The sequence below is a fragment of the Enterococcus sp. DIV0210g genome, from assembly GCF_050559705.1.
Taxonomy (GTDB): Bacteria; Bacillota; Bacilli; order Lactobacillales; family Enterococcaceae; genus Enterococcus_B; species Enterococcus_B faecalis_A.
On the sequence record NZ_CP187903.1, the window covers coordinates 115344 to 173014 of the forward strand.

At 38.9% G+C, this 57671-nt stretch carries 52 protein-coding genes, 1 pseudogene and 1 riboswitch (2 of these 54 cut by a window edge); of the genes and pseudogenes, 36 read left to right on the top strand and 17 right to left on the bottom strand.

Annotated features, from left to right (window positions below; all coding sequences use genetic code 11):
- Nucleotides 1-258, top strand: the 3' portion of a protein-coding gene (locus IGI64_RS00630; RefSeq protein WP_034861739.1) for a DUF1093 domain-containing protein. It extends 123 nt beyond the left edge of the window; only the last 258 of its 381 coding nucleotides appear in the window; its start codon lies beyond the left edge, outside the window; it ends in the stop codon at nucleotides 256-258.
- Nucleotides 259-396: 138 nt separating this feature from the next.
- Here the strand turns inward: IGI64_RS00630 and IGI64_RS00635 are convergent, their stop codons facing one another.
- A complete protein-coding gene (locus IGI64_RS00635) occupies nucleotides 397-1131 on the bottom strand; it encodes an MIP/aquaporin family protein (protein WP_034861737.1) in 735 nt (244 codons plus the stop codon).
- A gap of 323 nt (nucleotides 1132-1454) precedes the next feature.
- Between IGI64_RS00635 and IGI64_RS00640 the strand changes: the two genes are divergently transcribed.
- From IGI64_RS00640 to IGI64_RS00675, 8 genes are all read left to right on the top strand, one after another.
- Nucleotides 1455-1844 (top strand): CidA/LrgA family protein, encoded by a 390-nt coding sequence (locus IGI64_RS00640; RefSeq protein WP_034861735.1) that lies wholly within the window; start codon nucleotides 1455-1457, stop codon nucleotides 1842-1844.
- Nucleotides 1837-2538 carry an LrgB family protein gene (locus IGI64_RS00645; RefSeq protein ID WP_016623799.1) on the top strand — a complete coding sequence of 234 codons (702 nt, stop codon included), beginning with the start codon at nucleotides 1837-1839 and terminating at the stop codon, nucleotides 2536-2538. The genes IGI64_RS00640 and IGI64_RS00645 overlap by 8 nt, the downstream gene beginning before the upstream one ends.
- A 60-nt stretch (nucleotides 2539-2598) precedes the next feature.
- Entirely contained in the window at nucleotides 2599-4110 is a 1512-nt protein-coding gene (locus IGI64_RS00650) for a helix-turn-helix domain-containing protein (protein WP_429939150.1), read from the top strand.
- A 109-nt stretch (nucleotides 4111-4219) separates the two neighbouring features.
- Complete coding sequence (locus tag IGI64_RS00655; protein WP_429939151.1) at nucleotides 4220-4765, top strand: hypothetical protein; 546 nt, start codon at nucleotides 4220-4222, stop codon at nucleotides 4763-4765.
- 341 nt (nucleotides 4766-5106) lie between these two features.
- A complete protein-coding gene (locus tag IGI64_RS00660) occupies nucleotides 5107-5331 on the top strand; it encodes a DUF2829 domain-containing protein (protein ID WP_429939152.1) in 225 nt (74 codons plus the stop codon).
- Nucleotides 5328-6089, top strand: coding sequence for a 3-oxoacyl-ACP reductase (locus tag IGI64_RS00665; protein WP_429939153.1), 762 nt, complete (start codon nucleotides 5328-5330; stop codon nucleotides 6087-6089). Before IGI64_RS00660 ends, IGI64_RS00665 begins: the two co-directional genes overlap by 4 nt.
- Nucleotides 6090-6284: 195 nt before the next feature.
- The gene (locus tag IGI64_RS00670; protein WP_429940732.1) at nucleotides 6285-6776 is read left to right on the top strand and encodes an RNA polymerase sigma factor; all 492 of its coding nucleotides are present in this window, start codon (nucleotides 6285-6287) and stop codon (nucleotides 6774-6776) included.
- Nucleotides 6773-7657, top strand: coding sequence for an RsiV family protein (locus tag IGI64_RS00675; protein WP_429939154.1), 885 nt, complete (start codon nucleotides 6773-6775; stop codon nucleotides 7655-7657). Before IGI64_RS00670 ends, IGI64_RS00675 begins: the two co-directional genes overlap by 4 nt.
- 92 nt (nucleotides 7658-7749) lie before the next feature.
- Here IGI64_RS00675 and IGI64_RS00680 read toward each other — a convergent pair whose 3' ends face one another.
- A complete protein-coding gene (locus tag IGI64_RS00680; protein ID WP_429939155.1) occupies nucleotides 7750-8292 on the bottom strand; it encodes a biotin transporter BioY in 543 nt (180 codons plus the stop codon).
- Nucleotides 8293-8494: 202 nt separating this feature from the next.
- Nucleotides 8495-9106: a 30S ribosomal protein S4 gene (gene rpsD / locus IGI64_RS00685; protein ID WP_016623791.1), complete on the bottom strand. Its 612-nt coding sequence runs from the start codon at nucleotides 9104-9106 to the stop codon at nucleotides 8495-8497.
- 309 nt (nucleotides 9107-9415) lie between these two features.
- Between rpsD and IGI64_RS00690 the strand changes: the two genes are divergently transcribed.
- From IGI64_RS00690 to IGI64_RS00725, 8 genes are all read left to right on the top strand, one after another.
- On the top strand, nucleotides 9416-10213 hold the full coding sequence (locus tag IGI64_RS00690) for a formate/nitrite transporter family protein (protein WP_016623790.1): 798 nt from the start codon (nucleotides 9416-9418) through the stop codon (nucleotides 10211-10213).
- 48 nt (nucleotides 10214-10261) lie between these two features.
- Complete coding sequence (locus IGI64_RS00695) at nucleotides 10262-10918, top strand: DNA alkylation repair protein (protein WP_016623789.1); 657 nt, start codon at nucleotides 10262-10264, stop codon at nucleotides 10916-10918.
- On the top strand, nucleotides 10915-11688 hold the full coding sequence (locus tag IGI64_RS00700; protein ID WP_016623788.1) for a Cof-type HAD-IIB family hydrolase: 774 nt from the start codon (nucleotides 10915-10917) through the stop codon (nucleotides 11686-11688). The genes IGI64_RS00695 and IGI64_RS00700 overlap by 4 nt, the downstream gene beginning before the upstream one ends.
- A gap of 402 nt (nucleotides 11689-12090) precedes the next feature.
- Nucleotides 12091-12888, top strand: coding sequence for a TIGR00282 family metallophosphoesterase (locus IGI64_RS00705; RefSeq protein WP_016623787.1), 798 nt, complete (start codon nucleotides 12091-12093; stop codon nucleotides 12886-12888).
- Nucleotides 12889-12903: 15 nt separating this feature from the next.
- Nucleotides 12904-13284 (top strand): YlbF family regulator, encoded by a 381-nt coding sequence (locus IGI64_RS00710; protein ID WP_016623786.1) that lies wholly within the window; start codon nucleotides 12904-12906, stop codon nucleotides 13282-13284.
- Complete coding sequence (mutS, locus tag IGI64_RS00715) at nucleotides 13268-15856, top strand: DNA mismatch repair protein MutS (RefSeq protein ID WP_429939156.1); 2589 nt, start codon at nucleotides 13268-13270, stop codon at nucleotides 15854-15856. Before IGI64_RS00710 ends, mutS begins: the two co-directional genes overlap by 17 nt.
- Before the next feature lie 20 nt (nucleotides 15857-15876).
- Entirely contained in the window at nucleotides 15877-17955 is a 2079-nt protein-coding gene (gene mutL, locus IGI64_RS00720; protein ID WP_429939157.1) for a DNA mismatch repair endonuclease MutL, read from the top strand.
- A 251-nt stretch (nucleotides 17956-18206) separates the two neighbouring features.
- Nucleotides 18207-18761 carry a Maf family protein gene (locus IGI64_RS00725; RefSeq protein WP_429939158.1) on the top strand — a complete coding sequence of 185 codons (555 nt, stop codon included), beginning with the start codon at nucleotides 18207-18209 and terminating at the stop codon, nucleotides 18759-18761.
- Between the two features lie 57 nt (nucleotides 18762-18818).
- Here the strand turns inward: IGI64_RS00725 and treP are convergent, their stop codons facing one another.
- Complete coding sequence (gene treP, locus IGI64_RS00730) at nucleotides 18819-20798, bottom strand: PTS system trehalose-specific EIIBC component (RefSeq protein WP_016623782.1); 1980 nt, start codon at nucleotides 20796-20798, stop codon at nucleotides 18819-18821.
- 358 nt (nucleotides 20799-21156) lie between these two features.
- Between treP and treR the strand changes: the two genes are divergently transcribed.
- The 3 genes from treR to IGI64_RS00745 all read left to right on the top strand — a co-directional run bounded on the left by treR (nucleotide 21157) and on the right by IGI64_RS00745 (nucleotide 23831).
- Complete coding sequence (gene treR, locus IGI64_RS00735) at nucleotides 21157-21870, top strand: trehalose operon repressor (RefSeq protein ID WP_429939159.1); 714 nt, start codon at nucleotides 21157-21159, stop codon at nucleotides 21868-21870.
- A gap of 313 nt (nucleotides 21871-22183) precedes the next feature.
- Nucleotides 22184-22621, top strand: coding sequence for a peptide-methionine (R)-S-oxide reductase MsrB (msrB, locus tag IGI64_RS00740; RefSeq protein WP_429939160.1), 438 nt, complete (start codon nucleotides 22184-22186; stop codon nucleotides 22619-22621).
- 235 nt (nucleotides 22622-22856) lie between these two features.
- A complete protein-coding gene (locus IGI64_RS00745; RefSeq protein ID WP_429939161.1) occupies nucleotides 22857-23831 on the top strand; it encodes a hypothetical protein in 975 nt (324 codons plus the stop codon).
- A 232-nt stretch (nucleotides 23832-24063) separates the two neighbouring features.
- On the opposite strand, the gene IGI64_RS00750 is transcribed toward IGI64_RS00745, so the two are convergent.
- The gene (locus IGI64_RS00750) at nucleotides 24064-24660 is read right to left on the bottom strand and encodes a hypothetical protein (RefSeq protein ID WP_429939162.1); all 597 of its coding nucleotides are present in this window, start codon (nucleotides 24658-24660) and stop codon (nucleotides 24064-24066) included.
- 385 nt (nucleotides 24661-25045) lie between these two features.
- On the opposite strand from IGI64_RS00750, the gene IGI64_RS00755 reads away from it, so the two are divergent.
- Nucleotides 25046-27700, top strand: a complete 2655-nt coding sequence (locus IGI64_RS00755; RefSeq protein ID WP_429939163.1) for a cation-translocating P-type ATPase — start codon at nucleotides 25046-25048, stop codon at nucleotides 27698-27700.
- A gap of 506 nt (nucleotides 27701-28206) precedes the next feature.
- Here IGI64_RS00755 and IGI64_RS00760 read toward each other — a convergent pair.
- The 4 genes from IGI64_RS00760 to IGI64_RS00775 form a co-directional block, all read right to left on the bottom strand.
- Entirely contained in the window at nucleotides 28207-28464 is a 258-nt protein-coding gene (locus IGI64_RS00760) for a hypothetical protein (RefSeq protein WP_429939164.1), read from the bottom strand.
- Nucleotides 28439-28972 (bottom strand): hypothetical protein, encoded by a 534-nt coding sequence (locus IGI64_RS00765; RefSeq protein ID WP_429939165.1) that lies wholly within the window; start codon nucleotides 28970-28972, stop codon nucleotides 28439-28441. The genes IGI64_RS00760 and IGI64_RS00765 overlap by 26 nt, the downstream gene beginning before the upstream one ends.
- Nucleotides 28944-30326, bottom strand: coding sequence for a Y-family DNA polymerase (locus IGI64_RS00770; protein WP_429939166.1), 1383 nt, complete (start codon nucleotides 30324-30326; stop codon nucleotides 28944-28946). The genes IGI64_RS00765 and IGI64_RS00770 overlap by 29 nt, the downstream gene beginning before the upstream one ends.
- 199 nt (nucleotides 30327-30525) lie before the next feature.
- Nucleotides 30526-31392 carry a hypothetical protein gene (locus IGI64_RS00775; protein ID WP_429939167.1) on the bottom strand — a complete coding sequence of 289 codons (867 nt, stop codon included), beginning with the start codon at nucleotides 31390-31392 and terminating at the stop codon, nucleotides 30526-30528.
- A 209-nt stretch (nucleotides 31393-31601) separates the two neighbouring features.
- On the opposite strand from IGI64_RS00775, the gene ruvA reads away from it, so the two are divergent.
- From ruvA to IGI64_RS00800, 5 genes and pseudogenes are all read left to right on the top strand, one after another.
- Nucleotides 31602-32204: a Holliday junction branch migration protein RuvA gene (gene ruvA, locus IGI64_RS00780; RefSeq protein ID WP_429939168.1), complete on the top strand. Its 603-nt coding sequence runs from the start codon at nucleotides 31602-31604 to the stop codon at nucleotides 32202-32204.
- Between the two features lie 10 nt (nucleotides 32205-32214).
- A complete protein-coding gene (gene ruvB, locus IGI64_RS00785; protein WP_016623762.1) occupies nucleotides 32215-33219 on the top strand; it encodes a Holliday junction branch migration DNA helicase RuvB in 1005 nt (334 codons plus the stop codon).
- A gap of 16 nt (nucleotides 33220-33235) precedes the next feature.
- Nucleotides 33236-33802 (top strand): TetR/AcrR family transcriptional regulator, encoded by a 567-nt coding sequence (locus IGI64_RS00790; RefSeq protein WP_016623761.1) that lies wholly within the window; start codon nucleotides 33236-33238, stop codon nucleotides 33800-33802.
- Between the two features lie 13 nt (nucleotides 33803-33815).
- Nucleotides 33816-34283 (top strand): annotated as a pseudogene (locus tag IGI64_RS00795) (low molecular weight protein-tyrosine-phosphatase).
- Nucleotides 34284-34398: 115 nt separating this feature from the next.
- Nucleotides 34399-34770 carry a hypothetical protein gene (locus IGI64_RS00800; RefSeq protein ID WP_016623759.1) on the top strand — a complete coding sequence of 124 codons (372 nt, stop codon included), beginning with the start codon at nucleotides 34399-34401 and terminating at the stop codon, nucleotides 34768-34770.
- A 262-nt stretch (nucleotides 34771-35032) separates the two neighbouring features.
- Here IGI64_RS00800 and IGI64_RS00805 read toward each other — a convergent pair whose 3' ends face one another.
- From IGI64_RS00805 to IGI64_RS00835, 7 genes are all read right to left on the bottom strand, one after another.
- A complete protein-coding gene (locus IGI64_RS00805; protein WP_429939169.1) occupies nucleotides 35033-35194 on the bottom strand; it encodes a hypothetical protein in 162 nt (53 codons plus the stop codon).
- Between the two features lie 14 nt (nucleotides 35195-35208).
- Nucleotides 35209-36720 (bottom strand): helix-turn-helix domain-containing protein, encoded by a 1512-nt coding sequence (locus IGI64_RS00810; RefSeq protein WP_429939170.1) that lies wholly within the window; start codon nucleotides 36718-36720, stop codon nucleotides 35209-35211.
- Between the two features lie 150 nt (nucleotides 36721-36870).
- Nucleotides 36871-38226: a branched-chain amino acid transport system II carrier protein gene (brnQ, locus tag IGI64_RS00815; RefSeq protein ID WP_016623756.1), complete on the bottom strand. Its 1356-nt coding sequence runs from the start codon at nucleotides 38224-38226 to the stop codon at nucleotides 36871-36873.
- A gap of 144 nt (nucleotides 38227-38370) precedes the next feature.
- Entirely contained in the window at nucleotides 38371-39759 is a 1389-nt protein-coding gene (locus tag IGI64_RS00820; protein WP_429939171.1) for an amino acid permease, read from the bottom strand.
- Nucleotides 39760-40092: 333 nt separating this feature from the next.
- The gene (locus IGI64_RS00825; RefSeq protein ID WP_016623753.1) at nucleotides 40093-40830 is read right to left on the bottom strand and encodes an amino acid ABC transporter ATP-binding protein; all 738 of its coding nucleotides are present in this window, start codon (nucleotides 40828-40830) and stop codon (nucleotides 40093-40095) included.
- A 12-nt stretch (nucleotides 40831-40842) separates the two neighbouring features.
- A complete protein-coding gene (locus IGI64_RS00830) occupies nucleotides 40843-42438 on the bottom strand; it encodes an ABC transporter permease subunit (RefSeq protein WP_034861705.1) in 1596 nt (531 codons plus the stop codon).
- A 142-nt stretch (nucleotides 42439-42580) separates the two neighbouring features.
- A riboswitch (Lysine riboswitch) is annotated at nucleotides 42581-42755 on the bottom strand.
- A gap of 289 nt (nucleotides 42756-43044) precedes the next feature.
- Nucleotides 43045-43341, bottom strand: coding sequence for a hypothetical protein (locus IGI64_RS00835; RefSeq protein ID WP_016623751.1), 297 nt, complete (start codon nucleotides 43339-43341; stop codon nucleotides 43045-43047).
- Between the two features lie 215 nt (nucleotides 43342-43556).
- Here IGI64_RS00835 and IGI64_RS00840 point away from each other — a divergent pair, with 215 nt between their 5' ends.
- The 4 genes from IGI64_RS00840 to IGI64_RS00855 all read left to right on the top strand — a co-directional run bounded on the left by IGI64_RS00840 (nucleotide 43557) and on the right by IGI64_RS00855 (nucleotide 46661).
- Nucleotides 43557-44285 carry an NAD-dependent protein deacylase gene (locus tag IGI64_RS00840; RefSeq protein ID WP_429939172.1) on the top strand — a complete coding sequence of 243 codons (729 nt, stop codon included), beginning with the start codon at nucleotides 43557-43559 and terminating at the stop codon, nucleotides 44283-44285.
- Nucleotides 44272-45114, top strand: a complete 843-nt coding sequence (locus IGI64_RS00845; RefSeq protein WP_429939173.1) for a chorismate mutase — start codon at nucleotides 44272-44274, stop codon at nucleotides 45112-45114. Before IGI64_RS00840 ends, IGI64_RS00845 begins: the two co-directional genes overlap by 14 nt.
- Nucleotide 45115: 1 nt before the next feature.
- Nucleotides 45116-45637 carry a transcription repressor NadR gene (locus IGI64_RS00850; protein ID WP_016623748.1) on the top strand — a complete coding sequence of 174 codons (522 nt, stop codon included), beginning with the start codon at nucleotides 45116-45118 and terminating at the stop codon, nucleotides 45635-45637.
- A gap of 250 nt (nucleotides 45638-45887) precedes the next feature.
- Nucleotides 45888-46661, top strand: a complete 774-nt coding sequence (locus tag IGI64_RS00855) for a hypothetical protein (protein WP_429939174.1) — start codon at nucleotides 45888-45890, stop codon at nucleotides 46659-46661.
- A 62-nt stretch (nucleotides 46662-46723) separates the two neighbouring features.
- On the opposite strand, the gene def is transcribed toward IGI64_RS00855, so the two are convergent.
- A complete protein-coding gene (def, locus tag IGI64_RS00860; protein WP_016623744.1) occupies nucleotides 46724-47287 on the bottom strand; it encodes a peptide deformylase in 564 nt (187 codons plus the stop codon).
- Between the two features lie 247 nt (nucleotides 47288-47534).
- Between def and rpsO the strand changes: the two genes are divergently transcribed.
- The 6 genes from rpsO to IGI64_RS00890 form a co-directional block, all read left to right on the top strand.
- Entirely contained in the window at nucleotides 47535-47804 is a 270-nt protein-coding gene (gene rpsO, locus IGI64_RS00865) for a 30S ribosomal protein S15 (RefSeq protein WP_034861701.1), read from the top strand.
- Nucleotides 47805-48032: 228 nt separating this feature from the next.
- The gene (gene pnp / locus IGI64_RS00870; RefSeq protein ID WP_016623741.1) at nucleotides 48033-50150 is read left to right on the top strand and encodes a polyribonucleotide nucleotidyltransferase; all 2118 of its coding nucleotides are present in this window, start codon (nucleotides 48033-48035) and stop codon (nucleotides 50148-50150) included.
- A gap of 177 nt (nucleotides 50151-50327) precedes the next feature.
- Entirely contained in the window at nucleotides 50328-52265 is a 1938-nt protein-coding gene (locus IGI64_RS00875) for a fructose-specific PTS transporter subunit EIIC (RefSeq protein WP_429939175.1), read from the top strand.
- A gap of 187 nt (nucleotides 52266-52452) precedes the next feature.
- Entirely contained in the window at nucleotides 52453-54399 is a 1947-nt protein-coding gene (locus tag IGI64_RS00880) for a BglG family transcription antiterminator (RefSeq protein ID WP_429939176.1), read from the top strand.
- 359 nt (nucleotides 54400-54758) lie between these two features.
- A complete protein-coding gene (locus tag IGI64_RS00885) occupies nucleotides 54759-56735 on the top strand; it encodes a KUP/HAK/KT family potassium transporter (RefSeq protein WP_430596484.1) in 1977 nt (658 codons plus the stop codon).
- Nucleotides 56736-56948: 213 nt separating this feature from the next.
- A protein-coding gene (locus tag IGI64_RS00890) for a hemolysin family protein (RefSeq protein WP_430596485.1) crosses the window boundary here: on the top strand, nucleotides 56949-57671 show its 5' portion. The gene runs 579 nt beyond the window's last position; only the first 723 of its 1302 coding nucleotides appear in the window; its start codon is at nucleotides 56949-56951; its stop codon lies beyond the right edge, outside the window.

Below are 57671 nucleotides of genomic sequence, written 5' to 3' on the forward strand. Positions count from 1 at the left end.
CCTAAAAAAGAAAAATACAGCTTTGATGATGGTTCAAACCCAGATAATTGGGATAAGTATACGTATGAGTTAACGCTGATTACAAAAGATGGGAAAAAATACGAAAAATCCTACGATCTAGCAGGAAACAATCCAACACCATTCGTTCCAGGCTCTTATGTACAAGCGGAAGTCAGCAAAAAAAGATTTACTAAAGGACCAAGTCAAATCGAGGAATCAAAAGTGCCAAAAGAGGTTTTGAAAGAGCTGAATAAATAACTTTTCACTAACAAACAAGCATCCGGCGATGAAAAATCGCCGGATGCTTGTTTTGTTGATGATTAATGTGATTCTTTTATAAGAAGTTCTTTTTCCAAATAAAAAAACTTGGGAAAAATCCCAAGTTTTTTAAATAGCTTAAGCCATGAATAAAGCTTTGTATAAGAATACTGCTACGATACCTGCACAGATTGGTGCTACGATTGGTACCCATGAGTAGCTCCATTGTGAAGATCCTTTATGTTTCAAAGGAAGAATCGCATGTAATAGACGTGGACCGAAGTCACGTGCTGGGTTTAGTCCTGGTCCAGTTGGTCCGCCTAGAGAAGCAACCAATGTCCAAACAAGGAAACCAAGAGCTAAGTGAGCTGTTCCAAGGTTATCTTGGAAGAAAGGTGCTTTTGTGATACCTAGTGCGCCAAAGAATAAAACGAATGAACCGAAGAATTCGTTGACGAAACCGTTGAATTTAGAACCTACACTGTTGATTGTTGAGAATGTTCCCAATACATGGTTTACATCTTCCGTTTGATCATAGTAAGGTTTATAACAAGCAACAACGATCAATTGTCCAATCATTGCCCCAACGATTTGTGCGATGATGTAAGGCGCAACTTCAGCCCATGGGAATAATCCGTTCATTGCTAATGAAATAGTGAAAGCTGGGTTGATGTGGTTTCCGCTGATACCGCCAAAAATCATTGCTGGAATCATAACACCACAGCCGTAACCAACTGCGATAAGCATCCAGTCACTACCATAACCTTTTGTACCTTTCAAATCTACGTTTGCTACTGCGCCGTTACCTAGGATGATCAACAAAGCTGTTCCTAGCATTTCCGCCGCAAGACGAGTCATTAATGAATAATCCATACGTACCCTCCAAAATTATAAAAATGCAAAAAAAAAGAACTGTCTGATATTTAAAAGCCGTGAAGCACAGTGCCGTTCTTCTTTCCAAAACATCAATAAGTGCGGTAAACAAAAATCAGATGTAAAAAGAAAGAACAGGGATCGATCCTCTTTTAAGAAAAATCAATCAATACGCTGTGATAGTCACCAACCTTTAATTATAACTATAACAAAATTTTAAAGAAATTTATCCCAAATATTGTACCTTAGAAAGAACATGTTTTGAAACTTTCTGAAAAATATTGTTAGTAGAATGAAAACTAGACATGCAAGGAGTGGATAACGTGAAATTTTTTCAAGAATTTTTTATCATTTTGTTTTTTTCTGTATTAGGAGAAGGTGTGCGTATTCTGACACATTTGCCTGTACCAGGAAGTATTTTAGGTATCCTATTTTTATTTTTAGCCTTTGAGATGAAAGTCCTGAATCCTGAAAAAATCGGGAAGACTGGGGATTTTTTATTGAATAATTTGACGATTTTGTTTGTGCCGGCTGGTGTTGGCTTGCTTGATTATTTTGGAGATATTGCTGCTATATGGCCCGTTCTGCTAGGAGCTGTCGTGGTATGTTCAATTGCTACTTTAGCAATCACTGGAAAAACAGCTGAACTAGTCGAATATATCTTGCTGCGAGTAAGAGCAAAAAAAGAAGTGGAGGAAGAAGAATTTGAATGAGTTTTTTAGCAATCCGTTATTTGGGCTTAGTTTGACATTAGGTGTATTTGTACTTTCTGATAAATTTTTACGCCGATATAAGCTCCCAATCATCAATCCGCTTGTTCTTTCGATCCTTGTGATTATTTTGTTTCTGCATTTTTCTGGCATCAGTTACTCCGATTACAATATTGGTGGCAGTTTTTTAACTATGCTGATCACACCTGCAACCGTTGCTTTAGCCATTCCGCTTTATAAAAGTTTCCACTTGCTCAAAAAACACTTTTTACCTGTAATGACCGCGATTATTGCTGGGATTGCAGCTAATTGTTTGGTAAGTGTTTTGATTGGCAGTATCTTTCTTTTGAAAAAAGATATCGTGATTTCTTTACTTCCTAAATCTGTGACGACTGCTATTTCTGTTGATTTGTCTCATTCGATGGGTGGAATCAATGCTGTCACGTTGGCTATCGTTGTCTCGACAGGGATTTTTGGTTCATTAATTGCTACTCATGTATTCAAGTTTTTCCGAATCAAGAGTCCGGTAGCAAAAGGCGTCGCACTTGGCAGTACTTCACATGCTATCGGGACAGCAAAAGCAATCGAACTTGGTGAAATCGAAGGTATTATTTCTGGACTTGCTATTTGTGTGAATGGATTGATGACGGTGATCCTTTTACCGTTGCTGTTCCAACCTTTCGCATCGCTGTTTTAGTGCGTTAAAAGCTGTTTTGTGCTACAATAATCAAAAGTTCTGGCGCAAAGGAGCATAACGATGTATTTGTCTTCTAACTATCTAAAAAATTTCGATAAAGACTTATATTACAAGATCCTTTTGCTTGAAAGCTTTGAGGATCAAAACTGGCATACAGCGATTCAGCTGGGAAATGCTGTACAATTAGATGCTCGAAGCGTGACAAAATATTTGAACGATCTGGCGAAAAGTTACCAGCTTTTCAGCAAAAAAGAAAATCCTTTATTTCTTAAAAGTCGAAAAGGGTATACTTTTTCCGAATCGCTCGATCCAATCGAGCATGAACGTTTCTTGATTTATCTCGTGCAGAATACGCTGAAATTCCAGCTTGTGCACGATATTTTTTTTGAAGATTTCCGCACGATGTATCAGTTCGCTCAAAAGCACTATATCAGTGAATCAACTGCCCATAGAAAAATCAACGAGTGGAAAAAACAATTGAGCAGCTACGGAATCACGCTGCAAAGAAAGACCTATGTGGCAACTGGCGAAGAAGAAATCATCCGGTTATATCTGCATATGACATTCTGGCAGCTGTTTCGCGGGAAAATCTGGCCTTTCAAAACGATTTCTCAAGCAGAGGTCCAACGTATGGCCGAAGAGATCATGCTTTTCTTTGATGTACGTTTCAATGAAATCAAGAAAAGAAGACTTGAATATATGCTCGGAGCATTTTTTTTGAGAAAATCTCAAAAGCATTTTGTGACTTTGACAACGAAAAAAAAGGAACTTCTGGTCAATAATCTTTTATTCAAACAATTCTGCAATGCGATGATCCCGATTTTTCCGAATTATTTTCAAGTCGAAGATGAGTTGGGCGCGTTGTTTTTGATTTTTATGACAAGAGAAGAATATTATACAAGCCCGCATATCCGAAAATTGATTTTTACGTTTCACCTCAATGCAAAAACACCGCCTTTCCAAGCATTGACATATGCGAAAAAGGCGATTTCTGACTATCAGAAAGAACTAGACTTCAAAGAGAAGCTGACACCTGAAGCAGAAAATTATCTGCTGAGCGGCCACATGTTTGCCTATCTGTTTCCTGAAGCAAAAAAAACAATTGATGGAAAAGTAGAAGAATTGAACAGCAAACAAGTTGGCAGATTGGGCGAATTGACAGGATGGCTGGAACACTTTTTTGAGGAAGCCAAACAAACAGGAAATCAAACGTTTGAAAATACTTCATTCTTGTTTCACCGTTATTTATTTGTACTGAAAACAATGAAAGTCTTTATGCCGAAATTGCCGAAAATCAAGCTCTTGCTGATGACCGATTTTTCGATTTTTGAAGAAGAACTGATCATGAAAGAAATAACAGAGTTTTTCAAAAACAGTTATCGGCTGCAGTTTTTGCCCACGGATTATCGCGGCAGAGAAGTTGACCTGCTGATGTCCACCAGCAAGGTACACGGCAAGCCATGGGCAGATTTTGACTATTTTATTGTACAGCAGTCTTTGCAGCTAGATGATTTTATCGAGCTTTCAAAGAAATTCAAGCTGATTGAGCAAGAAAAGCAGTTGAAGGACTAAAAAATAAAACGATAATGATCTAAAAACGGCTTTTTATGATAAAAGCAAAAATAACTTTTGTTTTCAAAGTAGTATTAAATTTGAAAATAAATTATTTTAGGAGGCTATCATGAAGAAAAGTATTTTTAGGTTGTTGTCGTTTTTATTCGTTTCAGCGTCGTTGGCCACTGTCGGAAATTCGTCAATTATTGTCGCTGCTGAGTCTATACAATATACGCAGGAAAATGCTGAGACCGGAATCGTTGAAACTGAGGAACAGGCTTTAAATGAATTAGCAAATTTAACTATAAATCAGCTATTAGAAATTTTAAAAGAAGAAGGTTATAATCCGTATAGTATTTTTAGTGAGGAAGAGGTACAACAGGCAAGATTTTATGAATCTATTACAGCACGCGCTGGAGCAAATAAAGTTTTCCATGTAAATAATGAAACTAGAGATGTTTACCTTAACTCCTATATAGCGACTACTTTGAAATATGTAGGGTTTGCTGCAGTTGGAAAATATGTATCGGGTTGGGCTGGAATTGCTGTAGGTGCTATTGGAGCGAATATCAACACAGGAAGAGGAATTATTGTAAGAGTAAACAAGCAACCAGGATGGAAGTGGGGCGTCAATGGTCATGTATGGGCAATCATCGGTATAAGAAGCCAATGAGAGAAAGAAGGAAGAATTAGATGGATTTTTTTAAAAGTACCCGCTTTATTTATCTAACTATTACTTTCATTTTATTTGAGATTTTGGTTCGATCTTTTCTTTGGAACGTTAATTTCTTTATCCGCATGATTTGTTTCATGTCTCTTGCTTTTTTAGTTGATTGGTTTTTTCGTTTTTTTGGTAAAAAACCTAACTAAAAAGAGTACTATTTAGTTGAATGGTCAAAAGCTGTGTTATAGATATACTCAGTCTTTTATAAAAACCAACACATGGTTGTATCCTTTTTTACTTCACTGTACAATTTAGAAATAAGTGCTGATTTTTGAAAAGGAGAGAAGAGGATGACATTTGAAGAGATTTTGCCAAAGTTGAAAAAGGGTGAAAAAGTAATTCGAGAAGGCTGGAGCGGCTTTGAGTTATATATAACATTAGTAGAGGGACAAGAATTTGACGGCTGTCCTGTCACACCTTATTTTTTGATCAAGACAAGTGATGAAGGATTTTCCAGTTTTGCACCTACTGTATGCGATATCTTAGCCGATGACTGGAAAGTTGTGGAAGCATGAAAGAAAATCAATATCCCTCTTTGGCAGGGAAAATCGTCTTTGTCACAGGAGCTGCTTCGGGAATCGGGGCTGCTCAAGCCGAAGCTTTTTTAAAACAAGGCTCTTTTGTATTTGGATTGGATAAGCAAGCAGGAACAATGGGAAACCTGAAAGAGATTTTTCCTGAAACCTTTGATTTTATGCAGGGCGATATCACAAAGACAGAAACATTGCGCTTAGCAGTCGCTGCATGTGAGAAAAAAGGAGCAATCGATATTCTTTTGAATACTGCTGGGATTCTGGATGGTTACAAAAAACTCGATGAAACTTCAGAAGAGCTTTGGGATCTGATTTATGAAACAAATGTCAAAAGTCTTTATCGTTTGACGCGCTGTATCTTGCCTTCTATGTTGGAACGAAAACAAGGAACAATCATCAATATGGCTTCAATTGCTGGCTTTGTTGCTGGTGGCGGCGGCATCGCTTATACTACGGCAAAACACGCGATTATCGGGTTTACGAAGCAATTAGCCCTAGATTATGCTGCGGAAGGAATCCAAGTGAAAGGAATCGCGCCAGGCGCAATACGAACGCCGATGAATGCGGAAGATTTTGCAGGAACAGGTGAGATGGCCGCTTGGGTAGCAGATGAAACACCTGTCAAACGATGGGCAGAACCCGAAGAAGTAGCCGAATTGACTCTTTTTCTTGCCACTCCGCAGGCAAATTATATCCAAGGAGCTGTCGTACCGATAGATGGCGGCTGGTTATTAAAATAATAAGAAAAGACGACTAAACAGACACGAGATAAAGACAGGAAACTCCTTGTTTTTGTTTCGGGTCTTTTTTGTAGTTATGTATGATATGCTAAAACAAAATTTTTTCTTTTTTTTGAAACTTTTTACATATCTTCAACGTCTTTATACTTAGAAACGGAGGCGAGTCCCATTTTTAAACGGCACAAGCGCGCAAAAATCATCAAGAAATATCAAGCGCAATTAGAAGAACTGGCAGAAAAAGAATATCCTGCGATGTACAGAGTGGCCCTTAGCTATACGCATAAACACGAAGATGCACTGGATGTGATCCAGGAGAGTTTTAAAAAGGCGCTCACATACTTTGCCAAAGCAGAAGATATCACAGATTTTCGCCCGTGGTTTTTTCGAATATTGGTCAATACAGGAAAAGATGACTGGCGCAAACGAAAACGGACACCCGAATCTAATGAATTACCTGAAGAACTTTCCATGCCGGCAATTGATCAGCTGACTATGATGGAAATAGCAGAAGTATTAGAAAAACTAGGTAGTCCAGAAAAAGAGATCTTGATCTTGAAATTTTTTGAAGGATTCACATTGAATGAAATCAGTATCATTCTCGACTTGAATACAAATACAGTAAAGACAAAAATGTATCGGGCATTAAATCAGCTGCGCACGATCATTGATGAAGGAGTGACGGAATGAATTCCCCGAAAAAAACTATTGGTATCGTCTCACAAATCTATCAAAAACAAGCACTTCCTGATTCGTTAGGCAAGGAAGTAAAAGAGCGTTTGATGAAAGAAGAACAACGATTTTCGAAAAAACAGAAAAAGAAAACAATTGCCGCCTTTACTTTGCCCATTTTTCTACCGGTCATGGCATTATATCTTTCGTTATTATTTATTCCAGGATTCCAAACATTTGCCCAAGAAATCCCTGTTTTGGGAGCCGTTGTCAAAGTAATGACTGGCGAGGTATTCAAAGACCGAACAGACCATATCAACATTGATGTTCCTGAAATCAAGGAAAAAAATAAAACAACAGAAACATTGAATAAAAAATATCTCGCAGAAGGAAAAACGCAGTATGACGAACTTGTTAAAAATCTTGGTGATGTAAAAAACGGCCATTGGGAAGCAGGCGGAACATATGAGAAACTAGTGGATGATGGACGATTCCTAGTCATCAAACGCCAGTTGACAGTAACAGCTGCCGATACGCAAGTAGAAAACAGTTTTGACACAGTGGATAAAAAAGCGAATGTGGTTTTGACTTTGCCGATGCTTTTTAAAGATGACAGTTATTTAGAAGTCATTGCAAAAGAGATCCAGACACAAATCGATGCGCAAATGAAAGAATCCGAGAACAATATCTATTGGACTGAAAAAGACGTAAAAGAAGGAGTAATCGAACCTGTTCAATTGATGAAGCCAGACCGTGATTTTTATATCAATAAGCAGCATCAATTAGTTATTTCTTTCCCAAGATTTGAAATAGCACCAGGCTATATGGGCGCGCCAGAATTTGTGATCCCAACTGAAAAAATCAAATCATTATTGGTAGATTCAACATATTTAGAATAAAAAGAGGGGCTGACCGGCGGAAGCTGATCAGCCCTTTTGGATAACTTGTTTATGTTTTTGTCCAAAATCTAGTTTAAAGTTTATAAAAATTACTATTGGGCGCTTCTTAAACTTTTACCTAATCGTGTACGGATAAGAATACCGACGTACGCAGCAGCGGCAGCTTTTAGAGCCCCGGGAATCAAGAAAGGAACAAAACCGCTGTTGAAAGCTGCTGTGTAAGAAAGGTCAGCGCTTATTTTCAACCAGACCGTACCGAAAATCAGCGTCACCACAACGCCAATCAAATTGGCGATGATGGCCCAGCGATAATTGAATCCTTTCTTTTCCATAATCCAGCCTGTTACCCAAGTATTAAAAATAAAGCCAATCAGATAACCGCCAGTTGGACCAAATAGAACGCCGATTCCGCTGCTCATTCCAGCAAAAACGGGCAGACCGATCAATCCTAAAAGCAAGTAGATAAAGACAGCAAGTGTACTATTGCGTTTTCCTAAAATCGTTGCCGCTAATCCAATTGCAAATGTTTGTCCAGTCAGTGGAATCAGACCAAGCGGAATCGTGAATTGAGATAATACAGCGATGATAGCTGCGAATTCTGCTGCTAAAATAAGTTCTTTTAATGATTTGTTCAAAAATATTCCTTCTTTCGTTAACTTTATTGTTTTTATTGGTTAACGAAATTATAGAGTAAAAAAAGAACGATGTAAAGAGGAGAACTAAAAAAGAGGATTTTTTTGACAAAAGATACAAAAAAACCGCATAGAAGCAACTTTCGAAAAAGTTGTTTCTATGCGGTTCTGCCGATTTAAAAGTTTCGAAACGAATACTTTTAAATTATAGACTTTGGTTGTAGAATTCAACGACAAGAGCTTCGTCGATTTCTGGGTACAATTCGTCACGTTCTGGTAAACGAGATAATGAACCTTCTAATTTTTCGTTGTCAAAGCTTACGAATGCTGGACGTCCAACAGTTGCTTCAACAGCTTCTTTGATTGTTGTCATGTTAGCTGATTTTTCGCGAACAGAGATCACTTGACCAACTTCAACGTGGTATGAAGGGATATCAACACGTTTGCCGTCTACTTGGATATGACCATGGTTAACTAATTGACGTGCTTGACGACGAGTAGTTGCAAGGCCTAAACGGTAAACAACGTTATCTAAGCGTTGTTCTAGTAAGATCATGAAGTTAACACCATGTTTACCTTCTTTGATTTTGCTAGCTTTTACGAAAAGATTACGGAATTGACGTTCGTTCATTCCATACATATGACGCAATTTTTGTTTTTCAGTTAATTGCATACCATATTCAGATTGTTTGCCGCGGCTGTTTGGTCCGTGTTGACCTGGTGCGTAAGGGCGGCGTGCTAATTCTTTACCTGTGCCAGATAATGAGATACCTAGGCGACGAGATACTTTCCATGATGGTCCTGTATAACGTGACATTAAAATTTCCTCCAATAAAATGTAGTTTTTGGAGTAAAATAATCCGTTGAAAAATTCATATTCGTACAGTTCGTTCTTCAATCTTCACCTTTGCAGCCGCGGTTACGCAATTGAACCCATAATGGGGCAACAAACTGGGGACGAGCTATTATTTTTCTGCTGCATTATTTTACACAAAGTCCAGTATAAGTGATTCGGTTGAATAATGTCAAGCGGAAATTCCTTAAAAACGCTTTACAAACCCTCTTTCTCTCTATAAAATAAGAAGGTATCTGTCGAATAAGACAATGAAATCAAAGGAGAAAAGAGATGAATCCCGTATCACCGTTATTTGAGAAAATCGACACTTCTATCAAAAAGAAAGCAGATCTGATCGAAACAAGTTATCTGCGTTATGCCGCACGTTCTGCTTTTGCCTGTTTGTTCCTGACATTAGGCTCAGCTATTGCCTTCGTTATTGCGATGAAAGGCGAAGAAATCGCTCATGGTTTTGGTAAAATGCTTTACGCGTTTATGTTCAGCTGGTCATTGGTGATGATCTTATACATGAATGCTGAATTAGGAACGTCAAATATGCTGTACATGACAGTGGGTGTTTACCGCAAACGACTCCATTTTTCATTAGCAGCAAAAATCTTGTTTACGTGTATTTTGTTCAACTTGATCGGTGGGGTGATTTTTGGGATCTTAGTCTCGTTGACAGGCCCATTTCAAGGATTAGCTCCAGACAACTATATGTTTGAATCGATTGCCGCAAAATTGTCTAAATCAAGCGGTCAGATTCTTATAGAAGGAATATTTGCAAATATCGTAGTGAATACGGCTGTGCTGGTCAGCATGCGGATGAAAGATGATGCGGGTAAGATTTTGGCTATCAATTTTATTATCTTTATCTTTGCATTCCTAGGCTATGAACACGTAATTGCGAACTTCCCTGCATTTACGCTAGCATTTGCTGCTTCAGGAGGAAACATGGACACAATGACGGTCACAACTATTTTACATAACTTGTCTCTAGCGCTGGTAGGAAATTATATCGGCGGCGGTTTAATCATGGGACTGGGCTATGCTTGGCTGAATCAATCGAAATCTGCGTATGTGGATTAGGTACAAGAAAACTGCAGCAGAGCTTTAGGGAAACAGAGGGGGAAAAACATGCTGGATTTTCCAAATGATAAAAATAAAGCAGAACAAATGGCGCGCTATATGAAAAATCAGTTCATTTTTGCTGGGATACAAAAACCAGAACGCGCCTTGCTGCAGAAAGAATTACTGAAAGAAAGCACAGGCTGGTCAGTTGAAAAATTGATGACGGTCATTTCTGATTTTTATCAAAGACCAGAAAGAGAATATCAATATGCAGCCATCGATTTGGCACAGAAAAACGTCAAACGATTGAACATGGAAGAATTGAAACTGTTCTTGCCTTTAACAGCTGAAAAGAAATGGTGGGACAGTATCGATTCTTGGCGAAAAGTTTACAGTACGTGGTGTCTGTCTCACTTTGACCAGCTTTCAACTATATATGATTGGTTTTATGGTCAGGAAGATTTTTGGATGAGACGCATAGCAATCACTTTACAATTGGGTTTTAGAGAAAAAACGGATCAAGAGTTATTGAAAAAAGCATACCAATATGATATGTATACAAATGAGTTCTTCATTCAAAAAGCAATTGGCTGGGCATTAAGAGATTACAGCAAAACCAATCCAGCGTGGGTGAAGGAACAGCTGGGAACAGAAACATTCAGCAATTTAGCAGTTCGAGAAGCAAGCAAGTATTTAGGAGAAAGCGAGACGACAAAAAAATGAGACGTAGATTATTTGCTTTTGATATTGACGGAACGTTGTTGGATTCAAATAAACAGCCTTTGGATAGTACAAGAGAGGCGCTAGATAAATTAAGAAAAGCCGGACATCTAGTAACGATCGCTACAGGACGCAGTCGTTTTCATGCACAAGAAATCATTCGTGACTTAGAATTCACGAATTATATTTTATGTAATGGTGCTGCTGGATTCTTGGATCATGAACAGATCTATAAAAACTTATTGGATCGCGAACAGTTAGATAACTTTGTGAAACAAGCTCACGAAGCACAGATCGACACAGCATTTGTAGGATTAGACAACATTAAACGCAACTCATCAAATCATGTGGACGTGATGGAAGATGCGATGAAATCTTTCGGCGCAGTCTTGCCTGAATTGGATCGTTTTTTTGTAGAAGAACAAGAAGTTTATCAAGCATTAGCATTTTTCGATAATACATTTGACGACAAATTTACTAATTACGAACGTCTTCGCTTTGTCCGCTGGCATGAAAATAGTGTGGACGTTGTGCCGCACAATGGTTCAAAAGCAGCGACAATCTTGCATTTAGCAGAACAAGTAGGCATTGCAAAAGAAGATGTCATCAGTTTCGGCGATGGTCAAAACGACCGGGAAATGTTACGAATGTCTGGTGTAGGTGTGGCAATGGGAAATGCTGTGCCCGAAGTTCAAAAAGAGGCAGATGTGGTGACGGATACCAATGATCAAGATGGTATTTGGAAGACATTGAAGGAAATGAGTTTTATTTAGAGGTTGTGAGCAGCATGTTCTGCTTCAAGAATTAAGGGCGGAGAAAGGAAAACAGCTTTTCATGTTTTTCATTTCTCCGCTCTTAATTCCGCAGAAGCAATGCTGCGAACACCGTTTATGAAGAGGTCGTAAAAAAGCTGCTCAGCCTCAAGTAATAAAGAAGAATCCACGAAAACCGTTATTCATGTTTTTTTCTGAGGAAAGCCTCATCCTTTGAATAACTGCCAAAATTTCCAAGTGGTTTTCCTATTTTTGACCATTTTGTTTTACAATACTTGATAAATCGATAAAACACATATCTTTAGGAAAGAGAGACCGAAGTCCAGTACTTCAGGCTCTCTTTCTTTTCTGCATAAAAACAACTATAATATGAAGTGACGTTAAAAGAGAAGGGGAAAAAATGTGCGGGTATTGTTTATTGGTGATGTAGTAGGTTCGATGGGAAGAGAGACTATAACGGAATATCTTCCACGGCTGAAACAAAAATATCGTCCTCAAGTTACGATCGTCAACGGCGAGAATGCTGCTTCAGGTCGCGGTATTACAGAAAAAATCTATAAAAAATTTCTTCAAGATGGTGTAGATGTCGTCACTATGGGAAACCATACTTGGGACAATCGTGACATCTTTGAGTTTATCGATCGCGAGAAAAAAATCGTTCGACCAGCGAACTTTCCAGAAGGTACACCTGGAAAAGGCATGGTTTTCATCAAAGTGAATCAAGTAGAATTAGCAGTAATCAATCTGCAAGCACGCAGTTTTATGACTGATCTGGATGATCCGTTTCGTAAAATAGATGAATTAGTTGCAGAAGCTAAAAAAAGAACATCGATCATTTTCTTGGATTTTCACGGGGAAACAACAAGTGAGAAACAAGCGATGGGCTGGTTTTTAGACGGAAAAGTTTCTGCAGTTGTCGGCACGCATACACATGTACAAACCAACGACGCGCGTATTTTGCCAAAAGGAACAGCTTATCTGACAGATGTCGGTATGACCGGACCTTACGATGGGATCTTAGGCATGAAAAAAGAACCAGTGATCGAAAAATTCTTAACAGCTCTGCCAAAACGTTTCGAAGTTGTAGAACAAGGGCGTTCGAATTTAAGCGGCTGTGTCATAGATATCGATGATGCGACAGGCCGCGCACGAATGATCCAACCTTTCCAAATCAATGAAGATAAACCATTCATGAACTAAAAAGGAGAAAAAGAGATGGCTTTGCAAAAAGAACCAGAAATCCAGCACGCAGTTGACGAACTTCTTTCTTTGTTAAAAGAAAACGAAACCGTCTGTCAATTTAAAGAATTGGAAGAAAAGGTCCAGCAAAACCAATCTCTTGATCAACTTGTTGAGGACATCAAACAAGCGCAAAAAGATGCTGTACAATTTGCGCACTATGGCAAACCAGCTGCGGAACAAGAAGCAATCAAGCGAGCAGACCGCCTGACGAAAGAATTCGAAGAGCATCCGCTCGTGATTGCTTATCGCGAACAATTGGCAGAGGCAAATGATCTGCTGCATCATTTGACGAACTTGATCCAACAGCAGCTGAATGAAAAAATAGAGGAGGAAGACTATGCCTCAAAAAACTAAAAACACTCCGATGATGGAACAATACCTAAGCATCAAGGCTCAGTACCAAGATGCTTTTTTATTCTACCGCTTAGGAGATTTCTACGAATTATTTTATGAAGATGCCGTCAAAGCATCACAAATTTTAGAATTGACTTTGACCAGCAGAAATAGAAATGCAGATGATCCAATCCCAATGTGCGGTGTTCCGCATCATTCTGCACAAGGCTATATCGATATCCTGATTGAAAAAGGCTATAAAGTAGCAATCTGTGAACAAGTAGAAGATCCGAAAACGACAAAAGGAATGGTCAAACGGGAAGTCGTTCAGCTAGTAACGCCAGGAACAGTCATGGAAAGCAAAGGCCTTTCTGCAAAAGACAATAATTTCCTGACAGCATTAGTCAGCCGGCCAGAAGGTTTTGGTTTTGCTTACGCCGATCTTAGTACTGGGGAATTGAAGACCGCTTTTTTGAGAGACGAAGAAGCTGTTTTGAATGAAACATCTGCGTTGCAGTCAAAAGAAATCGTTTTGGGCAATGAACTGTCAGAGACGTTAGCAAAACAATTGAAAGAAAGATTAGGACTCGTTTTTTCTAAACAAGAAACAATGGAAGAAAATGCGGAATTCAGCTTTTTGACCAGCGGATTGACCAATGAACTGCAACAAGAAGCAACCGGGAAATTACTTACTTATTTATCGGTCACGCAAAAAAGAAGTTTGTCTCATATCCAAAAAGCAGTCGAATATCAACCCGATCATTATTTGAAAATCGATTATTATTCCAAATTCAATTTGGAACTTATTCAATCGATCCGGACCGGAAAAAAACACGGGACACTTTTATGGCTGCTTGATGAAACAAAAACAGCAATGGGCGGACGTTTGCTGAAACAATGGTTAGATCGCCCGCTGATCCAAGCTGCCCAAATCAAGGAACGTCAAGAAATGGTTGCTTCCTTATTAGATAGTTATTTTGAGCGAATCGATCTTCAAGAAGCATTGACAAAAGTATATGACCTTGAACGTTTAGCAGGACGTGTAGCGTTCGGCAATGTGAACGGACGTGATTTGATCCAGCTGAAAACTTCTTTGAACCAAGTGCCGCTTATTCGTCAACTGATCGAAGGAATCAATCAAGGTCAATGGGATCGTTTGCTTACAGATATGCAGCCGATGAATGAATTAGTTGCGTTGATCGAACAAGCGATCAATGAAGATGCGCCTCTTCAAATAACAGAAGGAAATGTCATCAAAGACGGTTTCAATGAACAATTGGATCACTACCGTTCTGCTATGAAAAATGGCAAACAATGGTTGGCAGAACTTGAAGCAAAAGAACGCGCCGAAACAGGTATCAAGAACTTGAAAATCGGCTTCAACCGCGTCTTTGGCTACTTTATCGAAATCACAAAATCGAACCTTGGAAGTCTTGAAGAAGGAAAATACGAACGCAAACAAACACTTGCGAATGCGGAACGTTTTATCACACCTGAATTGAAAAAACTAGAGACACAAATCTTAGAAGCAGAAGAAAAATCAGTGGATTTGGAATACCAGCTGTTTTTAGCAGTAAGAGATGAAGTGAAAAAAGCAATTCAGCCGCTGCAAACTTTGGCAAAAGCAATCAGTGCCGCAGATGTACTTCAAAGCTTTGCTGCTGTCAGCGAACGTTATCAATATGTTCGACCTGAAATGACGAGCAGCAGTCAACTTCTATCTATCAAAGACGGACGCCATCCCGTGGTGGAAAAAGTGCTGGGGCATCAAGAATATATCCCAAATAGTGTAGAGATGGATGAAAATGAAATGATCTTGCTGATCACAGGACCGAATATGTCTGGTAAAAGTACCTATATGCGTCAACTTGCATTGACTGTTATTATGGCGCAAATCGGTTGTTTTGTTCCTGCACAGCACGCAGTTTTACCAATTTTCGATCGTATTTTCACACGAATCGGAGCAAGTGATGATCTGATTGCTGGACAAAGTACATTTATGGTAGAAATGATGGAGGCTAACCAGGCATTGCGCCACGCGACACCAAATAGTTTGATTTTATTTGATGAATTGGGACGAGGAACCGCAACCTATGATGGGATGGCACTTGCCCAAGCAATCATCGAATACATCCACAAACACGTGAGAGCCAAAACACTGTTTTCTACGCATTATCATGAATTGACTGCTTTAGACAATGAACTTTCCCATTTGAAAAATATCCATGTAGGTGCTGTAGAAAAAGATGGCGAAGTAGTATTTCTTCATAAAATGATGGATGGACCAGCAGACAAGAGTTACGGTATCCACGTAGCGAAAATCGCTGGGCTGCCAGAACGTTTGTTAGAACGCGCTTCAGACATTTTAACAGCTTTGGAAGCAGGAGAGTCAGTCATCGATCATCCTGTTCCGGCAGTATCTGAAATGGAAGAAACGCTCGTTATTGCAGAAGAAACCCAACAGCTGTCCTTATTTGCTGAAACTACTGAAGAAGAAAGCAAAGTCGTCGCAGCATTGAAATCTCTTAATCTGCTTGAAATGACACCAATGGACGCATTGAATACACTATATAAATTACAAAAACAATTATAAAACGAAAGAAGGCGTGAATAATGGCTAAGATCCAAGAACTTTCTGAACGTCTGGCTAACCAGATTGCTGCAGGGGAAGTTGTTGAACGCCCTGCCTCTGTCGTAAAAGAACTGGTCGAAAATGCCATTGACGCAAAAAGTACTCAAATCGATATTTTAGTAGAAGAAGCCGGACTGAAAACGATCCAAGTCATCGATAATGGTGAAGGAATCTATACGGATGATGTCGAAAATGCGTTCAAGCGCCACGCCACCAGCAAAATCCATAATCGAGATGATTTGTTCCGTATTCGAACACTTGGTTTTCGAGGAGAGGCGCTGCCAAGTATCGCTTCTGTTTCAGAAATGACTGTTGAAACAGCGAATCAAGAAGAAAAAGAAGGCACTTATTTGGCATTAAAAGGGGGCGAAGTTCTTGAACATCGCCCAGCACCTTTGCGCCAAGGAACAAAAATCACCGTAAAAAATCTATTTTTCAACACACCAGCACGTTTGAAATATGTCAAAACGCTGCAAACAGAACTAGCGAACATTGGCGATATCGTGAATCGCCTGGCTTTGAGCCATCCAACGGTTGCTTTTCGTTTGGTCCATGATGGAAACAAAATGCTGACAACAGCAGGAAACGGCGATTTAAAACAAACAGTAGCTGGCATCTATGGATTATCTACTGCCAAGAAAATGCTGAAAATCGAAGCAAAAGATCTGGACTTTGAATTACTTGGTTATGTGTCACTTCCTGAAGTAACAAGAGCGAGCCGGAATTATCTTTCTACGATTATCAACGGCCGTTATATCAAGAACTTTTCTCTTAACAAAGCAATTGTGGCAGGCTATGGTTCCAAACTAATGATCGGGCGCTTTCCAATCGCTGTTTTGGAAATAAAAATGGATCCGCTGCTAGTAGATGTGAACGTCCATCCAACGAAACAAGAAGTCCGATTATCCAAAGAAAAAGAATTGATGACATTGATTGAAGATGCTATCCAGAAAGCATTAAGTGAAGAAAATTTGATACCAAGTGCAGCGGACAATCTGCGGTTTAAAAAGAAAGTCGAGAATCAGCCAAAAAGTGAACAGATAGAAATCGATCTTTCATATGCTTTTGAAGAAGAGAAGCCAAAAAAACCAGCAAGCTTGAATTTTGATCAAAAAACAGGGACATTTTTTGTCAAAGAAGAAAATCCACAACCAGAAGAAAACACTGTTGATAACTTTGTGGAAAACAAAGAGAAAACAGTGGGAACTTCGCAAAGTTATCCGCTTCATTCAACGGATAATGTGGAAAAAGTGGATAACTCCGACGTTTATGAGGAAAACTTTGTCGAAAAAAATGTGGATAAAAACAATTTGGAAAACTTATCCACTGTGGATAAAAAAGCTGAAGATGAGACTGAAATCTTTTTTGAACAAGAAATCGCTTTGCATCCTGAATTTGATTTGAGTACCGTAAAAGAACGGGAATTAGATCAAACGATTCGGAAATTAGAAGAAGAAAAACCGACTCAGCGATTCCCTCGATTGGAATATTTTGGACAAATGCATGGGACATATTTGTTTGCGCAAAGTAAAGAAGGCTTATACATCATTGACCAGCACGCTGCCCAAGAAAGAATCAAATATGAATATTTCAGAGAAAAAATCGGCGAAGTCTCCAATGATCTTCAAGAATTACTGGTTCCTTTCGTTTTGGATTATCCCAATAGCGATGCGCTGAAGTTAAAAGAAAAAATGGATTTATTGGTGGAGGCTGGCATCCATTTAGAAGAATTTGGTCAAAACAGTTTTATTGTACGCGCACATCCAACGTGGTATCCTAGCGGTGAAGAAGAAGCGATTATTCGTGAAATGATCGATATGTTGCTGACAACTGGCAGCGTCAGTGTAAAAAAATTCCGGGAAGCAACAGCAATCATGATGAGCTGCAAACGTTCGATCAAAGCAAATCATTATCTGAATGAAGCACAGGCAAGAGTTTTGCTGGATGATTTGGCACGTTGTGAGAATCCATTTAATTGTCCGCATGGCCGACCAGTCCTGATCCATTTTACAAATTCGGATATGGAGCGGATGTTTAAGAGAATCCAAGATCCGCATTAAGAGGTTGTGAATGAACCGTTCAGCTCCAAGCATTAAAGAAGAATTTCGTAAAATAGCTTCTCATATTTTGCGAAATTTTGAATTAATGCCGAAGGAGCTGGTTCATGAACACCGTGGATAGAGGTCGTGAGCAAAGCGGTTTGACTTGAGGTTACGAAAAAGTTTTTTAACCTCTAGCACCAATTCTCTGCTTTTCATTAGTCACTATTTATTTGCTTAAAACACTCACTGCATACTAAGGAGGAACAACGATGGACGTGATTTTAGCTTCACAATCTCCAAGAAGAAAAGAGCTGCTTGCTTGGCTCGTTCCTGCATTCGAAGTTCGACCAGCAGATATTGACGAAACGCCAAAGGAAAATGAAGATCCTCTTGAATATGTAGCACGCATGGCAGAAGAAAAAGCTGCTGTCATCGCAGCAAGTCATCCAGATCAGTTAGTGATTGCTAGTGATACAACAGTAGCAATCGGGCAAACGATTTTGGGCAAACCCGCAGATGCGCAAGAGGCGGAAGAAATGCTTCAGCTGCTTAGCGGGAAAGAACATCTTGTGTATACTTCTGTAGTTTTGCAAAAAGGTAAACACATGGAAAAAGTGTTATCTCAAGCCGCAGTGACGTTTTATCCATTGTCAAATGACGATATCAGCCAATATTTGTCTACTGATGATTATCAAGACAAAGCAGGTGCTTATGGTATCCAAGGCCCAGCAGGTATTTTTGTGAAAAAAATCGAAGGGGATTACTACAGTATCGTTGGTTTTCCTGTCGGTGCTGTAAATCAAGCCTTAAAACATTTTAACTAAAAAAAGAAATCGCGACGAATATCGCGATTTCTTTTTGTTTTATTTTGAATAACAGTCTCAAACTGTTGCTTCACCGACAGCTTCATGAGATTGGACAGTTCCTTTTTTAGTAAGTGAAAGTCCAGAGATTTGGTTCATATTTGTAACAACTACTACGATTTCTGTTTCTTTGCCAGCTGATTCCACTTTCGCAAGATCCATTTTTGCTAGTAAAGTCTCTGGTGTGACCATGTCGCCTTCGTTAACATAAACAGTGAATGGTTCGCCTTTTAATTCAACAGTATCTAATCCCATGTGGACCAAGATTTCCATACCTGTTTCTGACAAAATACTGATTGCATGTTTTGTTTCAAATACATTCGTTACCTTACCATTGACTGGTGCGTAAACATTCCCATCAGTCGGCAAGACACTATAACCGTCACCCATCATTTTTTGTGAAAATACTGGATCGTTAACTTCAGTGATCTCTTTCAATGTACCTTCTGCAGCAGCGAATAAAGTTTCAGTTTTTGCTGGTGTCTCAACTGGGCTAGATGTAAAGGAAGAAACAGAAGAGCCTGTTCCTGCATCAGCCATTGCAAGAGTTGGTTCTTGGACGCCCGTATTGTTTACAGGGTCGATTTTATTCAAGATGCCTTGACGTCTGAAAACCACTGTTAAACCAAATGGAATGATGACAGCAATCACCATCGCAATGATGAAAGGTACCCAAGATTGTGCTTGGATAGCCAAGATTCCTGGTAGTCCGCCAACACCGATCGCATTAGCGCGAACGCCCATCAAAGTAGCGAACATTCCTGCTAAACCAGAGCCGACCATTGCAGCTACAAACGGGTAGACATATTTCAAGTTGATCCCAAACATTGCAGGTTCCGTAACTCCCAAATAACAAGAAATCATCGCTGGGATAGAGATTTGTTCTTCTTTTTTATTTCCGCGGTGCAAGTAGATGATTGCTAATACAGCAGAACCTTGAGCGATATTTGACAAGGCGATCATCGGCCATAGATTTGTTGAACCGAAGTCAGCAATCAGCTGCATATCGATAGCATTGGTCATATGGTGCAATCCGGTAATAACAAAAGGTGCATACAAGAATCCGAAAATCGCGCTAAACAACCAATTCACAGATGAAGTCAAACCTGCATTTACGATTGAAGAAATCCAACTTCCGATTGCCCAGCCGATTGGTCCTAAAACGACGTGAGCCGCTAATACTGTGGGTACCAAAGAGAATAATGGAACAAAAATCATCGAAATGGATTGCGGGATAACTTTTCGGAAAAAGATTTCCAGATAAGCTAACATGAATCCAGCCAACATTGCAGGAATAACCTGTGCTTGATAACCAATCATATCTACTTGTGCAAAACCGAAATCCCAGAAAGGAATATCAGCAGCAGCAGTGGTTGCAACGCCGTAAGCATTTAATAATTGCGGTGAAACTAATGTGATACCAAGTACGATACCCAAGATTTGCGTTGTTCCCATTTTTTTAGCAATACTCCATGTGATCCCTACAGGAAGGAAGTGGAAAATCGCTTCGCCCGGCAGCCATAAGAACCCATTGACACCATTCCAAAATTGCGAGTGTTCAACAATCGTTCCGCCTAAACTTTCAAACTCGATGCCTTCTAAAACATTTCGAAATCCTAAAATCAATCCACCAACAATAATCGCTGGGATCAAAGGTGTGAAAATCTCTGCCAGTACAGCGATCATACGCTGGATTGGATTCAGATTTTGCTTCGCCGCTGACTTGCTCTGGTCTTTGGATACGCCTTCAATTCCAGAAACAGCTGAAAAATCATTGAAGAATGTGGCAACGTCATTTCCGATGATGACTTGGAATTGTCCCGCGTTTGTAAACATTCCTTTAACAGAAGGGATATCTTCAATCGCTTCTTCATTTGCCTTTTTTGGATCGTTCAAAACAAATCGAACACGTGTCGCACAATGACTGACAGCAGCAATATTCTCTTTGCCGCCAACCTCCTTCAACAGCCTCTCAGCATCCTCCCGATACTTACCCATAAATATTCCCCTTTCTCTAACTTATATATACAAGTTATCTTCTTCTCTTATCATAACTGCTTATAACGACAAATGCAAGCGTTTTATTTATATAACATTTGCTATTTTGAGTTAAGAAAACATGTCACAAAGAAGGTGAGCACTCATTTTTCAAAAAAAGCGAATTTTTATTCTTTTTCTTTTCAAGTGTTATTATCTCTAATAGTTGGGTATTTGGCTATCAATATTTTTATAACAGAAATATTCTTCAGAATAAGCAGTTAAAAACGATTTCATGTTTCTTGAAAAGAGAAAACGCCTATAGTATAGTGAAGGCATGCACAAAAATATCAAAGGCAAACAGTGAGGGAGAGAATAAATGAATAAGTTCAATGAAATATTTTTAGACTTAGAGCAAAAAATCTTAGAAAAAGAGTATCCTCCTCATACGCTGCTGCCTAGCGAAAACCAATTGATCAAAATTTATAATGTTTCACGGGAAACAATTAGAAAAGCATTGAATCTATTGACGAATGCAGGCTATATCCAGAAAAAACAAGGAAAAGGATCAATTGTTTTAGACAGAAACCGTTTTGATTTTCCATTTTCTGGTTTAACAAGTTATAAAGAATTGCAGGATACACAACATATTCCTAGTGAAACTGTTGTGAAAGTTTTAGAAGAAACAACTGTAGACAAAGAATTAGAAAAAATCACCGGTTGGAAAGAGGGAACACCTATCTGGCATTTAGTTCGCCAACGGAAAATAAATGGCGAAGCAGTTATTTTAGATACTGATTATCTTTTAAAAGAAGTGGTTCCTACATTAACAAAAGAACAAGCTGAGCGTTCGATCTATGCCTATTTTGAGGACCAGCTGAATTTAACGATCGCTTATGCGCAAAAAGAGATCACCGTTGAGCCTGTTCCTGAAAAAGCTGCGCAATATATGGATTTGAATAAAGACCCTTATATAGTGGCAGTTAGAGGTTTGGTCCATTTAGAAGATACGCGCTGTTTTGAATATACAGAATCTATCCATCGTTTAGATAAGTTTCGATTTGTTGAATTTGCGAGAAGAAGAAAAGTTTGATTTTTGACTACTGACTTTTGTGAGAAAAGAGTCTTATTGCTGTGAAACACGAAGAATGAAGTGATTCGATGTCGAACAGTACCTACTTGGTGCTCGGAACTGAACGGTTCATTCACAACCTCTTCTTAAACGGTGTTCACTCAGCTGACTTTCGGTATTAAGCTTCATCTCAACAAAATATAGAAAGCTATTTTGCTAAGATGAAGAGTCTTAATACTCAAGTCATAACGCTTTGCTCACAACCTCTTTTGAGCAGATTACTTCTCCTCTGCCCTTCATTTGCTTAGTATAAAGGAAAAGGGGTGTGGTCAAGATGAATCAACCAAATAAAGAAGAATTGAAACAAAAACTTTCAGATATGGAATATGCGGTGACTCAAGAAAACGCGACAGAACCTGCTTTCACTGGTAAATATGATGATTTTTATGAAAAAGGGATCTATGTAGACGTAGTCAGCGGCGAACCATTATTCAGTTCCGCAGAAAAATACGACGCTGGTTGCGGCTGGCCTTCTTTCAGCAAACCAATCGAGCGAAAAGACATCAAAGAAAAAGCGGATTTTTCTTACGGAATGCACCGCGTAGAAGTACGCAGCACAGAAGCAGATTCGCATTTAGGTCATGTATTTTCAGATGGTCCGGCAGACAAAGGCGGCTTGCGTTACTGTATCAATTCAGCTGCTTTGAAATTTATTCCTTATGAAGAAATGGACAAAGCCGGGTATGAAGAGTTCAAGAAATATGTAGAATAGTTTGTAAAAACAGAGATCGAAGAAGAAAGTCTTCGATCTCTGTTTTATTTGTATGTTCTTTTATATAATGTTGCTATAAGAATATTGATTTTAAAAATAACAGTAGTAAAACAAATAATACAAGTGTAAAATTATTTATGTAAGAGTTATTGATAAAATAAAAAAACGAATAACTTTTATTCTAAATACACAACATTACATAGTAAAAGATTTACAGCAGAGGAGCATGAATCAAATGGATAAAACATATACATCTTTAGACGAAGCATGGAACCAAACCCAACAAGAACCAACAGTTTGGGATTATCTAGCAATCAAGGATCGATCTTTTTATTATGTTTACGGCAATCAATCTTTATTTTTAAGCAGTTTTCAAACAAAAGATTTACCAGAACCGCCTTATCAACTAACTCCTTTAGGGAAAGTACTAACAAAAATGAGCCATTTTGCCAATATCATGTCGCGCCGTCCCGGTACAGAAGAAGTGACATTCTATGCGTTATTAAATGAACCGCAAAGTGGACTTTTAGGACGGAAAATTGACGAAAAAATGCTTAACATCGGTGTGCCTCCTTTAGTATGGCGGCGAGAGCAAATCAAAAGAGCAATCAGAGAAAAAGTAGAAGCTTATATAAAAGCAAACGAATCCTTTTTGTTTCTTGATATCGGTAGCGGTGGAGGGTTTGACAGTCTTGAAATCGAGCGCTTGATGCATAGAATGAGCGAATTGACTCAAAATACGCAATGGTCAAATTCTTATGCAAGTATAAATGTCGATATCGACACGAAATGGCTTGAAAATAACCAAAAGCTGGCAGAAGAAATGTTTGGAGAGAACCATAACATTGTAAGGGAAAATATCTCTGCTTTTGACTTTCTTTCTGATAAAAGCTATCGATCTACTTTGAAAAAATACGATAATCTGATTATTTCTTGCAATGGTTTTGCAGAATTTTTATCTGATGCAGAGTTGCAGAAACTATACCTTGGCATTCGTGAGCTGACGGATTCATTTGAAGGTAATGCTACAGTCATCTTGCCATTTGCAAATAAAAATGAGAAACAAGAAGCAGTCGGGAAAAAAATCGGCTTCCAATTCCGAGCAAAAGATAAACAAGAGATGACTGAAATGATCAATGATCTATTTGCCGGTTATCAGGTTTCTAACACTGAAAAGCATAGTCATATCGTGATGTTTATTGAAAAATAATTCTATATTTTCGTACACTTTTATCTAAGAGTAAGGAAAGACATGTTTAGAGAATAGCAGAAGAGAGCATCCAATTGGATTGGATGCTCTCTTTTTTGTCTATTGATCATTTAATACTTTTTCCAAAGCCGTCTTTATTGCTTCAACAGCTTCAGGATTTTCAGCATTTTCTATTTCCAAACGGCTCGCTTCGCCATTTGCAGCAGCAAAAGGTGTTTGAATAGATTGTTAGTTATACAAACAATAAGCCTAATTTTAACAAAAGAGGGTGGATTAAAAAAAATATGCCAGTTATAAATGTAAGAATCATTCGTTTGCGTATATTTTGAAGAAAGGCAGCGGAGAGTTCTTTTGGAAGAAAAAGTACTTTTAATTGATTTTGAGGATGGTCAAGCAAGTATCGCTGCCATATTATTGACTCCTCTATTCTGTTTTTTTCTTGAAGAACGAGAGCAATTCCTAGAAGAATAAACGCAAATCCAAAGTAAGGAAGTGCATTCAATGAAGTATCACTTATAGGAAAATAATAAAAGACACCTATGCCAAAGACGGGTAGAAAAAGGATGATCAATAAAAGCGAATATTTTTTCTTTCGAGCAAGAATGGGGGCTTCTTGTGTTAAAAAGTGGTTCGCCGCTTTTTTTCGCTGCTTTTTCTCTTGTTTAGTTAATCCAGGAAATGCAATCTGGAGTCGTTTGTTGATTTTAGTAAATATATCCGCAAATTCTTTGAAATATTTGAAGGCAAAATAAAACAAGAAAAGAAACAAACCATAATAAGCGAACGTATCAATGGTTTTGATTCCAAATTTGGCAATGGTCATGAGCATGGCAGTATTCTCCTCCTATTGAAATTATTTTTGTTGATTATAACAGTCAAACAGGGAGAAAATGCTGAAAATTCAGTAAAAAATAGTCTATTATTCTCATTAATAATAGGATTTTTAAAATAAAAAATGTTATTTTACACATACATAAAAACTTATTTTTAAAAAGCAGAACCAAGAAAAACAGGCATATAAATTTACCTGACTTTTGATCAATGTTAAGTTAAAAGTAACATGTGTTGTTTGAAAAATTTATCTTAGAACTGGATAAATGTATAAAAAACGACCTCAAAATAGGCTTCTTCCGTTCGATTTTTTCCCTTATCTTCATTTTCCCTGAACTTAAAAAAACATGCTGCCGAACCACAATCATCAAGGAGGAGAATATATGGAAAAATTTTACCAGAAAACGATCAAGGAAACATTACAACATTTTGATATTGATCAGAATCACGGTTTAAGTAATCAAAGTGCAGAAGAACGTTTGAAAAAATATGGCGAAAATACGATCCAGCAGCAAGAATCACGTTCAGTTTGGGAGCTTCTTTGGCATAACATCAATAATCTTATTGTGTACCTTTTGTTAGCTGCTGCGCTGCTTTCATTTTTCACAGGCGAGGTTGTAGAAGGTGTAGCGGTACTGATTGCAGTATTTTTAGCCGTTTTTACTGGCTTTTTCACCGAATTGCGCGCCCAAAAGTCAATTGATTCATTACAAGAAATGATTTATACCACTGCCAAAGTCTTACGTGACGGAGAAGTGTCTCAAATAGATTCGGGTTCTGTAGTGCCTGGGGATATTTTATTGTTGGAGGAAGGCGATTCGATCGCAGCTGATGCCAGATTATTGGAAAGTCGTAATTTTGCTTGTATTGAATCTGCATTGACTGGTGAATCTGAAGCTGTAGAAAAACAGGCAGATGCTTCTTATCAGGAAGAAGTACCTTTAGGCGATCGAAGGAATGTCGTTTTTGCTGGAACAGCAGTGACTCGCGGAAGTGCGACTGCTATCGTTACGCAAACAGGAATGAAGACTGAAGTAGGGAAAATCAGTGCCATGCTGACAGATGACAAAAAGAAAAAAACACCTTTGGATATCGAGCTGGACAAATTAGGTAAAGCTGTTATTTTTGCTGCATTATTTGCTGCTGTCGCTGTTTTGATTGCTGGTCTGTTGACACAAGAACCATTAACAGAGATGCTTCACATTTCGATTATTCTAGCTGTTGCGGCTATTCCAGAAGCAATGCCTGCTGTTTCTACTATCACGCTTTCCCGCGGCATGCGTATCATGGCAGAGCATAAGGCTTTAGTTAAAACGTTGTCTGCTGTAGAGACATTAGGCGCAACCACTGTGATTGCTAGTGATAAAACAGGAACCTTGACCGAAAATCAAATGGCTGTTGCAGATATTCTTTTAGCAGATGGCGAATCTTTTACTGTCAGCGGAAAAGGCTATGAACCAAAAGGAGAATTTTTTCAAAATAAAAAAGAAATAGATCCTAACGAGAACAAACAGCTGTATGAAATGATTCGAAATGGAGCGTTATGTACGTCTGCTGTTTTAAAGAAGACAGAGGATCAATATGAGATTCTCGGCGATCCGACAGATGGAGCATTTGTTGTTTTAGGGGAAAAAATGGCTGTTTCTCGGGATTCTCTTGTTGAAAAAGGTTGGGAAAAGATCGGTGAGCTGCCTTTTGACTCTGATAACAAGTTCATGATCACCGTTTATGAAAATGAAACAAGACTGCTGCTTGTAAAAGGTGCGCCAGATGTCTTATTGGAACTCGCGAGTGCAGATGACCAGACAAAAAAACAGCTAGAAGAATACAACCAGCAACTTGCTTCAGAAGGCCGACGTGTTATAGCAGTTGCCCGTATCGAAAACTATCAAGGCGGACTTTCCGAATCGGAACTCGCTGAAAATCTTGACGGCTTGGAAATCCAAGGATTTGTCGGTATTATTGATCCGCCTCGTGCAGATGTCAAAGAAGCTGTACGTGTTGCGCAAGAAGCGGGGATAAGTGTCAAAATGATTACTGGCGATCATCCGAAAACAGCGTCGATGATTGCAAAAGAAATCGGCTTAGCGGACTATGACAACACAATGACTGGAAAAGAAATCGATGAAGCAGTCAAAAGTGAAGACTTTGAAGAAAAAATCAAAAAAATCGGTGTTTTTGCCCGTGTTTCTCCCGAAAATAAATTACAGTTAGTTGAAGCATTACGAAAATCTGGCGCTATTGTTTCAATGACAGGTGATGGGGTGAACGATGCACCGGCACTAAATGGCTCAAACATCGGTATCGCTATGGGGATTCGAGGAACGGAAGTAGCCAAAGAGTCCTCAGATATGATCTTGACGGATGACCGTTTCCAAACGATTGTGGATGCAATAAAAGAAGGACGTATTATTTTTGATAACATCAAAAAATATGTAACTTTCCTCTTCTCTTGCAACATGGTCGAGATCGTGACTATTTTCTTAAGTGTGGTTTTCTTGCTTCCAATGCCGATCCAACCATTGTATATCTTATATCTGAATCTAGTGATTGACATTGCTCCAGCTATGGCATTGGCATTTGAATCAGCGGAAAGCGACTTGATGAAGCGGCCGCCTCGTTCTGATGAAGACAGTTTAGTCAATAAACGTTTTTTAGGCCGAATCATCTTGAGCGGTGTTATTATTGGTTTAGCATCTTTTAGCTTCTTTACCTTTTTAACATACACGAATCATGAACTTGTTTATGCACAAACAGCAACATTTACGTTCATGGCCATTGCGCAGCTGATGCATATTTTCAATGTGCGAAAAAATAAAGGATTTGGCTTTGACAAATCGTTATTGAAAAATAAAGTGCTTCTTGGTGCATTTGCTATTTCTTTAACACTGCAATTTGCTGCTGTCTATCTTCCGTTTATGAATAATCTGTTGAACACAGTACCATTGCAAGCTGGAACATGGGGAATCATTCTTTTGGCTGCTGCTGTTACTACGATTCTTGTAACAGGACTAAAAAAACTTTTCCAACTGAAGTAGTTCTGGGTTAGATTTTTATCAAATGAAAAAGTCCTCCTATGTTTGGAGGACTTTTTCATTTGAAGATTATGATAACGTGTTACTTTCTTTTCTTTTTGTTGACGATGAACAAAAAAATCAAACATAGAATAACAGTAAGTATTCTCAAAGCTGGAGTAAATAATAGCAGTGTCATGAAATCAGCAAAACCTCTAATGAATGAAGAATCGGAAGCATAAAGCTTAAATAAAGGTGCCGCAAATAAACTTACATATCCATAAACGAAAATAGTAAATAAATAGACGGCAATTCCTGATGTTAGTATGATTATGTTTTTTGTTGTTTTTGACAAATGTTGTTCCTCCTGAGCTGCCTGTTATTGATAAGATTTTTTCTTTTTTTATAGTAAATAGCAGCATGCAATGAAAGCGCATAACTGTCATTTCTGTGTTTTCATTGTATACATAATAGATGGCTATATCAATAATTATATAAAACTGGCAGAAATTAGTGGAGTGAATGATCAATTAATTAGTATTCGAATATAGTGCTGTACCATCTGGCAAGATTTCTTTCCAAAATTCAAAGTAGCGGTCTGTCAATTCGATACTACTGATTGTTTCCCAGTTTACATAGTGATCGTCAATGAAAAAACCATCCAAATCGATAGAAGGTTGTACAAATCCTTTCACGATTTTACCATCTAGGCATTGGATGATTACTTCTTGTTTAGCAATCATGGAAGTAACGATTACCGTCTCAAAGTGTTTGTCGATAGTTTTCATTTATTTCACTACTTTCGTCGATAAATTCTTGATAAAATTCATTTTTGACCGGTGTCAATTCGTTGTCTTTCTTAAGTTGCACAGGTTGGTTCCTCTGTTGCTGTTTTTTTATTCGTTCAAAATCTAGTTCATACCATTTTTTTGTTTTTATTAATTCGATATGCCGGACATCTTCCCAAAAGATAAACTGTCCATCAATAAGAAAATAATCCTCATAAGCTTCACCTGTAAATGTTCCTTCGATTTCTGGTTGGATTCGGCCAAACGCATCTTGTAAATTCAGTTGGATCACGACTTTCTGTTGATGCAAGAAAGCTTGAACTAATAGCTGATCGATTTCCTCTAAGTCCATTTGTGGTTTAAGTATAGGTTCTCTTAATGCAGAAGTTTCATTTTTTTCGATTCCTTGAACAAGTTCAGCCATTGCAAAAGCCGTTCCCCATTTCAAACCAAAAGGACGGTCATGATATTCGTTATAGTCAGTGAAGATTTTTTTTGTTCTTCTCATCTTGTCCACCTTCGATTCCGCTCATGCCGCCAGCGTGTCCGCCGACAAGTTCCGATCGTGCGATTGCTCGGCCGCCTTTCAATAAACTATGTGCGTGGATGATCGACTTGAAGCCATACTTTTCTCGGATTGTATCAACGATATAGTCGACTTTTGCTTCGGAAACTTGTTGTTCAGGATCATCAAAAAGATTCAGCTGCAGTGAATGTCCATAAACTAAATCAGAACAATTGACGGCAATATTTCGGACTACTTGATCTGTGTATTTTTCATGGAAAATGCGCAAAAGATGATGAGCGATTTCTTTACTCTGGTTTGTCGGATCAACTTTCATTTGCTGATGGAAGTTCGATTTGCCTTCTTGATCGACGTAGCCAATCGAGAAACCAATCCAAAGGCTGATGATAGAAGTCTTTGCACCAGACCGCCGCAAACGAGTAGCGACTTGATCGGCCATTTCCTTAATAACGACTTCAATTTCCTCTTTTTTATAGTAATCTCGATTCAATATTTGGCTGTTGCCGATACTCTTTGATTTCGGTTTGTATTTTTGACCTAAGAAAGAGCGGTCGATGCCCCAAGAATGTGCATATAATTGGGTTCCTAGAATGCCCATTTCTTCTTTTAGCTTATAGTAATCTGAATGTGCTAGATCATAGACAGAAAAAATACCCAAATGCTGCAGGCGTTTGGCTGTTCGTCTTCCGATTCCCCAAAAATCTGTGATTGTCGGGATCTTCCAAACGGTTTCTGGGACATTTTCGTAGCGCCATTCTGCTTTCATATCGGGTGAATGTTTTGCAGCATTATCTAAGGCCAGCTTCGCAAGTAAAGGATTATCGCCGATCCCGATCGTTGTATAGATTCCTGTTTGTCTATAAACGTCCGTTTGCACTAATTTAGCCAATTCATATGCTGTTTTTACATTAAAAAGGTTCAAGCCTTCTGTTACATCAAGAAAACTCTCATCTACAGAATACACATGGTGATTTGCTTCATCTGCGTATTTTCTATAGATGTTGTTGATCTCCATGTTTTTTTGCATATAATAAGCCATTCTTGGCGGTGCAATCACAAGATCAGGCGGGTAGGGGAAAGGAAGATCACGTGCGCGGCTGATATTGGAGATACCGTACGCTTTTTTTGCTGCAGGGCTTGAAGCTAAAATCAGGCCGCTGCCGCGTTCATTTGAATTATCTGATGGATAGGACATAACGACTAATTTAGCTTTCAAAGGGTTCAAGCCGCGTTCCACGCATTCTACTGAAGCATAAAAAGACTTGCAGTCAATACATAGGATGTCCCTGCTAGGTTCTTTATGATAATCAAAGATAGGATTTTGATTTTCTAACATAACATTCACCTCGACATACCAATTAGAACATATGTTCGCGTTTCGTGTCAATAAAAACAAAAGGAAGTCCAAAGAAAAAAATAATGGATTGATTTTTTTAAGGTATCGAGCAGCTGGATTCTATGATTTTTATAAAAAAAGAACTAACGAAAAAAAACAGCCAGCTATTTCTCATACCTTGAATAGCTGGTTGGTTTTTTTATTGAAATGCAGCCGGTACTTGATCAAATGCCACAGATTCCACTTTGACATACTCTTTTTCTTGTTCATTTTGAGTCACGCTCATACCTAATAACACACCTGTTTTAGCATCCACATTCAATTTGAAATGGTCGCCTTGATAGATTGTCTGATTGTCACCAGAAAAAGTACCTTCTATAACAATGGTGTTACGTCCGCAAATCAGTTCAGTGCCGGTCAGTTCATAAAGTGAGGAATCTTCTAAAATTCTAAGTGCAAGTTCAGACGGCAAAGCTACGATTTTTGCAGTGGTGAAATGATTTAAATCTTGCCGTGCGTTATAGGATTTTGTGCCATCTGCTTCAACAGTGACACTTTCCGCTAAAGTCATAGCCTGACTGTTTTCCGGGTCACTCGCTGATTTAGATTGATGCATTTGACTAGGGTTATGGTTTATTTGACTGTACTTTTCTGAATAGATCGATCCGTTTTCGTAAAGTACGATATCTTGACCTGATTCATCGGTATTTGTCTCGATTTGCGTTAAGTGGTTATCTGGCATGTTTACCGCAGAAAGATGAATGGACTTAGCTGATTCGCCTGTTTTTACTACATAAGTAAATTGAACATCGATACTGTGATAGTAGTCAATGGCGTTGATCATGCGGTAAACAGCTTCTTGTTTTGTCGTGATTTCGTTATCGACAGATACAGGTGTAACAGTTATCTCGCTGTTCTTTTCTTCAGTTTCGCTTTTTTTCGTGTATGTATATGTAGATGGGCGTGATGCTTCTTCTTTTTCTTTGTGTATTGTTAGAACAGTATAAGCTGCTCCAGCTAGGAATAGCGCTGCCGCTCCTAAAATGATTCCTTTCGTATGACGCATTTTCTTCTCCTCCTTTATAGATAACATATCTTGAAATAAGTTTTTCTGATTATACCAAAAATACGTGGAAGAAAAGATGAAAGTTCGTTAAGAGAACGCTATTTTTATTAGTTCAGAATCGTATCCAGAAAAGAAACTGCTCTTTCACAACCATCTCACTTGTGATAAAATAAAGGGAACGTATGTGTGGAAAAGAAAGAGGAAAAGAAATGTATGAGTATCTTAAAGGGATCGTTACTTTTATCAATCCTTATTATATTGTCGTTGAAAATCAAGGAATCGGCTATCAGATTGCTTTAGGAAATCCGTACCGTTACAGCAGTAAATTAAACCAAGAAATCATGATTTATCTGCATCAAGTAATTCGAGAAGATACCCATTCGCTCTATGGATTTGGCACTCTTGAAGAGAAACAGCTTTTCTTGAAACTAGTCAGTGTTTCCGGTATCGGACCTAAAAGCGCGCTGGCAATCATGGCGAGCGATGACCATGCTGGATTGATCCAAGCGATGGAAACAGGAGACGTCACTTATTTGACGAAATTCCCTGGAGTCGGAAAGAAAACAGCGCAGCAGATGATTTTAGATTTGAAAGGCAAGCTTGGCGAACTAGGGGGAGCTCTGCCAGTGAACTTGTTTGATCATGCGGAGGCCGAAGATACTGTAGCACTTTCAGAAGCAATGGAAGCCTTGAAAGCATTAGGCTACAGTGACAAAGAAATCAAACGAGCTGAGAAACAGTTGAAAGAATTGGACAATTTGACAACAGATGAATATCTGCGTCAAGCATTGAAATTAATGATGAAAAAATAGGAGGTACGGCATGACAGATGAATATCTTTTATCTCCGGAATCCGGTGATAATGAACGTAGTTTGGAAAAGTCCCTCCGTCCGCAATTTTTGACGCAATATATCGGACAAGACAAAGTCAAAAAAGAACTGCAGATTTATATCGAAGCAGCAAAAAGCCGCGAAGAACCACTTGATCACGTCTTGCTTTATGGACCGCCTGGATTAGGTAAAACCACAATGGCGATGGTTATTTCCAATGAGATGAACGTAAATATACGTACGACCAGCGGACCGGCAATCGAACGGCCTGGCGATCTTGTGGCGATTTTGAATGAACTTGAAGCAGGAGATGTCTTGTTTATCGATGAGATCCACCGACTCCCTCGAGTAGCAGAAGAGATGCTTTATTCTGCAATGGAAGACTTTTATGTCGATATCATGGTAGGCCAAGGCCCTGCAGCACACCCTGTTCATTTCCCATTGCCTCCTTTTACACTGATTGGAGCGACGACCAGAGCTGGTATGCTTTCTGCACCGTTGAGAGATCGTTTTGGTATTATTTCTCATATGGAATATTACAGCGAGACAGATTTGGAAGAAATCGTGATCCGTTCAGCAGATATTTTTCAGACGGAAATCATTGAGTCAGGGGCGATAGAGATTGCACGCCGATCCAGAGGTACGCCAAGGATTGCTAACCGCTTATTGAAACGTGTCCGTGATTTTGCCCAGGTTCAGGCAAATGGGGTGATTGACGAAGCGATTGCCGATCAAGCACTGACGCTTCTGCAAGTTGATCATGCAGGTCTGGATTATGTCGATCAGAAACTATTGAAGACGATGATCGAACTTTACGGCGGCGGTCCAGTAGGTTTAAGTACATTGTCAGTCAATATCGGTGAAGAAAGAGAGACCGTCGAGGACATGTATGAACCATTCCTTATCCAAAAAGGCTTTTTGAAGCGGACACCGCGTGGAAGAATCGCGACCGCCTATGCTTATGAACACTTTGGCTATGAATATCAAACGATGTAATAAGTGAGGGAAGAAAATGAGTGAGGGAAATCGAACAAAGTACCTTCTAAAAGAGTCTTTGATCGACTTATGCAGACAGCAGTCTTTTCATAAAATCAGCGTTCAGCAGATTGCGCAAAAAGCAGAAGTCAATCGTCAGACATTTTATTACCATTTTTCGGATAAATATGACCTGTTGCGCTGGATTTATCAAGAGGATGCTTTGCGTTTTCTTGACAGTCAGCTGATTTCTTTAGATAACTGGGAGGAACAGGCACTGAAAATGCTGAAATCCATCGCAGCCAATAAAGAATTTTATCAAAATACGGTAGAAGCGGATCAAGAAATCCTGCAAAATGAATTTACAAAAGTGATCCAGTTATCATTTATCAAACTTTTTGAGCAAATGGATGAAGAAAAGCAATTATCCAAAACAGATAAATTGTTTTATGCCCGTTTTTTCTCTTATGGATGCAGCGGGGTACTGATTCATTGGATTTCTGAAGGATACAAAGAAACGCCGATGGAAATCGCGATGCAGCTGTTTCGCTTAGCAAAGGATACAGAATTGTACTCGTATCGTTTATATGAAAAAGAAGAATAAGGAGGAAGACGAAATGACAAAAATCTTATTTGTTTGTTTAGGGAATATCTGCCGCTCACCAATGGCTGAAGGGCTGCTGCAAAAGAAGATCCAGCAGGCAAATCAGGAAGATCGTTTTTTTGTCGACTCTGCAGCCACAAGTTCTTATGAAGTGGGCAATCGACCACATCCAGGAACGTAGCAAATCTTCCGCCAAGAAAATATTTCTTTTGAGAATATGCGGGCTCGTCAAATCCGCCAAGATGATTTTAAGAAGTATGATTGGATCATTGGAATGGATCAATCGAACGTGGATGAGTTGAAAGAATTGGCACCAGAAGACGCGGAGCATAAAATCCGTTTATTCTTGGATATCGTTCCAGAGAAACAGGGCAAAGGCGTGCCAGATCCCTATTACACGCATGATTTCGATGAGACACACCGCTTGTTGAACGAAGGGTTGGACTATTGGTGGCCAATATGGACAGAAAATAACCAGTAAAGTTGATTGTCTCATATTCATGTTAAGGGAATTCATTTTCTTGTTTTTTCCTATTTATTTGGGTAAAATGAACTTAATTACACTAGTTTCTTAGCTAAAGGAGGAAGTGCATTCGATGGATGAAAATAAAAAGTCGCCAATGAAAAAACTTACAAAGTTAGTTACTCATACGTCCTATCTTTTTGACTCTTTTGTGAATGACACGGAAATGAAGGCTGAGAAGGTACGGTTGCGAAAAGAATTTGCTCTTAAATTACAAAAAGCTGCAGCACAAAACAGTTTAGTTGTCTTGCAAGTTCGCGAAAATAAAATGAGCGGAAAACACGAAATGATTTCTGGCTGGATTGCATCAAAAACAGTCGAAAAAGATCGTGTGATGATTCGCTTGCGTAATGATAATGATCAGCTGCGTATGGTATTGATTGATCAAATCGAAAAAATCACCAGCTTATCGCCAGAAGGAGAACAAGAACGTTTGTCTCGTTGAGTGATTTTAATAAAATAAAGAATCAAGATCCCAGAGCTTCTCTGGGATCTTTTTGTTTTTTGATTCAGAAAAATAGACAAAAAAAGCCCTGCCGGCTGAGCGGCCGGCAGGTAAGGAGTTAAAAATGAAAAAGTGTTGTTAGGGTTGTTTGTTGGTATATTTATATAATAAAAGAGAGTTGTGAATATTTTGTGACGAAAGTTTTCGAAAGTTGTTAAGTTTAGATGATAAATAAAAAACCGAAAAACATGAGAAGCTGTTTTTACTTTTTTATCCTTAATTCTTGAAGCAGAACATCACTTTCACAACCTCTTTCTAAACGGTACTCATGAACCAGCTCCTTCGGCATTAACTCAAAATTTTGCAAAACATGAGAAGCTGTTTTACAAAATTCTTCTTTAATGCTCGGAGCTGAACGGTTCATTCACAACCTCTTTATCAAAACCGATTCTTCTCCACATAAAGCTGTCTTAATTTCTTATACAATTTTGCAAGTTCAACATGTTCATATGTATGGTCCCATAAATAGACGTGTTGTGTCGGATAAAGCTTTTCAATCATTGGTGAAGAACTGATAATCAAATCATAAGTATCTGCTTTGTCTTGGAGAAATGGTTCTGCTTCTGCAAACTGCAAGTCAGATAAAAATTGTTCCAGATTGTAAACAAGCAAGTAGTTCGGTTCAATAGCGATGCCGACTTTCAAGGATTGCGAAATCTTCATATGTTTATAATAAGGTGCTAACAGATTTTTGTATGTTTTGCTTAGCAGAGGAATTGTTTTTTCTGTTAAAAAAGGATATTCTTGCGTACTTTGAGTTTTCAAAAAATCTGTTATCCGGTTTTCCAGATAATCGATCATCGACTTATTTTGATGAGGCTGGATAACTAGGCTCTGCACATTAGGAAACGGCTGCTTTAAGACATGAAAAGCAAACGTGACATGCAGCATATTTCCGATAAGTAATGGATTATCAAAGATTTCAAAGGATTCTTCTAAAAAAGTTGTTTTAGCAAAAGATAAAAAGTTATCGACAAGTTGGTAAACAGGATTCGGTTTTGATGTAAAATCCCGAAGCGTATGTTCAAGAACTCTGTTTTCTCTTGATGTAAAAGAAGGAACGATATGTGCAATGAAAAAAACAAAACTGCTTTCTGCACGACTTTGTTCATCCGAAATGATGATGTCGGAACGACTATTTTGCTGGAAAACAGGCAGCAGATTTTCAAAAGGATAGTAGCTGTTTTCAGCCATTAGAAAATCATACGCTTTGTCATACGCAGCAAAATGTCTGTTTTGCTGGCGCGCGATCATGATTCCCATCAGCAATTTTAATTCCAGATGCCCCAGATAAGTTTCTGAAGAAGAGAAATAAGGGCGGAAATATTCAGCTAGTTCTTCCGCTTGTTTTTCTGGTATCTCCAATGGCCACTCTAGTCCACGAGAACTTAACCACAAAAAGTCAAAAAGAGCCAAACGAACCAGTCGTTCATCACCTACCAAGTCCACTTCGTTGTACGTAAATCGAAGACCGTAACCTTTTAGATATTGTTTTAGATTAGCCAGTTTTCTTGAGACAGTTGAACGGCTTATATAGTAAAGTTCACAAAATTTTTCAATCGTTGGTTCGGCGTCATTCAATAAATACAAGATGAATTGAAAAGCAGTCGAATTCTTCAAAAGAAAGTAGCGATAACCATCAATTGTCGTAGTGATAGCTGTCAGGTCGATTTTTCCTGCACCTGTCAATATTTTTTTAGTGTCAGGAGAGAGTTGTTCCAAGTCCTGCTCGATGCTTGTCAGAATGACGATGGTCTGCTGATAGTTCAATTGCATCGTTTCTGCGATTTGAGCGGCAGACAATGCGGCATGTTCTGCTTTTTTTAAATATTTGAATAAGTGGAACTTTGAAAGTGTAGATGTATCCATCAATAGCTCTTCATAAAGCATGTTTTTTCCTCCTTGTATCTGTGACATTTTAACTTGTTTTCGTTTTTTTGTCAGTCAGAGAATACCGGTGTTCTTTATCAATAAAAATACAAACCAGAAAAGCGGAACTGCTCTTTTCTGGTTTGCGATTCGTTTTTCTGACGTTCAGTTTTACATTTCAGGAGCCGGCTCTTTTTTGAACAAGCTCCATAGAATGCCAATAATAAACCCGACAAGTGCTGGAACGATCCAACCCATCCCTAATGTGAAGAATGGCAGATGCGCACTGGCAAAGTCCAAGATCGATCGTACGAATGCTGTCTCTTTGATTGAATCTGGACAAGCATTCAACCCGTCAATGACTGAAGCAATCAATGTGAAATAAGTAGTCATACGATAAACACTTGTCCGATTTCTAAATAATGGGCCGATCAGCACCAAAAGAATCAAAGTCATAGCTAGGGGATAAATAAACATCAATACAGGTAAAGAAATCTGGATGATATTCGTCAATCCGACATTTGCGACAAGACATGGCAAGATACTAGCAATCAGTACAAAGAACAAATAACTTCTTTGTGGGAAAAGTTCTGCGAAAGTCTCAGAGAAAGCTGTGATCAATCCAATAGCTGTTTTTAAACATGCAAGAATCACGATCAAAGCAAGCAAGATACTGCCGTAAGTACCAAGATAATGATTCGCAATAAAAGCTAAAGCGATACCGCCATTTTCACTAACTGGAAACTTGCCTAAGCTCATTGTTCCTACATAAGCAAGAAGGGTATAGATCACACCCATCAAGACAATACTGATGGAACCAGACTTGATCGTATCTTTTGCAATCTCAGAAGGCTTTGTGACACCCATATTGCGGATAGTCGTTACAATAATAATCCCAAATGCCAAAGCAGCTAGTGCATCCAGCGTGTTATATCCTTGTGTAAACCCAGTAAAAAATGCATTTTCCTGATAGGCTGGCTGAACAGGAGCGTCACTGATACCGCCAAGCGGATTCAAAAAACCTAAAAGAAGTAATGCGCCAAGCAAAACTAAAAATGCAGGGTTAAGAAATTTTCCAACGTAATCCAAGATTTTCGTAGGCTTTCTTGAAAACCACCAAGCAGCAAAGAAAAACAGGATACTGAAAATCGCCAGAAAAAGTGATTGCTGACTCGATTCGATAAATGGTGCAAAACCGACTTCAAATGAAGTAGTGGCTAAACGTGGTAATGCGAAAAACGGTCCAATAACTAAGTAAAGCAAAATAGTAAAAATAATAGCATATTTTTGATTGATACGTTTGGCTAGTTCATAAACACCAGCACTTCTAGAAACGCCAATCGCGATGACACCTAAAAATGGTAAGCCGATCCCAGTGACTAAAAAGCCCAGATTCGCCCAAAAAACATTCATACCAGCTTCTTGACCCATGTGTACTGGGAAGATCAAGTTGCCTGCGCCAAAGAATAAACCAAAAAGCATAGAACCTATAAAAAGGTGGTCTTTAAAAGACAATTTTTTTGTCATAAGCAAGTCTCCTTTAGTAAGATATATTTTTTAAAGTAACAGAATTATTTATCTCACGCAAGAATTTACTGGCGTTTTATCAAGGAAACTCCGCCCTGTCTTCGTATTCTCAGACAAGGCGGAACTTTAAACAAAAATCAATTGTCATTCACCTGTTTTAGAAGGCGATGTTTGTCGCGTTTTATTTTTTCGTTCATATTTAAAATGGTAGATAGCGAACAAAAGAATAAACCAGATAGGTGTCAATATTAAGGATAAACGAGTATCTTTTCCTAGGAATAACACGACACAAATAAAGATCATAAATAAGAATACTAAAATATTACTTACTGGGTAAAACGGCATTTTGAAACTGTGCGCTTTTTTACCGATCATACTTCTGCGATATTTCATATGTGTATAGACTAGAATGCTCCAAACAAATAAGAAACAAGTCGTTGCAATACTGCTGATCAACGTAAAGACTTCTTCAGGCATGACATAATTCAAGATAACCGCCATTAAGATAACGATTGTAGAAAAGAATAATGCATTTCCTGGAACATGATGACGAGTCAGCTTTTTAAACGATTTTGGCGCGCTTCCTTCTTGTGAAAGAGAGCGGAGCATACGTCCGGTGCTATAAATTGCGCTGTTGCAGGCAGAAGCTGCTGCACTTAGAACAACTAGATTAATGATCGTAGCAGCTGTAACTACACCGATTTCAGCGAACACTTCGACAAAAGGACTCTTGTCAGCTTGCAAACTGTTCCATGGGTAGATAGACATGATGACGATCAAAGCACCTAGATAAAAAAGAATGATTCGAATCGGGATATTGTTGATTGCTTCTGGCAATACTTTTTTTGGATTTTCTGTTTCGCCAGCAATCAAGCCGACCAATTCAATCCCTACAAAGGCAAAGGTCACCATTTGAAACGAGAGCAGGAAGCCATTGCCGCCTTTAGGGAAAAAGCCGCCATGTGACCAGAGATTACTCAATGAAACTGGTCCAAATCCTGTTTGATAACCCGTTACAAGCATATAGACACCCACTAAGATCAAGGCAATGATAGCAACCACTTTAATCAAAGCAAACCAAAATTCTAATTCACCGAATAAAGAGACGGCAATCAGATTAAAACCTAAAAGCAGCACTAAAGCGATCAATTCCGGCAGCCATTGCGGAACATTTGGTGCCCAGAAACGAACATACATACCAATAGCTGTCAAATCGGCCATAGCGATAGCGATCCAACAAAACCAGTACGTCCATCCAGTGATAAACGCCGCTTTTTTTCCAAGATATTCTGCAACAAAGTCTAAGAACGAATGGTTATCGGTATTTGACAGCAGAAGCTCTCCTAAGGCACGCATGATCAAGAAACAGATCCCGCCTGTTATTAAGTAAGCGAGCAGTATCGAAGGGCCAGCTAATTGGATCGATTTTCCGGAACCTAGGAAAAGCCCGGTCCCAATCGCGCCGCCAATCGAAATCAATTGGACATGCCGGTTTTTCAGCCCGCGCTGCAGCTCTTGCTGATTTTCTTCCATAGTTTAATCATCCTAACTTAAATATTTGAGTTGCGTTAATTTTAAGAGAATTTTCAGAAAATTACAAGCCCTTTCCTTCTATACAGGAGAAGGAGGGGAAGCAAAAGGCGCTAACACTGGGGAAAATCCAAGTATCTTTTTTTCTGTTTTTGATTAAAAAACATGATACTAAGTAATAAAAGAGAAAAGGCATACAAAAAAAGCAGAAAAGTGCGTCCTAGCCTTTATTAAGAACGACAAATGTTTCGAAGCAGCTTGCGGAAAATCTGATTTTAGTTTGCTGTAAAATTTACAAAAAAACCACTAAAACAAATCGTTTTAGTGGTTTTTGGTTTATGGATTTAAAATACGTGATAAAAACTCTTTTGTCCGTTCTTCTTTTGGATGAACAAAGATATCTTCTGGTGTTCCTTCTTCTGCGATAACGCCTTTGTCCATGAAGATGACACGGTCTGAAACGTCTTTTGCAAATTCCATCTCATGGGTAACGATCAACATCGTCAAACCAGTATGCGCAAGATCTTTCATCGTGTTCAATACTTCGCCGACCATTTCTGGATCGAGTGCAGATGTTGGTTCGTCAAACAGCAAAACATCTGGGTCCATAGATAAGGCACGAGCGATTGCGACACGTTGTTTTTGTCCGCCGGAAAGTTGAGAAGGTTTTGCATGGATGAAACTTTCCATGCCGACTTTTTCCAAGTTTTCCATAGCAACTTTTTTCGCTGCTGCTTTGTCTCTTTTCAAAACAGTCGTTTGTCCGGACATACAATTTTCTAAGACGTTCATATTATTGAACAAGTTGAATGATTGGAATACCATACCAAGATTCGTGCGGTATTTTGGCAAATTGTATTTTGGTGCGAGTACATTCTCACCATTGTAAATGATTTCGCCGCCTGTTGGTTTTTCCAACAAGTTGATGCAGCGAAGGAAGGTTGATTTCCCGGAACCAGAGGAACCAATGATCGTTACAACTTCGCCTTTGTTCACTGTTACGTTGATATCTTTTAATACTTCGTTGTCTCCGAAGCTTTTTCTTAAGTGGTTGATTTCAATAATTGCGCTCATTTGTCTGCCTCCTTATTCTTGCAAGTTTGAGTTGTCGACTTCTTCGATTTTACTATAGGAAGAAGGGCCGTCGATTTTCTTCTCAACATAACGTAAGATTTGTGTAATCGTAAATGTCATAACCAAGTAGATCACACCAACGATCGCAAATGTTTGGAAGAATTGGAAGTTCGCGCCAGAAGCTGAATTCCCTTGGAAGAATAGATCGGCTACACCAATAACACTCAAGACAGCTGTATCTTTGATATTGATAACGAACTCGTTTCCTGTCGCAGGTAAGATATTTCGCAAGACTTGCGGAATCACGACTTTACGCATGGTTTGACTATGTGTCATACCGATTGCTTGTGCTGCTTCAAATTGTCCTTCATCCACTGCGAAAATCCCGCCTCGGACGATTTCTGTCATGTAAGCACCTGTGTTCACTGAAACGATAAACAAAGCTGCAATCGTTCGGTTTAAGGAAATACCAAATGCTAACGCTAATCCGTAGAAAATAACCATTGCTTGTACCATCATCGGTGTGCCGCGGAAAATTTCTACATAGATCGATAGAAGGATGTTGACGACTTTTTGGAAGAAACGGGCAATTGGATTTTCAGAGTTAGGAATCGAACGGAAGACACCGATCAATAAACCTAAAGTTGTTCCGACTACTGTACCAATAAGAGCGATAAATAGGGTTAAACCAGCTCCGCGTAAAAACATGTTGCCGTATTGATCCCAAATATTTTTGAAATCTGTCAAAATGCCAGATTCTTCTTCACTGTCTTCTGTAGACGCAGGTTGGTCTTTGATTGCTTGGTCCATGATCTGTGTACGTTCATCTTCAGAAATACCAGCAAGGATCTCGTTGACTTTTTGGACATCTGGATCGCCTTTTCTCATACCAACAGCGATTTGTACATCTTCAGGATTTGTTTGGAAGCCTGCTTCATCGCTGAATTCCAACATTTTCAAATCAGGATTGACGCTAGTAGCAGTAACCCCTTCAGGACGTTCACTGACATAGCCGTCGATCATTCCAGATGCAAGGGCTGTCCGCATAGCAGAAAAGTTATCCATTGCTTGTTGTTTTTGGACATTTGGGATTTGATCGATCACTGTATAATGGAAAGTATTCAACTGGGCAGTGATTTTTGCATTAGCTAAATCTTCTAAGCTTTTTGCATCAGCAAATTCGCTGTCTTTTTTTACCACCACAACCAAATGAGATTCATAATAAGGTTCTGTAAAGTCGATTTCTTTTCGACGCTCGGCTGTTGGGCTCATACCAGCGATGATTGCATCGATTTTACCGGATTGAAGGGCAGGGGGAAGGCCGTCCCATTTTGTTTGGACGATGACCAATTCTTTACCAAGTCCTTCTGCTACTTTTTTGGCGATTTGAACATCATAACCGCCAGCATAACTATTTTGACCTTGGATAGGCCAAGCATTATTCGCGTCTGTTTGTTGTGACCAGTTGAATGGTGCATAACCAGCCTCCATACCTACGCGGAATTGATTATCAGGGGTTTGTTCGTCGGCAGCCGCATTTCCGCTTAGTCCGATAAGTGAAAAAATAAATGCAAATAGTACTGTAACTGAAACAAAATTTTTTTTCATAGTCTTTCTCCTCTTCTTTTTCTGCATAATACACGAGTGGTCTGATTGACATGAATTGCAGCTGCTTATCTTTAAAACAAAAAACGACCATTTTATGTAACTAAAAAGGCCGCTGGGATTTTCGTAGGTCGATAAACCTCTCACAAAACATAGCGCAACTTAGCATCACTGCTAAGACAGTCCGTAAGCTGTTAACTTACGTCCCAACATAAACTCCAAGCAAAAAAGTTTACATTTCGGCGATCCTCCCTAGCCTTGCTTCGACGTGTTTGCTTCACTCCACAAGTTTAATGATTCTCGCGACCTCTACCTCATTGATTGAGGTATCTCGTATTCAGTTATTTATACATGTGAATAGCTTACGATATTCTAAAACGTTTGTCAATTGTTTACTGCTGTTTTCTGGAAAAACTTGATATATTTAGAAAAAAGGCAAGAAAACCCTTGCAAAAAAGGAATAGAACGTTTGTGATTTAAAAGAATAAATATACGATTTTTTGGATATTTTGTTATTTGTGAATAAAGTTTTCAATAAAAAAAGACTAGCGGATGCCAGTCTCTTTCTGAAATATATTACTTTTTTATTGATAGAAAAAATCGTTTTGCTTAAGCTGCTTTTGCTTTCGGTTCACGACCTAAAATTGCCTGTAAGATGATCGTTACGCCGTAAATCGCTAACACAAGATAGATCAAGCTTGAATATTGCGTGATTCCCCAACCCCACGTACGGTAAACAGCTAATGTGATAGCTAAAACGACCGCCGCCAAGACATTGAAGAAGGCAAAAGCCCAAAGATTCCCGTTTTCTTTACGGACAAAGTAAAAGATAGAAAAGTAAAGACTAAGTGCTAACCAGGCAATACATGCTAAAATAACGCCCCAATAAATAATAAATGGTACCATAGTGATTCACCTCGCTTTTGTACAGCAAGTATTGTAACACGTTTTCATAAATTTGTCAGTCGTGTTTGTGATAAATTATACAAATAAATACAATCGTTTTCTTATAAAATAGTAAAGAACAAAAACGAAATGAAAAATATTTTCTGCAAAATTCTATTCGCAAAGTGCGTATTTTCTATTAGAATCACTATAGTAGACAAGAGGAGGGAGAAGCAATGAAAAGAATCAATCCATCAGAAGCAGCAGCGAAGATCCTTTCTGCTGATCGTATCACTTTTTTGACGGGAGCTGGTGTTTCTACACCGTCAGGAATACCTGATTATCGTTCGTTGGATGGTGTTTATCGCGGTATGGAACGTCCAGAATATTTGTTGAGCCGTCAAGCATTGCTAGAGGAACCTCAGAAATTCTATACGTTTATCAAACATCTTTATCATCCAGATGCTGAGCCAAATCTCATCCATCAAACGATTGCGCAGCTGGAAAAAGAAAAAACAGTTTGGACGATTTCCCAAAATATCGACGGACTTCATCGGGCGGCAGGAACAAGTCAGTTGATTGAATTTCATGGTAATCTGTATAATTGTACTTGCATGAACTGCGGAAAATCAGTAGATTGGCAAGAATATCTGCAAAGCGACCGACACAATATTTGCGGGGGACAGATTCGTCCAATGATCGTATTGTATGGAGAAGGATTTCAACCAGAAGTGATCGAACAGGCTGTCGAAGCGGTGTCACAGGCAGAACTGATCGTTATTATAGGAACAAGTTTTCAGGTTTACCCGTTTCGCAGTCTCATTGAATATAAACAAAAAGAAGCAGAGATACTAGTCATCAATCAAACCGAGATCGACCTGGATCAAGAATACTTTTTTGCTCAATACGATGGAATAGAAGTGTTTGAGCAATTAAACAAAGGAGCCGAAAATGACAAAAACTGAAAAAGAAAAGATGATCGCTGGTGAACTGTATTTTGCAAATGACCCTGAGTTAACAGCTGATCGCGCGTTGGCAAGAGGGCAAATCCGTTTGATCAACCAAGCAGAATCCTCAGAATTGCGCATGCAGCTTCTTAAGGAAACATTTGGCAAAACGGGAAAACACTTATATATGGAACCGTCCATTTATTTTGATTACGGTTATAACATTTCAGTGGGCGAGAATTTTTATGCAAACTTTAACAGTATCTTTTTAGATGTCAGCAAGATAACGATTGGTGATAACTGTATGTTTGCGCCGAATGTCCAACTTTACACAGCTACACATCCGTTGAATCCAGATCAACGAAACAGCGGGCAGGAATATGCACAACCGATAACGATCGGGGACAATGTTTGGATCGGCGGCGGAGCAATTATCATGCCGGGCGTTACTCTGGGAAATAATGTGGTAGTAGGGGCCGGAGCAGTGGTCACGAAGTCTTTTCCTGATAATGTTGTCGTTGCAGGGAATCCCGCAAAAATCATCAAGAAAATAGAGGAAGAACAGCCAACTTCAGAATTAAAAGATGTACGAAAAAAAATCGATTCAATCGATCAGCAAATTGCGGTTCTTTTGGAAGAAAGAATGAATGCTGTGACAGAAGTCAATCGATTAAAAAAACAAACAGACAAAGCAATCTTAGATACAGATCGAGAGAAAGCGGTCTTGAACAATGTCAGTGATGCCGTTCAAAACGCAGCGCTTAAACAGCCGATTTTAGAGACTTATCATGATATCATGAAACATTCACGAAACTACCAAAGCGATTTGCGAAAGGAGAAACATTAAAATGACTGAGGGAGAACAACGGAGACAGGAAATCCTGAAAACTTTAGCGGGAGCCAATAAAGCAGTCAGCGCAAGTAAATTTGCGGAACGATTTGGTGTCAGCCGGCAAATCGTTGTAGGAGATATCGCGCTTTTGCGTGCTGCTGGCGAAGAAATCATTGCAACAGCGAGAGGGTACCTTTTAGAATCAAGCGAAACGACTAAAGGATTTTTGAGTAAGATCGCTGTTCAGCATTCAAACGATCGAATCGAGGAAGAACTAAAACTAATCGTCCAACACGGCGGCGAAGTTGTCGATGTCATCATCGAACATCCGCTTTATGGTCAAATCGTCGGCATGCTCCACATAGAAAACGAGCAGGACGTTGCGAATTTTATGAAGAAATACCAAGAAAGCAATGCGTTGCCATTATCTGAATTGACATGCGGCATCCACTTGCATACGATCCGCTACCAAGAAGAACATGTACTGAAAAAAATCAAGCAAGTATTAGCAGAAGCGGGTATTTTGTACGAAGGTTGATTTGGTTTGTAAATAGAAAAACTTGAAAAATCTATTCCTTTGAAAAAAGAAACATGAGCCATTTGTTATGGGTCCTGACAATTCAATTTACACGCAAGAAAACAGGTTTTTCTTTATCTGTTTTCTTGCGTGTATTTTTTTTCAACTAGAAAACGAGCAGTTTTTTCAACATTTGGAAAATATTGAAAGGAAAATCTGCTAATCTGTTTAATTTCTTCGTTAGAATTAGTAATAAAAAGGAGATGGGGAAATGGGCGAGAAAACGTTGATTTTTGGGTTAGAAGAAAGTGTTAGGAAATTAGGGGAAACTGAGAGTTATTTTGATCAAGGTAACGGTAAAAAAACTTGTCTTTCTGATTGGCTTGAAAATAGGGATAATTATGTAAATAAATATGCGAGAGTTATGGGGATAATAGTAACTAGTGACGGGTTCACTTTCGACAAACTAAATAATATAACAGGATACTACGGGGTATACACAGATTGGTACGATTTAATGTTGGATTATTATAATAGGATCAAAAAGGAAGATAGTCCAGTAAGAACAGTTTTAAAAAATTTATCTAAAGAACAGTTGAAAAATGAGGAACTTCTCACCTCTATGAGTCGTGAAAATCCATTTATAGAGCCCTTTCAACAAATGGGGATAGAAATAGTAAAAGATAAAGAAAACGTACAATTGTGGGTTGTTCTAGATGGGTTAGATGTGAACAAAGCAGCAACGGATAAGGATGCGCTTTACCATTCTACCTTACATCAGATACATGAAGCTTGGCATAACCTAAAAGATAAAACAATATTTTTGAAAGACGATAAAAAAGTACAGGCACCATGGGACAAAAATCCAGAACTTTGGAAACAGCCTAAAAGGACACTAGAAACCCAAAAAGACAGTTTGAATTGTCAAACTTCCTCTCTAAAGACTTTGGAGGGTTTGAAAAAGAATGCTGCTTCTCAAAATATCAACATTAAAAAACAAGTTCCTAAAAAAGAAAAATCAACTGAGACATCCCATTCCAGATAAAAAGCAGGAAAGCTGCAGAGTATTCTCCCAGCTTTCCTGCTTTATTCATTGAATAGCGGCGATTATTCGATTACTAACACACCATTTTTCAAAGCAAATGGATTTTCTTTGTTGATATGGTCGTAGAACATCACGCCATTGATATGGTCGATTTCGTGTTGGACAACGATCGATTCATAATTTTTCAACCGAATCTTGTGTTTTTCACCATTCATATCATAGTAAGAAACTGTTACTTTTGCATGACGTACAACATAACCAGGCACATCGCGGTCGACAGATAGACAACCTTCGCCTTCGCCTAGACAAGACTCTTGGACAGAGTGGCTAAGGATCTTTGGATTATACATAACGGCACTCAAAGATGGTTCTTCCTTTTCAGGATCAGCATTTGGTACGTGCACAGCAATGATTCGTTTTGAAATGTCCAACTGAGGTGCTGCCAAACCAACGCCGCCGCGTAAGTGAAGTTCTTCTGCTTTGATTGGATCTTGGCTGTTGATCAAAAATTCCAGCATGTCTTTCCCTAACTGGATATCGTCGTCGCTTAAAGGAAACTCAACTTCTTTTGCTACTTCGCGTAATGTAGGATTACCTTCGCGAATGATATCGTCCATTGTGATCATGAACTATGTACCCCTTTCGTTTTTGAAAAATATCTTCAAATTTTCAGCTACTATAGTGTATCACAAATCCAAGAAAATGGTAGAAAGTTTGTTTGTTTTTTCTGTCAGCAGAGACATTATGTTCTTGCATTTTCAAGGAGATTCAGGTAAAGTATATCTGTGTGTAAACACAGTCCTGTTACTTGGTTAAACGAGTCACCAACGTTTTACTCAGTCCCAGGGGAAAACTATGAAAGAGGTGGAAATAATGGCAATTTCAAAAGAACGCAAGAATGAAATCATCAAAGAATACGCACGTCATGAAGGAGATACTGGTTCTCCAGAAGTACAAATCGCTGTATTGACTGAAGAAATCAATCACCTAAATGAACATGCTCGTATGCATAAAAAAGATCATCATTCATACCGCGGCCTAATGAAAAAAGTTGGTCACCGTCGTAACTTGTTAGCTTACCTACGTAAAACTGACGTTCAACGTTACCGCGAATTGATCCAACGTTTAGGATTACGTCGTTAATTTTGAAAAAGAGGGTTGTGAGAGAGCTGTCCAGCTCCTCTTTGGGGGAGGCTAGTTGACTCAGGTCACAGCCCCTTTTTTTCTATCAATACTAAAAAAACAATGCCTGTGGAACAGCTAGGTGGACTTCTACTAACCAAATGAAAGCTGCTAAATTGCTGAAGAGATAATTAGAGGTTTTCATTTGTTTAGTAGCGTCTTGCTTTTCACAGGAGAAAAGGAGAAATTATGTCAGAAAAACAAGTTTTTAAAACGACATGGGGCGGCCGTCCGTTACAAGTTGAAATCGGACAATTGGCAAAACAAGCAAATGGAGCAGTTTTGGTCCGCTACGGAGATACTGTAGTTTTAAGTGCAGCTGTTGCCTCAAAAGAAGCCAAAGATACAGACTTTTTCCCATTGACGATCAACTATGAAGAAAAAATGTACGCTGCTGGTAAAATCCCTGGAGGCTTTATCAAACGTGAAGGACGTCCGAGTACAGAAGCAACATTGACTGCTCGCTTGATCGATCGTCCGATCCGTCCAATGTTTGCAGAAGGTTTCCGTAACGAAGTCCAAATCACAAACATCGTGATGAGTGTAGAAACAGATTGTTCACCAGCAATGGCAGCAATGCTAGGTTCTTCTCTTGCTTTAAGTATTTCAGATATTCCATTTGATGGTCCAATCGCAGGTGTTGAAGTTGGCCGTGTAAATGGTGAATATGTCTTGAACCCAACAGTGGAACAAGCAGAACAAACAGACATCGAATTGACAGTTGCCGGTACGAAAAAAGCGATCAACATGGTAGAAAGCGGCGCGAAAGAAGTATCTGAAGAAGATATGCTTGGTGCTTTGCTTTTCGGTTTTGATGCAATCAAAGAACTTGTTGCTTTCCAAGAAGAAATCGTTCAAGCAGTCGGCAAAGAAAAAATGGAAGTAAAATTACTTCAAGTAGATGCAGATTTGAAAAAAGAGATTTTCGCTGCTTCTTACGACACAATGAAAACAGCTGTTATGACAGAAGAAAAACTTGCTCGTGAAGACAATATCGAGAAAGTAAAAGAATCTGTGATAGAAGCTTATGCAGAAAAATTTGCAGAGCATGAAGACGAAGCGCAATTGATGAAAGAAGTAAAACAAATTGCTGAAGACTTGGAAAAAGACGTGGTCCGTGAATTGATCACGATCGATAAAATCCGCCCAGATGGACGTAAATTAGATGAGATCCGTCCGCTTTCTTCAGAAGTATCTTTACTTCCTCGTGTCCATGGTTCAGGTCTATTTACGCGCGGACAAACACAAGCCTTGTCTGCATGTACATTAGCGCCACTAGGAGAACATCAAATCATTGATGGTCTTGGTGTAGAAGTAAGCAAACGATTCATCCATCACTATAACTTCCCTCAATTCTCTGTTGGTTCAACAGGTCGTGCGGGATCACCAGGCCGACGTGAAATCGGACATGGTGCGTTAGGTGAACGTGCATTGGCACAAGTAATTCCTTCAGAAGAAGAGTTTCCTTACACAATTCGTTTAGTAGCAGAAGTTTTAGAATCAAATGGTTCTTCTTCTCAAGCAAGTATCTGTGCCGGAACATTGGCTTTGATGGATGCAGGTGTGCCAATCAAAGCGCCAGTAGCAGGGATCGCGATGGGCTTAGTTTCTGATGGCGAAAACTACACGATTTTAACAGATATCCAAGGTTTAGAAGACCACCTAGGCGATATGGACTTCAAAGTAGCGGGTACTAAAGAAGGTATCACTGCGTTGCAAATGGATATCAAAATCCAAGGTATCACTGAACAAATCTTGACTGAAGCATTGGAACAAGCGAAGAAAGCACGTATGGAAATCCTAGAAGAATTGACATCTACTTTAGCTGCTCCACGCGAAGAATTAAGTCAATATGCACCGAAAATCGAAATGATCCAAATCGAACCTTCTAAGATCAAAGACGTGATCGGTAAAGGTGGCGACACAATCAACGGAATCATCGAAGAAACTGGTGTGAAAATCGACATTGATCAAGATGGTAAAGTAAGCATTGCTTCTTCTGATAAAGAAATGATCAAAAAAGCTATCAAAATCATCGAAGATTTGACAAAAGAAGTGAAAGTCGGCGAAGTTTACCTAGGTAAAGTCGTACGTATCGAAAAATTCGGTGCATTCGTCAACTTGATCAAAGGAAAAGATGGTTTGGTCCACATTTCTCAATTGGCAAACGAGCGTGTCAATAATGTAGAAGATGTTGTCAAATTAGGCGACGAAGTATTAGTGAAAGTCACAGAAATCGACAAACAAGGTCGTGTGAACCTTTCAAGAAAAGTCCTATTGACAGACGACAAAGAAAACCAAAAATAATCTAACTAAATTTAGATAACGCAGACCAACAGCTCAAACAGATTTTCTGTTTGGGCTGTTTTTTTGTAATTAATTTGTTTTTTGCCACAACTATGGAAAAATATTCTGATTAAATCCGACAATAAAACGCTTTATACTTTGTCATGTAGAAAGATGAGAGAAGCGAGGAGAATAGAAATGGCAGAACAATTTATTGCAGCAATCACTTCTTGTCCAGTAGGAATCGCCCATACTTATATGGCCGCAGAAAATTTAGAAAAAGCTGGACAAAAAGCAGGTATCAAAGTAAAAGTAGAAACACATGGCTCAATTGGCGTTGAAAATGAACTGACATCTGAAGAAATCAAAAATGCAAAAGGGATCATCATCGCAGCAGACACAACCATCGATAAAAGTCGTTTTGCTGGGAAACAATTGATTCAAGTCGGTGTTCAGGATGGGATTCATCAAGCCGATGCGCTGATTCAAAAAATCGTCAACAACGAAGGACATATCCAAAAAGGCAGTATTTCTGAATCCGGCAATGAAGGTTCAGAAAAAGCATCTTTAGGAAAACAAATTTATAAAAGTTTGATGAATGGTGTTTCTTACATGGTTCCTTTTGTGGTGACGGGAGGATTACTGATTGCTATTGCTTTGTCATTAGGCGGTCATCCAGGTCCAAACGGCATCACGATTCCTGAAGGCAGTATTTGGGCAACGATGAACACGATTGGCAGCTTAGCAATGGGCTTGATGGTACCTATTTTGTCAGCATTTATTGCTCAAAGTATTGCAGATCGACCAGGTTTAGTCCCAGGGTTTGTCGGCGGGATGATTGCGGCGAACGGTTCGTTATATGGAAGTGAAGCAAATGCAGGTTTTATTGGCGGGATCATTGCAGGATTCTTGGCTGGTTTTATTGCATTAGGAATGAAGAAGATTCCTGTACCTAAAGCGATTCAATCCATTATGCCAATTATTGTCATCCCAGTTATTTCTTCTTTGATCGTTGGTTTCTCTTTTATTTATATTATTGGTCATCCAGTCGCAGCATTGTTCACGATGTTATCTAACTTTTTGGCTGGGATGCAAGGTGGAAGCCAAATCGTTCTTGCATTGATTTTAGGTGCAATGATTGCGGTAGATATGGGTGGACCATTCAATAAAGTAGCCTTTCTGTTTGGTTCAGGAATGATTGCACAGGGAAATTTCAGTATCATGGGACCAATTGCTGTCGCGATTTGTATCCCACCGTTATCTCTAGGTGTGGCAACATTTATTCTTAAAAACAAATTCTCTGCTCCAGAAAAAGAAGCCGGTAAAGCATCCTTTGCAATGGGATTATTTGGGATCACGGAAGGTGCAATTCCATTTGCTTCAGCAGATCCATTACGTGTTATCCCAAGTATCGTAGCTGGTTCAATGGTAGGAAGTGTAGTAGCGACATTAGGTCATGTAACAGACCACGTGGCACATGGCGGCCCTATCGTTGCAGTCTTAGGCGCAGTAGATCATGTATTGATGTTTTTTGTTGCGGCAGTTTGCGGTATCGCAACGACAGTCTTCTTACTTTCGATTTTAAGAAAAGACGTAGCAGCACCAGTTGCAGCAAGTCCAGCCAAAGAGTTTCGTATTTCTACCCCTGAAGAAGCAATCGGAGGAGAAAAAACAGCTTTTGAAAAATTAACAGATATCTTAACCGAAAATAGTCTTGTTTTAGACTTAGATGCAAATACAAAAGAAGAAGCAATCCATGAGTTAGCGGAAAAATTCGATGATTTAGGAAAAATCGATTCAATCAAAGATTTTGAAAAAGCGATTTATCAACGGGAAGAAGAAAGTACAACAGGCATCGGGATGTCGGTAGCTATCCCGCATGGAAAATCCAACACAGTGAAAGAACCTAGCGTCGTATTTGGTCGTAAAAAATCTGGTATCAACTGGGATAGTTTAGATGGTGAAGATTCAAAACTGATTTTCATGATTGCTGTACCAGAAGACAGCCAAGGAGATGCCCATTTGAAAATTTTACAAATGTTGTCTCGCAAACTTATGAATAATGATTTTCGTGAAAAATTGCTTCAATCACAGGGCAAAGATGAAATCATGCATCTGCTTGATACTGTACAATAAGAAAAATAAACGAAAAAAGTCCAAACTGACTTTTGACACCGATCTTCACTGGTAGAAAAAAATTTCTATCAGTGAAGATTCTTGGCGTTTTTGATCCTCTTATTTTTGATTGATTTTTAGTTATTGAAAGACAGCTTTTTTCTTGGAAAGCTTTATGATACTGTAGTAATGGAAATGAGGGAAAAGTATGAAGGGTAGAAGTACATTGAATACGAGGCAGAAAACATTATTCCGCTCTTTATTGGAGGGGAGAAAGGCGACGATACAGGAGCTGGCAGAAGAAAACCATGTTTCTCCGAGGACGATCCGAAATGATTTGGGCAAAATCGAAATGGAATTAAATGAAAGCGGATTTTCTTTTTCGTTTGTAAAAAAACCTGGTGTGGGCATCTGGTTTGAAAGTCCAGAAAAAGCAGAGATTTCCCGTACGTTCCTTCTTCAGCCGGGTACAGAGATTTATGCACAAGAAGAGAGGCGCAGCTTGCTTTTGTTCATGCTTTTGATCAATACAAAACCCTGCACATTAGATGATTTAGCAGAAAATGTCTATACTTCTAAGCAAGTGATTCGAGAAGATTTAACTTTTATAGCAGAATTATTAAGTCATCATAAATTGATTTTGGTGATCAAACCGAAAATCGGGATTTTTGTAGAAGGAGAAGAGCGTGAAAAACGGGAACTGCTTTCCCAAACAGTCAAAGAAAGGATGGAGCTCAAAAATCAGCCTTTGCTGCGTGATTTTTTTCCTGCCCAGCAGCTGCGTTTCTTGTCAGAATTAGTAGAGGAGTTTGAAGTGCAGCATCAGTTGCCGAATAATGGTCAAGTTTTCAATAGTATCGTCATCCATTTATTGTTTATGATCATCCGTGTAAAAGAGCACGCATCTATCCAGCTTAGTCCAGAAGAATGGCATTTTATTCGTCATTCTCATGCGCATGGATTGGCTAAAGAACTAGCAGAAAAGTTAACAATCAAGCTAAGCCTGCGTTTTTCAGAAGATGAGGTCGGCTATTTGGCGTTGCGGATCGCCGCTTTTTATGGCGCCAGCGAAACTCAAAAAGAATTTCTTCAGGAAACGACACAGCATATCGAAGCAATTATTCGTGCACTAATTACAGATGTCCACCAAATCATGGGATACGATTTGTCGGAAAATCAAACATTGCGGGAAAATCTGCGGCTGCATTTGAAAGCGACGTTTACGCGAATCGCCAGCGGCTTCCATATTATCAATCCTTTAAAAGAACAAATCATGAAAAACTATACGCAGCTGTTTCTGATTGTCCAAACGATCAGCGAGGAATACGCAGATAATAAAAAATGGTACATTCCTGAAGAAGAAGTGGCTTATTTGACTGTACATTTGCAAGGCGCTATCGAACGAATGAATGAAGAACCGAAACAACAGTTGAAAACAGTGATTATCTGTAATTTTGGGATTGGTGTCTCTTCTTTTATCGAGGCAAAACTAGCTCGTGCTTATCCTCAGATCAAAGTTATTGGTTTATTAGGTTTGGACGAAGCAAAAGATTCAGCACTTATACAGCAAGCCGATTTTATTTTAGCAACAGCGCCTATCGAATTTGAAAAAACTCCTGTTATTTTGATTTCTCCTTTATTCGAAATGAAGGATCAATCTTTATTGAGCCATTATTTGCGCAAGAATCCTGTACAAGAAAAAATAAAAAAATTTGATATCCATCAATACACAAACCCATTTTTGGTCCATGTTCATCTAAAAGCAGAAACGCAAAAAGAAGTATTAGAAAAAATGGTGAGGAATGCCGAAAATAAGGGATTGGTGACATCCAGTTATCTTGAAACAGTTTTAGTGCGGGAAAACAAGGGAAGTACACGAATCGGAAAATCCATCGCTCTTCCTCATGGCGACATGAATGAGATCCGACACTCTTTTATCTCGATTGCTACTTTAGAAAAACCAGTACTTTGGTATACAGATGAAGTTCAAATGGTCATCCTGCTGGGGTTGAAAAAGCAAGAACTAGGAAATCCAGAAACAAAGAAATTCTTTTCAATGATCCATTATTTGATTGAAAACCAAGAAGTATTCCAGAAGGTAATAAAAGAAAAAGATAAGTTGAATGTATTGAAGCTTTTATCCCATTATTGTTGAGTCAAAATCTCTTTTGTTATCAAGAAATCTTATTTTGAAAATACATGGAATTACTTTATTTGATAAGTGGATGCTTGTTTGAAAAATATCTAAAAATTTTTACGGATTTTACGGCTTCTAAATTGACTTTCTCATTGATTTCTCGGATAATGAAAATCAAGATTTAGGGGAGTAGCACATAGTTTATTCTATGGTTTTAGATCAACAACAAGTGACGAAATCACTGGTCTAATACGTTATTGCGAGACCTAAGTAGCAGTTTTTTTGCTGTTGCTTAGGTCTTTTTTTATAAGCTGTACCTGAAATCGTATTTATCATACTATGAAAGACGAGGGAGAGAAGTGACAACAAAGAAAAACATGAAAAAAATATCGGCAGCCGGACTTCTGGTTGCTATGGGGGTCGTTTATGGCGATATCGGTACTAGTCCGCTGTATGTAATGAAGGCTATCACCGAGGACAATGGTGGATTGGCTGGACTAAATCCGACATTCATTATCGGCGCTGTTTCTTTGATTTTCTGGACATTGACTTTACTGACGACCATCAAATATGTCGTAATTGCACTAAACGCCGATAACCACGGTGAAGGCGGGATCTTTTCGCTTTATACGCTTGTGAGAAAAGGCGGCAAATATTTGATTATCCCTGCAATGATCGGCGGCGCAGCGCTATTAGCAGATGGCATTTTAACACCTGCTGTGACAGTAACGACAGCGATTGAAGGGTTGCGAGGCGTTCCGCAGTTTTTTGAGCGTTTCGGTAATGATCAATCCATTATCGTATGGATTACGTTAGGTATTATTTTTGTGTTATTTATGGTTCAACGATTCGGAACAGATGTAGTCGGAAAAGCGTTTGGACCAGTCATGTTTTTGTGGTTTACTTTTTTAGGTTTAATGGGGCTTTTCAACTTTTCGCAAGACTGGACCGTGATTCGTGCGTTGAATCCTTATTACGCTATTCAGTTATTGATGAGTCCAGACAATAAACTTGGGTTGTTTATTTTAGGAAATGTTTTCTTGGCGACAACTGGAGCAGAAGCGTTGTATTCTGATTTGGGACATATCGGAAAATTGAATATTCGCGCAAGTTGGCCGTATGTGAAAATTTGTTTGGTGCTTAACTACTTTGGACAAGCTGCTTGGCTAATCAATAATTACCAAAATCCTGAATTGCAGCAAATCGAAAACTTGAATCCATTTTTCCAAATGCTTCCTGCAGGCTGGATGATCATTGGTGTTGTGTTTGCGACGGTCGCAGCGGTTATTGCTTCACAAGCATTGATTTCAGGTTCCTTTACCTTGGTATCTGAAGCAATCAAGTTGAAATTGATGCCGCGTTTGAATATCATTTATCCCGGAAGCAGTATTGGGCAAATGTACATTCCTGCAGTCAACTTTATTTTGTGGATTGCCTGTTCGCTAGTCGTGATTACTTTCCGCACCTCTCATCATATGGAAGCAGCATACGGACTTTCGATTACGGTAACTATGTTGATGACGACTGCATTACTGTACTTCTATTTGATCCAAAAAGGCCGCTCGCATTTCTTGGCTCATGTTGTGACTTTCTTTTTTGGTGCGATAGAGATTATTTTCTTCATTTCGAGCGTCGTGAAATTTTTCCACGGCGGATTTGTTGCAGTATTGATGGCGCTGATCATTTTGGGGATTATGCTGATTTGGGAAAGAGGAAACAAAATCAAAGAATCTGTAGCAGAAGAAGTACCTTTGAAAGAATATTTACCGCAATTGGCTGCTCTGCGAGAAGATACATCGCTGCCAATCTACCAAACCAACGTTGTTTTTTTGGTACCTAATCTGGAAAATGATGAAGTCGGGAAACAATTTATTTATTCGATTTTAGACAAACGGCCAAAACGAGCAAAAGTGTATTGGTTTGTTCATGTCGAAGTAACGGATGAACCTTATACAAAAGAATTCCAAGTCGATATGATGGATACGGATTTCGTGGTGCAAGTGAAACTGTTCTTAGGTTTTCGTATGGAGCAAGAGATCAATGTGTATGTACGCCAGATCATCCATGATTTGATGAAACAAGGACGTTTGCCGAAACAGCCGCAAAGATACTCCTTGACTCCTGGTCGTGAAGTGGGCGATTTCCAATTTATCGTGATCGACGAAGTGTTGTCAAACTTGACTGCTTTGAGCAAATGGGATCGCCAAATTATCCAAGCACGTTTAGCAATCAAACACTATGCCACCACACCTGAAAAATGGTTTGGCTTGGAATACAGTGAAGTCAAACATGAATCTGTACCGCTGATTATTGGAGAGACACGAAAAACAGCTCTTCAAGAAAGACGTGCATGATTGATTTTAAGGTAAATAAAAAAGAGAGAAAAACTATTTTTGACAAGTATGCTCCGCCAGCAAAACAGTTCTTCTGTTTCTTGTTGGAGGAGTACTCATTTTTTCCGCTCCATACCGTTTTTAAAAGAGCAGAAGCGAGCCGTATTAATTTAAGTCTTGTGCATTTTCTTTTATACTTTTAAGTAAAGAAGCGGTGGAGAAAGGGTGAGTAAAGTGATAATAAATTTTTTGATTTTGTTCTTGATGATCGCGGTCACTTCTTTTTTTGTTGCTAGTGAATTCGCGTTAGTAAAAATCAGACGTTCACGCTTAGAACAATTAGAAAAAGAAGGAAATAAAAATGCAGAACTGGCACTGCACGTCACACATCACTTAGATAATTATTTGTCAGCAACACAATTAGGGATCACACTTGCAGGGTTGATCATAGGTTGGGTCGGTGAAGGATCGGTTGCTGCGTTATTGGAGCCGTTGATAGGAAAATTACCTTTTAGCCAAGCAATCATTTCGACGATTTCTGTTGCACTTGGTTTTATTGTCGTCACGTATATCGATGTGGTGATCGGGGAACTTCTGCCTAAAAGTTTCAGTATCGTGAATACAGAAAAAGTAGTGCTTTTTGTTTCTAAACCGCTGCATTATTTTTATAAAATCATGTTTCCATTTATTTGGGTATTGAACCATTCTGCCGCAGCATTGGGGAGGCTCTTGGGTGTAAGATTGGTTTCGGAGGGAGAAGAAACATTGTCTCAAGAAGAGCTGACCTTAGTCGCAATGAATTCTTATCAAAAAGGCGAATTGACAAAAGAAGAATATCAATATATGGAAAATGTCTTCGAGTTTGATGATACCTTAGCAAAAGATATCCAAGTGGACCGGACATCGATGCAAGTATTTGAAGCAGAAGATACAGTGAAAGAAGCAATTCAAATTTCT

Bases quoted from the DNA above. Each gene is read 5' to 3' on its own strand.
- IGI64_RS00805 (WP_429939169.1), bottom strand. From the start codon at position 35,194: ATGAACCGTTCAGCTCCGAGCATTAAAGAAGAATTTTGTAAAACAGCT.
- IGI64_RS00700 (WP_016623788.1), top strand. From the start codon at position 10,915: ATGAGACGTAGATTATTTGCTTTTGATATTGACGGAACGTTGTTGGAT.
- IGI64_RS00690 (WP_016623790.1), top strand. From the start codon at position 9,416: ATGAATCCCGTATCACCGTTATTTGAGAAAATCGACACTTCTATCAAA.
- treP (WP_016623782.1), bottom strand. From the start codon at position 20,798: ATGGGTAAGTATCGGGAGGATGCTGAGAGGCTGTTGAAGGAGGTTGGC.
- IGI64_RS00665 (WP_429939153.1), top strand. From the start codon at position 5,328: ATGAAAGAAAATCAATATCCCTCTTTGGCAGGGAAAATCGTCTTTGTC.
- IGI64_RS00755 (WP_429939163.1), top strand. From the start codon at position 25,046: ATGGAAAAATTTTACCAGAAAACGATCAAGGAAACATTACAACATTTT.
- IGI64_RS00745 (WP_429939161.1), top strand. From the start codon at position 22,857: ATGGATAAAACATATACATCTTTAGACGAAGCATGGAACCAAACCCAA.
- IGI64_RS00820 (WP_429939171.1), bottom strand. From the start codon at position 39,759: ATGGAAGAAAATCAGCAAGAGCTGCAGCGCGGGCTGAAAAACCGGCAT.
- IGI64_RS00710 (WP_016623786.1), top strand. From the start codon at position 12,904: ATGGCTTTGCAAAAAGAACCAGAAATCCAGCACGCAGTTGACGAACTT.
- IGI64_RS00850 (WP_016623748.1), top strand. From the start codon at position 45,116: ATGACTGAGGGAGAACAACGGAGACAGGAAATCCTGAAAACTTTAGCG.
- IGI64_RS00875 (WP_429939175.1), top strand. From the start codon at position 50,328: ATGGCAGAACAATTTATTGCAGCAATCACTTCTTGTCCAGTAGGAATC.
- IGI64_RS00675 (WP_429939154.1), top strand. From the start codon at position 6,773: ATGAATTCCCCGAAAAAAACTATTGGTATCGTCTCACAAATCTATCAA.
- IGI64_RS00825 (WP_016623753.1), bottom strand. From the start codon at position 40,830: ATGAGCGCAATTATTGAAATCAACCACTTAAGAAAAAGCTTCGGAGAC.
- IGI64_RS00725 (WP_429939158.1), top strand. From the start codon at position 18,207: ATGGACGTGATTTTAGCTTCACAATCTCCAAGAAGAAAAGAGCTGCTT.
- mutL (WP_429939157.1), top strand. From the start codon at position 15,877: ATGGCTAAGATCCAAGAACTTTCTGAACGTCTGGCTAACCAGATTGCT.
- IGI64_RS00800 (WP_016623759.1), top strand. From the start codon at position 34,399: ATGGATGAAAATAAAAAGTCGCCAATGAAAAAACTTACAAAGTTAGTT.
- IGI64_RS00885 (WP_430596484.1), top strand. From the start codon at position 54,759: ATGAAAAAAATATCGGCAGCCGGACTTCTGGTTGCTATGGGGGTCGTT.
- IGI64_RS00750 (WP_429939162.1), bottom strand. From the start codon at position 24,660: ATGCTCATGACCATTGCCAAATTTGGAATCAAAACCATTGATACGTTC.
- IGI64_RS00770 (WP_429939166.1), bottom strand. From the start codon at position 30,326: ATGTTAGAAAATCAAAATCCTATCTTTGATTATCATAAAGAACCTAGC.
- IGI64_RS00760 (WP_429939164.1), bottom strand. From the start codon at position 28,464: ATGAAAACTATCGACAAACACTTTGAGACGGTAATCGTTACTTCCATG.
- IGI64_RS00880 (WP_429939176.1), top strand. From the start codon at position 52,453: ATGAAGGGTAGAAGTACATTGAATACGAGGCAGAAAACATTATTCCGC.
- IGI64_RS00765 (WP_429939165.1), bottom strand. From the start codon at position 28,972: ATGAGAAGAACAAAAAAAATCTTCACTGACTATAACGAATATCATGAC.
- rpsD (WP_016623791.1), bottom strand. From the start codon at position 9,106: ATGTCACGTTATACAGGACCATCATGGAAAGTATCTCGTCGCCTAGGT.
- treR (WP_429939159.1), top strand. From the start codon at position 21,157: ATGAATAAGTTCAATGAAATATTTTTAGACTTAGAGCAAAAAATCTTA.
- msrB (WP_429939160.1), top strand. From the start codon at position 22,184: ATGAATCAACCAAATAAAGAAGAATTGAAACAAAAACTTTCAGATATG.
- rpsO (WP_034861701.1), top strand. From the start codon at position 47,535: ATGGCAATTTCAAAAGAACGCAAGAATGAAATCATCAAAGAATACGCA.
- IGI64_RS00660 (WP_429939152.1), top strand. From the start codon at position 5,107: ATGACATTTGAAGAGATTTTGCCAAAGTTGAAAAAGGGTGAAAAAGTA.
- IGI64_RS00830 (WP_034861705.1), bottom strand. From the start codon at position 42,438: ATGAAAAAAAATTTTGTTTCAGTTACAGTACTATTTGCATTTATTTTT.
- IGI64_RS00775 (WP_429939167.1), bottom strand. From the start codon at position 31,392: ATGCGTCATACGAAAGGAATCATTTTAGGAGCGGCAGCGCTATTCCTA.
- IGI64_RS00790 (WP_016623761.1), top strand. From the start codon at position 33,236: ATGAGTGAGGGAAATCGAACAAAGTACCTTCTAAAAGAGTCTTTGATC.
- IGI64_RS00855 (WP_429939174.1), top strand. From the start codon at position 45,888: ATGGGCGAGAAAACGTTGATTTTTGGGTTAGAAGAAAGTGTTAGGAAA.
- IGI64_RS00840 (WP_429939172.1), top strand. From the start codon at position 43,557: ATGAAAAGAATCAATCCATCAGAAGCAGCAGCGAAGATCCTTTCTGCT.
- IGI64_RS00810 (WP_429939170.1), bottom strand. From the start codon at position 36,720: ATGCTTTATGAAGAGCTATTGATGGATACATCTACACTTTCAAAGTTC.
- def (WP_016623744.1), bottom strand. From the start codon at position 47,287: ATGATCACAATGGACGATATCATTCGCGAAGGTAATCCTACATTACGC.
- IGI64_RS00655 (WP_429939151.1), top strand. From the start codon at position 4,220: ATGAAGAAAAGTATTTTTAGGTTGTTGTCGTTTTTATTCGTTTCAGCG.
- IGI64_RS00835 (WP_016623751.1), bottom strand. From the start codon at position 43,341: ATGGTACCATTTATTATTTATTGGGGCGTTATTTTAGCATGTATTGCC.
- IGI64_RS00635 (WP_034861737.1), bottom strand. From the start codon at position 1,131: ATGGATTATTCATTAATGACTCGTCTTGCGGCGGAAATGCTAGGAACA.
- brnQ (WP_016623756.1), bottom strand. From the start codon at position 38,226: ATGACAAAAAAATTGTCTTTTAAAGACCACCTTTTTATAGGTTCTATG.
- IGI64_RS00695 (WP_016623789.1), top strand. From the start codon at position 10,262: ATGCTGGATTTTCCAAATGATAAAAATAAAGCAGAACAAATGGCGCGC.
- ruvA (WP_429939168.1), top strand. From the start codon at position 31,602: ATGTATGAGTATCTTAAAGGGATCGTTACTTTTATCAATCCTTATTAT.
- pnp (WP_016623741.1), top strand. From the start codon at position 48,033: ATGTCAGAAAAACAAGTTTTTAAAACGACATGGGGCGGCCGTCCGTTA.
- ruvB (WP_016623762.1), top strand. From the start codon at position 32,215: ATGACAGATGAATATCTTTTATCTCCGGAATCCGGTGATAATGAACGT.
- mutS (WP_429939156.1), top strand. From the start codon at position 13,268: ATGCCTCAAAAAACTAAAAACACTCCGATGATGGAACAATACCTAAGC.
- IGI64_RS00845 (WP_429939173.1), top strand. From the start codon at position 44,272: ATGACAAAAACTGAAAAAGAAAAGATGATCGCTGGTGAACTGTATTTT.
- IGI64_RS00650 (WP_429939150.1), top strand. From the start codon at position 2,599: ATGTATTTGTCTTCTAACTATCTAAAAAATTTCGATAAAGACTTATAT.